Origin of the sequence: Pseudomonas alcaligenes, assembly GCF_014490745.1 — a bacterium.
GTDB classification, from domain to species: Bacteria; Pseudomonadota; Gammaproteobacteria; order Pseudomonadales; family Pseudomonadaceae; genus Aquipseudomonas; species Aquipseudomonas alcaligenes_C.
The window spans coordinates 1-56363 of record NZ_LZEU01000001.1; the positions used below are offsets into that span (position 1 = coordinate 1).

Here is a 56363-nt window from a genome sequence, read left to right on the forward strand (position 1 = left end):
CTGCAGGAAGTCGCCGCCCGCGGCGGCCAGCTGATCGTCTTCGCCGACGGCCAGGCCGGTATGAGCAATGGCACCGGCACCCACGTGGTGAACATGCCGCATATCCACGACGCCTTGGCGCCGATCCTCTATACCCTGCCGCTGCAACTGCTGTCGTACTACGTGGCGGTGTTCAAGGGCACTGACGTCGATCAGCCGCGCAACCTGGCGAAATCGGTGACGGTGGAGTAAGTCGCGAGGGTGAGAAATTAAAAAGCGGGCCAGTGGCCCGCTTTTTTGTTGATTGAGACGCTGTGATAAATCCAGCGATATTCGTCAGGTACCACATGAGCTACCTAGCAAAAAGATACTGATGGTCGTATGTGACGTATGCAGAGTGGCTTCGACCTGTCGATCATGTGACACGCCATACTCGCTCTTGTTGAACTCCCTCAGTACTTTCATCGTCAGGCTAAAGTCGCCATTTCTAGATCGATAGATTGATACCGGCTTACCAATTTCTCTGGTCTTCAATTCGACTATCGCGCCGTTGTTTCGGATATAGATGAAATGCTCGTCCACCTCAATGAGCGACGTTGGAGTGGAGTTTTTTATTGCGAAATTTTGATCGGTGATACTGTATCCGCATAGCCAAACTCCCGGACTATCGTGATTCATGCTTTTGAATCTGGATAGAGCTTCCTCGTAAGACAGTGGCTCAAGAGATGTTGCATATGCAGAGGAGCTGGCAGCCAGAGTGCTTGCCAGAACTATCGCAAAGGTTTGTGCAGTACGAGTCATCTACTGGACGCCAATCTTATTGGCGCCTATGTCTACCATAGAGCCAATTCGGTGAGTGAGTATTATTCGGCCACTCCGCATTCATCACGAAATTAGTCATGTTTAGGCTTATCTATGGTTGGCGTATTATGGTATTGGTTGTCGGTTGAGGAGTTGCGTCTTTATATGATTTGTTAAAAATATGAGATGGGTTTATTTTTGTTTAATTGCATGTTGTGTAGTTTAAAGAGCTTAGATCTTCTGGGGTGTATATTTTAAATTCGTAATTTTCGGAGTCGGTGAGTAAGGAAATACTTACTGGTTGGTTGGGGTTTGTAGTGGAGTAATTTATAAATGTTTTATTTTTTGAGATGTAGTAGCAGTTTTTTCCCTTTTTAAGGTATGTTTCTGGGGTTGTATTTTCAAGTTGGGCTGGAGTGCTATATTTTTCGTGAATTTCGATCCCGTTCAGACTCCCTTTTATTATATCCAGGGGTTTCCTGCTCTGGGTTAGCTTGGTGATGTCGATAGTTGAAGCCTCCTTTTTCCATTGGTCAGTATATATGTATCCTAATTCTGCATAGTCCGAGTTTAATTCTTTGTTGATGTTACACATGGATTTTCTTATAGATATGCCGGTTTGATTGCTTCTGGTTTCGGCAATGGCACAGTTAATTAAGATCTTCCTATTTTCTTCTTTTAGAGTGTAAATTATGTCCGCTTCACCTGAAGTGAATAGTGCGGGTTTGCTGTTAGTCTGGATTAGATCTCTATAGAAACCATCCTTTTCTTGCGTTATATCTTTGTAGACTTTGGGGGTTGGTCTGTTATCTAAAATAATACTTCCGTTCTCTCCTTTAATTATTTCAGTCGCGCTGGCAGAAAAGGCTACTGCGAATGATGCTGCGATCAGCGATGCTTTCATTATCAGAATTCCGTTGGTGCTGTGGATGATTCTTTAAGAATCTCTTCGAATTTCGTTGCATACGAAGCTATCAGTGCTTTCTGGTCTACACCGTTAATTACCTTGCGCGCACCTTCATAGTCTACAGTGGTGCTTTTTATATAATCACCAATACACTTTCCTGTGAATATTCCGTTTTTCATTCCCCATATCATGATTGGTACGGAATTTTCAAAATCCGCTGCTAAATCCGGGTTGTTGACAAAGTCTGGGCCGAATTTTTCCATCGCTCTTCTGTAGTTGACTTTCCATGTGAGATGAACTGGACCGCGTCCACGGTATTTGAAACCATCTCCCTCCGCGGTATTCTCATGGTCTATAGCGTTCTGCCGTTTCTGCGGAGTATTAGCCAACACTGGATCGTACTTATCGAAGTAGTGATAGTCTCCTACTTCAGGTTTTTTACTAAAGTATTCACCGGAGGGGAAGTGATACATTTCGTGTCTTGCAGTGGCGAGCATATAGGCTAGTTCGTACCTATTTGGTTTTTCATCGTGCTCTGAATAGTATTTGTTTATATTTGTCAGGAATTCCTTGAGGTTTTCTTTTGATGTGCTTGTGAGTTCAGTTGTGCTGTTAAATGTTGGGTGCAATGGGGTGTATGTTTCAATGAAAGTATCGATATTTATTAGTTCCTGTTTACTTCCATAGATTGCCAGCAGGCCTACGGGGTGGATGTGCCATGGACTTCCACTCATGCTAATCCCATGTTTTCCAGCTACCGTAGCCCACCATGAAAGCTTCTGAATTCGCTCCTTTTCACGCACCCAATTCAAATTTTGATTGTCTGGAGTATGATCCATCAACTTATCCAGCTCGCTCCACTTGTCGCTCTTCCAAAACCATTCGCTCTCATAGTTAGTGATGAGCAAGGAGAGTTGCTGGGCGAGCCAGGGTTTTCCCAGCGCGCTCTTGAGCTCTTGGGCGCTTAGCTTCTGATCACGATGATTGTGTTCGTCAGGCAGGTCGATGATGTCGTACAGCTTGCTGAGTATCGGGCCGCGCTCGACAGCGTCAATCTGAGCAAGATAGCGCTGCGCTTCCGCTTCAGTCAGCTCGCCAGTTGCGCTGAGATGCCGGGCGGCTAGAGCGTCGAGTGGCTGTTGATCCTTCAGGTCACTGAACCCCGGCCACTCCCAAGGAGAGTGGAAGCTGAGTATTGGGTCTTGTTCCGGTACCCAACCGGATATGTCTTGGCCAGCGAGGTCAGCCACGGCGACATACCACCAGTGGATATTGTCAGGGGCGACGGCTTTGTTTTGCTGATCGAGGTTGGCCCAGGCCGAGCGCGGCAAAATACGTTCATAGCCGCACGACAAGCCATCAAGACCGTTGTGCAGGGGAAAGGTCTTCCATGCTTGGAGGGCTGCGCTGGTGCTATTGCGCATGCCGGTATTATTCAGTTGGCTACGTTCTACCCATAGCGGAGTTTTCAGGAGCACGCCGATTTTGCGCCGCACATGTGTGCTCGGAATATTTACTTTTCCAGCATACATATCGCTGCCGTCATCTTTGAAACTCTGTAGAAGAAAGTCGACGGTATCGGGCAACTCGCTCACATCGAGATCGAACTCGCTTGCTAGTTCGGCTTTTTTGGCGGAGTCCATCGGGTAGCGGTTATGTGCACCATCAAAATCTCCAAACCCTGCTTTCTTGGCCTTGAGCTCGACGTAAGGTTGAACCTTGGCCCAGCAACCTTCGGTTGGGGAGTCAGCAGCTACTCGTACATCAGTGCCACTAGCGATCTGGGTATCCGCTGCGCTGGGTTGGATGACCGTAGAACCTTCGTGAATCTTGATCAGGGTCTTTTGTTCGGCGGGCAAGCTCTCTGCCCATGCTCTGCTCTGGTTGATAAAGCCCAGCACGTCCTCACAGCTGAATACCTCCAGATGCAACATCGGTCGGGGGTGGTTGTCGTCGAAATTCTGGTATTGGCCGATATGGCCAATCAGCTCGCCCGCCTTGATCGCTACTGGTTGATCCAGCACCACCACGCTACCGTCATGGGCTTTGGGTTCATGGGTGATCTCCAGTGAGTCCAGCCAGACAAAACCGGGGAGCTTGCCGCTACTGTCTGCCGTGAGTGTTGGCACCGAGTGGCTGCTGATGATTTCCACCAGCTTGCGGTACTTGCTCGTCGCCCCTTCGTCGCTGATGCGTAGCTGTGCGCCTTTGGGTAGCCACGCTAAAATATCGCGACTGGAATCTATGAGCGCAGAACGCACATTCGCGCCAGACTGCAGTGGAACTAGTACGTCCTCGGCCTTTTCGCCGATCAGGTACTGATTGGCGCCAAGGTTCTTCATATAGCTCTTATGAACCCAGCCAGTATTAGGTTCCAATCCGTCGATTGCCGGAGAGATGCTAACCACTTTCAACATGCCGCCGTTGGCTGCTCCTGTCGTGACCGTCGTACCCCGTGGAAGGGTCGCAAGGATATGGTCGTACTCTGCATGCAAAGGATCATCAGGCGAAGTCTTGTGATGGGCATGCACATTCAAACCCAGCAACTTGTCGGGAGCATCTGCCTTTACCTTGCACAACCCGTCACCCCAGAAGCCTGGACGAGGCAGGGTCGGCTGGGCTTGGTAGCTCGCCCAATCCTGCAGGTGCATATACAGGCTGTAAAACGTTAAAGCAGGCGCTGCAGGGGGAGTATCGGAGGTGGAGCCTGCGGTTGGCTCAACAGGTTTTGGTGGGAGCTCCAGAAGGTGTTTGACTAGGACAAAACCCGTAGAGAAGGGCAGAGGTACTGCGGTAGGAGCTTCCCCGTATGTGGTGGTCGGATAGTTTTCGTCGATGCGATAGGCGATTACTTCACCATCGGCGATGCAGCGCACCTCCGACTGGTCGAGTAGGGCCCCAGTGCCCTCATCGAAATGCACGCCGCCGTGCCAGTTGCCGCTAGCCCCCATTGGGAAGAAACCGTCCTTGGCCTGAGCCAGGGCAGCGTAGTAAAGCTCGGGGTTGGTGACGTCCTTGCTGGCTTCCCCGGCGGCTCCCTTGAGCCTGAATGGTAATGCCCAGTTGATTGGTTTGTACTCTGCCATGGTGATTTGACTCGATTCCGTTCCTTGGTGGCGTGCCGCTTGGCCGCACGCCTGATCCTGATTAGCTGGAGAAGTTGAGCATCCGTTTCGGCCGCTGTTTGAGGGTGCTCAGGTTGTTAGCCAGGCTTTCATCCAGCAGATTCCCCGCTTTATCCGCATCCGCCGCCCCCGGCAGCACTGGTGGTTTGATCGCGATACCCGAACCATTCCCCGGCGCTCCGCCCGCATTGATCCTGGCCATAGTCCCGACCAGGGTTACGCCGCCGGGGTCGAGTTTGATGAAGCTGCCGCCGGCTTTGAGGGTGATCTCCAGGCCGGCTTCGATGACCATCTTCTGTCCGGCCTTGAGGTGGATCTCGCGGCCGGTCTGGGTCAGTTGAGCGGTGCCGAGTTTGATGTGCTGGTTGTTGACCACGGTCAGGTGGTCGTCGGCGCGCACTTCCATCTTGCGATCCAGATGGGTGGTGTGGTGTTCCTCGGCCTTCAGCTCGGTGTAGCTGTTGGCTTCCACCGTGTCGTGGCGTTCGTGGCCGATGCGGATCTTCTGGTCGTGCTCGACGTTCTCGTCCCAGTCCTTCTGCGCGTGGATATAGATCTGTTCCTGGCCCTTGCGATCCTCGATGCGCAGTTCGTTGTAGCCGCCACCGCCGGGGCTGCTGAGGGTCTTGAACACGCTGCGGGTCTTGTTGGCGGGCAGGTCATAGGGCACCACGTGCTCGGCGTGGTACAGGCAGCCGGTGACCAGCGGCTGGTCGGGGTCACCTTCGAGAAAGGTCACCAGCACTTCCATGCCAACGCGCGGGATGGCGATGCCGCCGTAGCGATCGCCGGCCCAGCTGGAGGCTACGCGCAGCCAGCAGCTGGTCTTGTCGTCGGCCTGGCCGTGGCGATCCCAGTGGAACTGCACCTTGACCCGGCCGTACTGGTCGCAGTGGATTTCCTCGCCCTTGGGCCCGGTGACCACGGCGGTCTGGCTGCCTAGTACCTGGGGTTTCGGGTGGCGCAGGGCGGGGCGGTAGATGCTGTTCCAGGGGCTGGCGCTGAAGCGGTTGCGGTAGCCTTGGTAGAAGTTGTCCGAGTTGCCTGAGGTGCCCTCACCCCGGCCCTCTCCCAGGGGGAGAGGGGGAAAAGCAGCGCTGGTGATCGACTCTTCCAGCACCTGCGGCTGTTTGCCTTCGTGGATCACCTCGTGCAGCAGCCACAGGTCGTTCCAGTCGCGCTGCGGGTGATCGGAGATTTCCAGCAGGTGGCCGCTGAGCAGCCTGGGTTGGTCGCTGTGGCCCTCGGCCAGTTGCTGGTCGGCGCGGTGACGCTCCAGGTTGCGTTGCGCCAGGTGCTTGCCACGGCTGCGCTCGGTGAAGCGACCGGGGTAGTCGTAGTCCTCCAGGTCGGGTTGCAGTTCACTCTTGGTGGCGGCTTCGAGCAGCAGGCGCGGTTGCTCGAAGTCGTAGTCGCGGCGGGTCACCCGGCTGGTGCGGGTGGCCAGGCGTAGGGCGAAGCGTTTGATCACCGGTTCGTCGGCGACCAGGCCGCTGTCCTGCACATAGGCGGTGGGCCGGCCCAGGCGCGGGAAGCTGGTCTGGTCGTCGCCGAACACCAGCACATGGCCATCCGGGCTGTGCTGGAAGTGGTAGTGGATGCCTTCTTCCTCGCACAGGCGCTGGATGAAGTGCAGGTCGCTCTCGTCGTACTGCACGCAGTACTCGCGTGGCGGATAGACAGTCGGGCCGAGCTGGAAGCGGTAGGCAGCGGCGAGGATGCCGTGCTCCTCCAATACCGTGGCGATGATCTGCGGCACCGTCAGGTGCTGGAAGATGCGCTGGTTATGGCGCTGCGCCAGCCAGGCCAGCTTCGGCTGCAGCACCAGGCGATAGCGGGTCAGGCGCTTGCCGGATTCGCCCTGCGCCGCCTCCAGCACCAGGCCGTGGATGCCCTGGCCAGCCGGGCTGAAGGCGAGGAAGGCGGCCTGGCCGAGCAGCGCCTGCAGGTCGAGATCCGGCTGTTCGCTGACCAGCTCCACCTCGAAGTGGTAGGGCTGGTCGAGCACTTCGCGGCCGTGGAAGGCCAGCACCTGCAGGTCGTGGCGCAGGCCCTCCACGCTCAGGCTGAAGTGTTTCTGGTTGGCGGGATTGAACATGGTGGCGTCCTTGTCAGAAGTCTTGGCGGCGACTTAGCCAGCGCGGCAGCCAGGTCGCCGGCTGGCGCACCGTGGCGAAGGCCTGCAGCAGTTGCGATAGGCTGCAGCGGCGGGCTGGGTCGAAGGCCAGCGCGGCGCGCAGGGCTGGCCACAGGCTGCGCGGCAAGTCGGCGGGCGCGGTCAGGGGCAGTTCCATGGCCTTGGCCTGCTTGGCGCTTTGCCGGCGGAACGGATGCTGGCCGCTGCACAGCTCATAGATCACGCAGGCCACCGCATAGACATCGGCGGCGGCACTCAGCGGCGCGCCGTCGAGCAGTTCGGGGGCGGCGTAGCGCGGCGTCCAGGCGGCGAAGCGGCTGCGCGACAGGCGCGGCAGGCCGGTGAGAAAACCCGCCACCGCCTGACCGAGGCCGAAGTCGAACAGGCGCAGGTCGCTGTCGCCGAGCATCAGGTTGCTCGGCTTCAGGTCGCCGTGCAGCACGCCCTGGCTGTGCGCATGCTGCAGTGCTTCGAGCAGATGCAGACTGACCTGGCGGGCCTCGCTCCAGGGCAGGCCGCTCGGGTATTGCTGCAGCAGGTGGTCGAGGGTGTTGCCCTTGAGCAGCTCCATGGTGATGAACGCGCGCTGGCTGGGCGGGTCGATCTCGAAGCTGTACAGGCGGATCAGGTGGCGCTGGCTGAGCCGCGCGCCGAGGGCGAACTCGCTGTAGAGCAGGGCGTTGGCGTCCGGGTATTCGGCGAAGTCCTCGCTGAGGGTCTTCAGCGCCACATAGGGTTGCGGGTCGCCGAACTGCTCGCGCAGCAGGTCGCGGGCGCGGTACACCGCGCCCATGCCGCCGACACCGAGCAGGCGTTCGATGCGGTAGCGGCCGCAGAGCACCTCGGGCAGATCCTTGGGCAGCGGGCGCGGCGCCTTGGCCGGGCTGCCGGCCATTACCGTGAGGTCGCTGCTGGCGAGCGGCAGAGTCATGGCCTGGCTCATCGGTTGATCACCACGGCGCTGAGGTTGTCACGCGCCGGGCCGTCCAGGGCCAGCTCGAACAGGCGCTGCAAGGCCAGGCTGGCGCTGGGGCGGATCAGCGCGGCGCTGAGCTGGTCGGGGCCGAGATCCTGGTAGAGGCCGTCGCTGCACAGCAGGAACACATCGCCGGGCAGGCTCTCCAGTTCGAGGATATCCAGCTGCAGTTCCTCGGCCGCGCCGATGGCGCGGGTCAGGGCGTGGGCCGCCGGCTGGCGTGCGGCTTCTGCGGCGCTCATGCCGCGCTCGTCGATCAGTTGCTGCTGCAGCGAATGATCGCGGGTCAGCTGGTACAGCTGGCGCCCGCGCAGCAGGTAGCAGCGGCTGTCGCCGGCCCACACGCAGGCCACCCGGCTGCCCTCGGCGAGCAGGGCGACCACCGTGCTGCCGACCAGCATCTCGGGGTTCTCGCTAGTCACCGTGAGGCCCAGGCTGAGGTGGCGATTGAGCCGGTGCAGGCAGTCGCGCAGCTGCTCCAGGCGTGCGGTGAAATCCACATCGCTGGCGATCTCGGCGAGGCTCTCGACGATCAGGCGACTGGCCAGGTCGCCGTTCTGGTGGCCGCCCATGCCGTCGGCGACCACCCACAGGCCGTGCTCGGGCTGGTCGAGAAAGGCGTCCTCGTTGCGTTCGCGCACCTTGCCGGTGTCGCTGCGCGCGGCGCTGTGCCAGAGCAGGTTGCCGACTTCCATCAGAGCGTCGCCGGCAGTTTGAAGTCGCGCAGCAGGGCGACGTCGAAGGGGTTCGGCGAGCGCTGGCTGTGCAACAGGTACTTGGCCTGCAGGCCGTCGAGGTTGGCCTTGAGGATCAGCACGTCACGGCCGCTGTGGTATTCCACCTGCATCATGTCGAGCAGGCGGAACAGCGCCCAGGGCCCGCTGTTCTTCTCGATGCCGACACGGCGCCCGCCCTGTTCCTCCAGCACCAGGCTGCTGCGCTCGCCGTCGCCTTCGGCCGGCCAGCGGAAGGCGGTGGCGACGATCGGGCCGTGGCGGTACTCGACCTTGTGCCCGCCGAAGCGGAAGTCGGCGCGGTTGAGGCTGTAGTCGAGGGCGAAGGGTTCCAGCTTGAACAGCACCAGCGGCTCGGCCGGGTTCTCGGCGAAGAAGCTGCGGCGGATGCTCTGGGTCTGGTTGATCTGTTCGAGGAAGGTGGCCGACAGCGGCAGGCCCTGGCCGTCCAGGTGACGCAGCTGGTACTTGCCCTCGCTGTCGCTGACGAAGGCCTTCAGGTAGTGATCGACAAAGCCGTCGGCCACCCCTTCGGCCTTGAAGAACTCGCGGAAGTCGGCAATCGCCACGTCGCTGTCGCTCTTCGCGCTGAACGGGTAGCGCTTCATCAGCGACTCCTTGTAGAAGGCGTACAGCTCGCTGCGGTAGCGCTTGTTCAGGTAGCCGTAGGCGTCGTTGAGCACCAGCTGCCAGCTGTCGTCGGCGATCAGACTCAGCCAGTTGCCCACCGGCTGCGGCAGGCGTGCGGCGCTGCTGCGCACCTGGTTGATCGCATCCGGGCTGCCGCTCATGCGAGCCTTGGCCAGCTCGAAGGCGGCCTGTTCCGGGGCGCTGGCGTGGGCCATGCCGCTCAGCTGCAGCTGCAGGGCATCCAGCGCCTGCAGGGTGGCGGCCAGTTCCGGGCCGGCGCCGTTATTGTCGTCGAGCAGCCGGTGCAGCGGTTCGAAGCGCCGCTGCAGGGCACGCCGGGCGGTGTCCGGCAGGCTCTTGGCGATGGCGCCGATACCCTGTTCGGCGGCTGCCGCGGCCAGCTTGCCTTTCTTACCCAGCTTGGCCTGGGCGGCCAGCTCGTCGATCTGGTCGGTGGCTGCCGGCAGGTCGAAGCGAGTGTTCTCGCGCACTTCCACCAGGATCTGCAGCAGCGGCGAGTTGGCCGCGGTCAGGGCGGACAGCTGGAGGATGCCCTGGGCGCTGTTGCCGATCGGCTCCAGGCCCAGCTGGCTGATGGCTTCACCCCAGTAGTTGGCGTAGTCGCGGAAGTACAGCTGCTCCAGCTCCACCAGCAGACGACCGAGGTCGTTGTCGCTGAGGCTGCTGCCTTCGCCGAGTACCCAGTTGTCGCGCAGGATGTCGCGCACCAGGCTGACGCCCTGGGCGACGAAGAACTGCTGGTAGCCCTTCTGCGTGTACAGCCCGGGGATGGCGTAATCGCTGCCGAGGAACAGCGTGGCCTGGCCACCCAGGGCCTGGCTCAGGCGGTACTCCGGCAGGCTGCGGGCCTGGTCGCGGAGCATGCGGTAGACCACATTGGCCAGCGACTCGCTGCGCAGGATCTGCCGTGCCTCGGCCACCAGCTTGTCGTTCAGTGGGTAGGCGCCAAACGGCTCGCTGAGCAGGCGCTGCAGGTGGCCGCCGAGGCCCTTCTGCGTGCGGTCGTCGCCGGCGTAGCGCAACGACCAGTCGGCGCCCAGCCATTGCTGCAGGTAGGCCGGGTCGCGGTGCTGCGCCAGATTGAGCATCAGGTAGGCGCGCAGGCTGCCGAGCAGGAGCTCGCGGTCGTCGCGGTTGGCGCGAATCTGCCCTTCCAGCTGACGCGCCACCCGTGGCAGCAGTTCGGCTTCCAGCTGACGGCGGTAGGCCTGCTGCACGGCAGGGTCGACGGCCGCGCCCTGGTACAGGCCGCCGCGTTCGAGCAGGGCGGCGTCATGCGGGGCGGGGAATACCTGGGTCGCCGCATAGCTGCTGTCGAGTAGCGGCAGCACCTGCTGGGCCTCGTCCTGGGGATTGCTTTGCTCGGTCTGGCGACCCAGTTGCTGGGCCAGCTCGCGCAGCTGCTCCAGGCGCCCATGGTTGGCCGAGTAGCTGTTGCCCCAGAGCAGACCGCAGAGCACCAGGCAGGCGGCGGCGCCGGCGTACAGACTGCGCTGGCGCCAGTCGATGCGGCGTACTTCCTTGTCGTCCAGCCCAGCCAGGTCGGCTTCGGGGAAGATCACTCTACTCAGCAGTTGGTTGATAAAGCGTGCGCGGCCGCTGCGGTAGGTCGGCAGGCTGCTGCCGGCCAGGCCGAGATTGCGCCCGATGCCGGTGGTGCTCGGGTCGAGCGGGTCGTGCAGTTCGGGCGCGCTGGTCAGGTAGAAGCCGCGCAGGTGGCTGGGGCGCTGATAGCGGTTGCCGCTGAAGGCCAGTTCGACGAACAGGCACAGGCGCTCGCCGATCTGCCCGAGCTGGTGCGGGAAATCGAGAATACGGCCGCGGCGCTGGGTGTCGCGCTCCTGGTGCATGCGCAGGATCACCTGGCTGTTGAGGCGGCGCAGCAGCTCCTCGAACTCCTGGCGCACCACGGCCACGTCGGTGGCGTTCTGCTCCTGGCGGAAGCTGGCGCCGAGCACCTGGGCGCTTTCCTCGCGGCTCAGCTGGTCGAAGAACTCGTCAAAGCCGAGCACCTTGTCGGCCTTGCTCAGCACCAGGTACACCGGCACCTCGACACGCAGCTCGGCATGGATCTCGTGCAGGCGCTGGCGCACCTGGCGCGCCAGGCTCTCCAGCTCCAGCTCGCTGTGGTACTGCAGGCTGTCCACCGGGATGTTCACCAGCACGCCATTGAGCGGGCGCGCGCGGCGCTTGCGCAGCAGATTGAGCAGGGTGTGCCAGGCGCGGCTGTCCACCGCCACGTCGGGCTGGTTGAGGTAGCGACCGCTGGTATCCAGCAGCACGGCGTGTTCGGCGAAGTGCCAGTTGCAGTAGCGGGTGCCGCCGACATCCTTGGTCAGGCGCTGGGCGTCGCCCTTGTCGAGCGGGAAGTCCAGGCCGGAGAAATCCAGCAGGCTGGTCTTGCCGCTGCCCTGCGGGCCGAGCAACAGGTACCAGGGCAGCTCGCTGCGCCACTTGTCGCTGCGGCCGCGGTACAGGCTGGAAGTCTTCAGGGTGCGCAGGGCCTGCTTGAAGCGGCCGCGCAGTTCCACCTGCTCCTCGCTGATCAGCCCTTCGCGGCGCAGGCGCTCCTGGGCGTCGACGTCATCCGCCTCGGCCTTCTTGCGCACATTGGCGCGCCAGCTGACGAAGACGATGAACAGGCCCCAGGCCAGGAACAGCCCGCTGATGCTGACCAGGCGGTTGGCCGCCGGCGCCCAGAACTTGGAGTCGGCCACGGCCAGCAGCGGCCCGACGAACCAGATCAGCAGGGCCAGCAGCAGAACCAGGCACAGGCTCCAGACCCAAGTCTTGCGCAGCACCGCCGCGCACTTCTTGAGAAAATCCTTCATCTCAACTTATCCCTGAACAGATGGGGCAGGGGCGGCTTCCACCGCCTGATAGGGCTGCAGCACAGTGCGCCGTTCCTCGTGCAGCACCCAGCTGAAACCGGCGAACAGCAGGGCCAGGCAGGCTGCCGTGGCCACCGCCACCAGCCAGCCGGGAACGATACGCACCAGGCGCCGGCGGCCATCCTTGAGGCCCTGCCAGTGCGGCGACAGCTCGCGCGGAATATCGCCGCGCAGCTGGCGGATCTGCCGGAACAGGCTGTCGCGGATCGCCTCCAGTTCGAGCATGCCGCGCGGCAGCACGCGGTACTTACCCTCGAAGCCGAGCGACAGGCAGATGTACATCAGCTCGAGCATGGCCAGGTGTTTGACCGGGTTGCGTGACAGGTGCTCGAGCAGCTGGAAGAACTTCTCGCCGCCGAAGGTTTCGTTGTGGAAGCTCGACAGCAGGCTCATCTGCGACCAGGCGCTCTCGTTGCCCCAGGGCGTGGTCACTACGGCTTCATCGACCACAGTGCACAGCACATAGCGCGCGGCCATCACCTGGCCGCCCTCGGCGCCTTCCTGCAGGGCGCGGTGCTCGAACAGCTTGATCGCCACGTTGAGGCGCTCGTTGAGCGCCTGGAAGTTTTCCGCGCTGGCACTGTTCTTCAGCCGTACCACTTCCGAGAGCAGCAGCGCGGCGGCGGCCACCAGCGGGTTGAAGCTGATGTTGAAGACTTCCGCCGGGCGCAGGCGCGCGGCATACACCATGCGCTCCTCGAGCTGCTCCATCGGCGGCGCGGCGAAGTCGGTCAGCGGGCTGCGGGCGGCAGAGGCGCCCTGGCGGTTGAGCACGACGGTGCGGTCGGCTCTCTGGTACTCATCCTTGATCATCGGGTTCAGCTCCTGATCGCCCAGAATTTCAGCTCAAGCCCGGAGAAGTCCCCGGACACGTGGAAGGCAAAACCACCGGAGCTTTCCAGCTGCGCCAGCTCTTCCGAGCCGAGCTCCAGGGCGAAATAGGTCTTGCCCGAGTGGAAGGGGATTTGCCGCGGCGCCACCGGCAGCGGCTTCACCTTGATGCCCGGCAGGTGCAGGTTGACCAGCTGGCGGATGCGCTCCACCGCGCCGATCTTCAGGTGCGCCGGCAGGCGCTTGCGCAGTTCCTCGGACTCGCACTGGGCGCTGGCGGCGAGGATGAACTCGGCGCTGCTGAGCAGGCGGTGATCCTGCAGCGGCGAGACCTGGATGCCGTACTGGCGCTGCTGCAGCGGCAGCTCGATGGCGTGCTGCTCGAGCACCATCGACAGCACCTGGCGCAGCGCCTCCATCAGCTTGCGGAAGCTGGCGGCCTGGTCGTTGTGCAGGTAGCGGCCGTCCAGGCGCGGGCGCTTGTGGTCGCTGGCGAAGGTGGCCAGCTCGCCGAGCAGGCCGACCAGTTCGCGGTAGATGCGCTCCGGGTGCAGCTGCTCCAGGCTCAGGTAGTGACGCAGCTGCGGCTCGTAGCGGTTGACCAGCTGCAGCATGAGGAAGTCGCCCACTTCGGTATTGCCCAGCTTGCCGGCGGCGCGCACCCGCTCGGCGAGGATGTCGCCGCGGTGGCCGAGCATGCTGATGACTTCCTTGAGGCACGACTGCAGGTAGCTGGAGCTGTGACAGTGGAGGAAGGTCGGGCTGAAGTCCGGGTCGAGGACGATCACCCCGTCCGGGCTGGTATCGAGGATCTCGGCGACCTTGAGTTTGACGAAGGCCTGGTCGGTCTGCTGCTCGCCGAGCAGCAGGCGGAAGTCCGGGCGGCCGCAGCTGACCTGGCTGGCGGCGCTGTCGCCGGCGTTGGAGTCGGTGACTTCCACATCCTGGGCGCGGTAGCGCGCCAGCACGTCCTGCTGCTCGGCGCGGCGGCTCTCGATATGGTTGCCGGTAACCAGCGGCAGGGCCAGGTACACCGGAGTGGCCGAGGTGTTCGGCGGCACGTCGAGGGCCAGCGGCTCGCGCGCGGCGTCGATCTCGAACAGGCTGCCGTCGGCCAGCACGCCGCTGGCCTGACTGAGTACCAGCTTGCCCATGCCGAGGAACTGGCGGTCGAGCTCCAGGCTGAAGAAGCCCCAGGGGTAGACGTCGAGCAGACGCGTGCGCGCCTTCAGCTGGTGTTCGTAGTAGCGGTCACTCTGCTGGAAGTGCTGCGGGCGCAGGAGCATCCCTTCCTGCCAGACTACCTTGAGCATTTCCATGGTCTCAGTCCTCGCCCTGTACGTCGCTCAGCGGCTGCAGGCCACGCTTGTCCAGGCGCACGCCGGCCTGGTTGATCTCGCCTTCCTGCAGCGACACCACGTAGCGCCAGCTGGCTTCCGGCAGATCGCGATAGGCGGCGACCACGCCGACGTAGCGGCTACCCGGCTGCACCGACAGCTTCAGTTCGCGGGTCTCGCCGGGGCGCACTTCGAGTTCCTCGAAGCTGACCAGATCCGGGCGCAGCGAGGCCTTCGGCCGCTGGTAGAGAGAGAAGAAATCGGCGTTGTTGAACGACGAGGGATTCTTCAGCTCCAGCAGGCGCACCACGATCGGCGAGGGGCGGCCGTGCAGATCCGGGTTGAGGTCGTCGCTGGCCACCAGGCTGAGGTCGAGCTTGGTGGTATCCGAGTAGGGCGACAGGCTGGAACAGCCGCCCAGGGCAGCGAGCAGGCACAACAGGCTGAGGCTGATAAAACGGCACATGGCATTCATCCTTGCTTTCATTCTTGGAAATCGGTGCTGAGGGTGGCGATCAGGCGTACCTGCTCCTCGTAGGTCTTGGCGAAGTCGCGGGCGAACAGGCGCTGGCTCCAGTCGTCGTCCTGCTCGAGCAGGCGGTACTGGCGCTGGTAGGCCCTCCAGCGGCTGCCGGCGGTGGCCAGCAGTGGCTTGCGCTGCTGTTCGAAGCGCAGGCACAGCTGCTCCGGGGCGAATTGCTGGAACAGGCTCTGGGTGGCGGCGCGGCTGGCGGCGAACAGCGCCACCTGGTGCGCCTGCAGGTCGCGGTAGGCACGGCCGATGGCCTGCTCGGCGCTCAGCTGTCCGGGTTTGCCACCGCGCAGCAGGCTGTTCAGCGCCGCGCCGGCATCGGCGCTGTGCTTGAGCGGGTTGTTGCCGGCGCTCTGTACCGTGGTCAGGGCCAGGCGCAGTTCGTTCTTCAGCTCGCTGCGGGTGCGCAGGCTCTGTTGCAGGCCGCCGACGCTCTGCTTGAGCAGGCGTGCGGCATTCAGCGCCAGGGCCTGGCGGGCGCTGTCATCGAGGTCGTCGAGGGCCACGCCGAGGGCTTCGCCGAACTGCTGCCAGAAGCTGTCGTCGGCTACTGCCGGTGCCGACTGGCGCGGTGCGGGCTGCACGGGCTCGACGCGGGCAGCGGCTGGCGCCTGCACGGGTGCGGTTACCAGTTCCGGCAGCAGCAGGCTTTCCATGTCGATGCGCGCGTACTGGCTGCGCTCGAACTGCTCTTCCGGCTCCTGCATCAGGCCGGCGAACTCGTCGAGGCCGGCATAGCCGCGCGGGCGCTGTTCGAGGGCGGCGATCGGGTCGAGGTCGAGGAAGGCGTCATCCGGGATGATGCTGCCGGCCGGCTGGCTGCGGCCGATCTGTTCCTCGAACTGCGCCGGATCCTGTAGCAGGCGCGCGCGGATCTCCACTTCGCCCAGGCAGTACACGTCGCCGTGCTCGATGCGCTGTGGCTCGCCCTTGCGCAGGCTGGCGCCGCTATCTTTCAGCTGGATGCCGTTGCTGCTGGTATCGGTCAGGTAGAAGTGGCCGTCGCGGTAGCTGACCTGGGCATGCCGGCTGGAAATGATCCGTTTGCTGTCGGGGATCGCCCAGTCGCAGTCCTCGCCGCGGCCGATCACGCCGCCGACCTTGTGGAAGCTCTTGCTGGTCAGCAGGCCGGGAGCGAATTGCTGGGCGCTGACGACGTCGAATACCAGTTCCATGGTCTGTGCTCCTGGGCCTTACTTGGCGCGTTGTTCGGCTTGCGGGTCGCCCAGCGGGCGGTAGTCGTCATCGCTGGATTTGTAGTTGCCGGAGCAACCGGCGAGGCCGAGCAGGACGGCCAGCAGGCCAAGGGTGACAAGGTGGGACATCGGGCGTTCTCCACAGGGGGCGATAGGCATAGGGGTAGGCATGGGCGGCTCAGACATCGGCCGGGCTGATATTCAGCCGATCCATGCGGTACAGCAGGGTGCGGCGCGGCAGGCCCAGCTCGCGGGCGGCCTGGCTCTGGTTGCCGCGGTTCTTGCGCAGGCAGTCGAGCAGCAGGTTGCGTTCGACCCGCTCCAGGCGCTCGCGCAGGTTCATGCAGCCGTCGCCGGGCTGGCTGGCGTCCTGGCGCAGGTTGAAATGCTCGGGCAGCAGCTCGCCGCCTTCGCACAGCAGCACGGCGCGTTCGACCAGGCCCTTGAGTTCGCGCACATTGCCGGGGAAGGCATAGCCAGCCAGGTGGGTGAGGGTGGTCTCGGCCCAGCGGCACGGGTCGCGCTGCAGGAAGGCGCTGGCCTTGGCGGCGAAGTGGCGGGCCAGCAGGAGGATGTCCTCGTCGCGCTCGCGCAGGGCCGGCAGGGCGATGGGGAAGTGCGACAGGCGATAGAACAGGTCTTCGCGAAAGCGCCCCTGTTCCACCAGGCTGCGCAGGTCGCGGTGGGTGGCGGCGACGATGCGTACGTCGACCTTGTGCGTGGCGGTGCTGCCCAGCGGGCGCACTTCACCTTCCTGCAGCACGCGCAGCAGCTTGGCCTGCAGGGCCAGCGGCATGTCGCCGATCTCGTCGAGGAACAGAGTGCCGCCGTCGGCCGCGTCGAACAGGCCCTTGCGGTCGCGCTCGGCGCCAGTGAAGGCGCCCTTGCGGTAGCCGAACAGCTCGCTCTCCAGCAGGTTCTCCGGCAGCGAGGCGCAGTTCTGCACGATAAAGGCCTGGCTGCGGCGGAAACCGCAGTCGTGGATGGCGCGGGCGACCAGCTCCTTGCCGGTGCCGGTTTCGCCGGTGAGCAACACGCTGGTGGGGTTGTGCAGCACCTTGCCGAGCAGCTGGTAGACCGCGCGCATTGCCGCGCTGTTGCCGATCAGGCCGTAGCCGCTGCTCGGCACGCTGGCCGGCGCTGGGCTGAGCTGTGGTGCGCGCAGGCGCTGCAGCAGCTGGTGCTGGGTCAGGGCGAAGGTACCCAGGCTGGCCAGCGAGCCGGCGAAACCGGCCAGCTCGCGGGCGCTGTGGCTGGCCAGCAACAGCAGGCCGGCGACGTGCCCCTGCTCGTCCTGCAGCGGCAGGCACAGCAGGCTGCGCCAGGGGCGTGGGCTGGCCGGCAGGAAGCTGGTTTCGTGCAGGCTGGGGTCGAGGCTGGCCAGGCTCAGGTGGCGGTTTTGGCACAGGCAGTATTGCAGCAACTGGCCGCCGTCGTAGTCGCTCGGCAGGCTGGCGCTGTGCTCGGGACTCACCTGGCCCTCCAGCCATTGCGCGGCCAGGGTCAGGCGGGTATGGGTGCTGTCCAGCAGGTACAGCTGGCTCAGCTCGCAGTCGCCGAGCTGGGCAGCGGCCTGCACCAGGCCGGCGGCCAGGTCATCGGTATTGGCCTGGCGCGACAGCTGGCCGAACTGGGCGAGCAGGGACTCGGCGTAGACCAGCGGCTGGGCGATGTGAGCCAGCAATTGTGTGCTCTCAGGCAGGCGTTCAGGCGAATTCACAGACCAGCGCTCCTTCACCGTCGAGGGTGGCATGTACCTGCTGCAGGGCTTCGCCGCTGGCCATGGCGGCCAGCAGGCGATCGGCGATCTGCGGCAGCAGCTGTTGCTCCAACAACTGGTCGATCAGTCGTGCGCCGCTGTCGCTGTGCAGGCAGCGCGCAGCCAGCTGGGCGAGCAGCGCCGGGCTATGGCTGAACTGCAGCTGTCGTTTGCCCAGGCGTTCGCCGAGACGATCCAGCTTGAGCGCGACCAGCTCCTCCAGCACGCTACCGGCCACCGGGTAGTAGGGCACCACGCGCATGCGTGCCAGCAGCGCCGGCTTGAAGTGGCGGCTGAGAGTCGGGCGGATGGCCTGCTCCAGTTCCTCGGCAGGCGGGCGCTGGTCATCGGCGCAGAGCTGGGCGATCTGTTCGCTGGCCAGGTTGCTGGTCATCAGGATCAGGCAGTTGCGGAAGTTGATCGCGCGGCCTTCGCCGTCGTTGGCCACGCCCTTGTCGAAGATCTGGTAGAAGACGTTCAGCACTTCCGGGTCGGCCTTCTCCACTTCGTCGAGGAGGATCACCGAGTAGGGCTTCTGCCGTACCGCCTCGGTGAGCATGCCGCCCTCGCCGTAGCCGACATAGCCGGGCGGCGCGCCGATCAGGCGGGAGACCGTGTGCTTCTCCTGGAACTCGGCCATGTTGATGGTGGTGAGGAAGCGCTCGCCGCCGTACAGCAGGTCGGCCAGGGCCAGGGCGGTCTCGGTCTTGCCGACGCCGCTGGGGCCGACCAGGAGGAACACGCCGGCCGGCGCATCGTTCTTGTTCAGCCCGGCGGCGCTGGCGCGCATGGCGCGGTCGAGGGCCACCACCGCCTGCTCCTGGCCGCGCACGCGCTGGCGCAGATCGGCGGCGAAGCCGGCCACCTTGGCGTTGTGCTCGCGGGCCAGCTGGCTCAGCGGTACGCCGGTCCAGTGGCTGATCACCTCGGCCACCAGGCGCGGGCAGACTTCGTGGCTGACCAGGCGCTCGGCGCTCTGGGCAGTGCTCAGTTCGTCCTGCACGTCGCGCAGTTCGCACTCCAGGGCGGCCAGTTCAGCCTGATTGTCGCATGCCCGCACCTGGGCGCATTGCTGGCGCAGGGCGAGCAGGCGTTCGGCCAGCTGGCGCTGCTCGTGCCAGCGCGCCTCGATCTGCTGCAGCTCGGCCTGCGCTGCGACCAGGCGCTGCTCCAGGGCGGTCAGGGCTGCTGCATCCACCGCCAGGCCTGCCTGCAGGTCGCGGCGCAGGGCCTCGTGCTGGCGCTGGCCTTCGGCCAGCTCGCCGCGCAGGCGCTCCAGCGCTTCCGGCGCGGCGGCCAGGCTGATGCGCACGCGGGCGCAGGCGGTATCCAGCACGTCCACTGCCTTGTCCGGCAGCTGGCGCCCGGCCAGGTAGCGTGCGGACAGCTCGGCGGCGGCCACCACCGCGTCGTCGCGCAGGTAGATGCCGTGGCTCTGCTCATACACCGGGGCCAGGCCACGCAGGATGGTCACCGCTTCCTGCACGGTCGGCTCGTGCAGCTGCACCGGCTGGAAGCGCCGGGCCAGGGCCGGATCCTTCTCGAAGTATTTCCTGTATTCGCTCCAGGTGGTGGCGGCGATGGTGCGCAGTTCGCCACGGGCCAGGGCCGGCTTGAGCAGGTTGGCGGCATCCGAACCCCCGGCCTGGGCGCCGGCGCCGATCAGGGTGTGGGCCTCGTCGATAAACAGGATGATCGGCTTGGGCGACCCCTTCACTTCGTCGATCACTCCCTGCAGGCGCCGTTCGAACTCGCCTTTGACGCTGGCGCCGGCCTGCAGCAGGCCCATGTCCAGGCACAGCAGCTCGACGCCCTTGAGCACCTCCGGCACTTCACCGCTGGCGATGCGCAGGGCCAGGCCCTCGACTATGGCGGTCTTGCCGACGCCAGCCTCGCCGACCACGATTGGGTTGTTTTTGCGCCGGCGGGCGAGGATGTCGATCATCTGGCGGATCGCCCCATCGCGGCACAGCACCGGGTCGAGCTTGCCGTCGCGGGCCTGCTGGGTGAAGTTGTGGGTGAAGCGTTGCAGGTTGGATTCGCCCGCTGCGGTCGGCTTGCCGGGCTGGTTCGGTTGTTGCTGGCTTAGGGCGAAATCGCGCAGGCGTTCGGCATCGATCCTGGCCAGCAATGGCTGGTAGTGACTGCCGGCATAACGCAGCGGGTTGCGCAGCAGGGCGAGGATCAGCGCGGCCTGCTGCACCTGGCTCTGGCCCAGTTCCAGGTTGGCCACCAGCAGGGCGTCCTGCAGCCACTGCACCAGCTCGGCGGAGAACACCGGGTTGCGCGAGGCGCTGTGTTCGCCGTGCGGCTGCAGGGCGCTGGCCAGGGCGCCGGCGTCCACTTCGGCATCCTGCAGGGCACGGCTTAGCAGGCCCTGCGGGCGTTCGAGCAGGCCGAGCAGCAGGTCTTCCACCAGGATCTTGTTGCCGCCGCGCTGCAGGCAGCGCTCGGCGGCGCCTTCGAGGTCGCGGCGGGTGTCGGCGTCCAGTGCCTGCACCAGTTGTTGCAGATCGACATTGATCATTTCATCAGTCCTTTAATGAATGCGGCTGCCAATGGTGACCATGCCGTCGGCCCGTTCATGGCCGAGCCAGCTGGTCCAGCCGAGGTGGCAGGGGTTGTCGGCGCCGATGCGCAGCTCGCGGATTTCCTCGTGGCGCAGGGCCAGGCGAATGTCGTAGTCGAGCGGGTCACGCAGGGTGAAGCGCACTAGCGCGCAGAGCGGCTGGTAGCCCGTGCCGATCGGCAGGAATTCGTGGAAGCGTGCCCAGCTCAGCTGGCGGATATGGATGCGGAACTTGCCGCCGCGGTCGCGTACCTGCTCGCCCAGCACCAGGCTCTCGCCCAGCTGGCTGTTGGCCAGGCCGAGGCGGTTGCGCTGCTCGCCGATGATCTCCACCTGGCGCTCGACGCACTGCTCGATGCGCAGGTCGGCGTGCTTGAAGTAGTAACGCAGCACTGATTCGACCAACGCCGCCGAGTGGGCGCGCAGGCTGAGCAGGCCGAGGTAGGGCAGCAGGCGCTTCCAGTTGAGTTCCTCGGCGGCGCGGATCTGCTCACCGCCGAGGCCGATCAGGGCGAACAGCTGGTTGGAGAACACGTCGCTGGCGCCGCGCTGGAAGCGTGCGTGGTAGCGGTACTTCTGCCAGATCGGCAGGAGCAGGCGCTGCAGGCGATCGTTGAACAGGTCGAGGAATTCGCGCGTGGGGTTGCCCTCCGGGTTGTCGCCCAGCGCCTGCTCGCCATAGAAGGCCGGCAGCGGCGAGCCGGCGCCGAACAGGCTGACCAGGTTGATGCGCAGCTGCGCGCGCAGCTCGCCGTGCTCCTCGAAGAACTGCACACGATCGACATCGCTGCCGGGGAAGCCCAGGCTCGGGTTGGCCTGGAATTCCAGGCGCTCGTACAGCTGCTCCTCATCCAGCTCGGGATGGGCAGTGCGCAAGCGATCCAGCACCAGCAGTACACCCTGGAACAGGCTGTATTCGCGGATGCCGCGGCTGAGTCGGTTAAGACCCACTGCAAAGTCTGCTGCGCTGCTGCCAGGCGGCGTTGAGCTCGGGCTCAGAATGCTCATTTACACCTCGTAAACTGCGCTTCTTCGCCCGAGCTCGCCTTGCCTGGCTCTAGCTCGCGAGCCTTTGCAGCGACTCTTAGAGCAGGGGTTGCTGCCCCATGCGTGGCGTCCATCGGTACACCTCTCCTTGGGTACTCTGCACGCGCAGCTCGTGGTACGAGTTGAGGCTGGCGTAAAGGGCGAAAAATTCATTGAGCACCGAGGCGAACAGGAACAGATCCCCTTCGCCCAGGTAACCATCCGGGTTCATGCTCAATTCGGTACGCACGCCGCGCACCGGCAGGCCGCGGTGCAGGCGGTCGACATGCTGGTGGCGGATCGACTGCAGGCCGCCGAGCAGGCGGCGGCTGACCTTTTCCGCGTGCTGGTCGTAGTAGCGCGGCAGGTCGTAGGTCTCGAGGATCACCTTGAGCGCCTCGACGTCGGCCAGCGACAGGTAGTTCAGCGACATGTTGCTGATCAGCTTCCACAGGTAGTCGCGGTGCAGCGGTGGCGCGTAGCTCGGCGTCACCGCGCTGATATTGCGGAAGGTGAGGAATTCCGGGGTGTCTTCGCTGGGCAGGCAGATATCGCCCAGGCCCAGCTGGCGCGGCAGGTTCTGGTTGGTGCAGGTCAGCTCGATGGACAGGGTTTCCTGCTGATCCTGCTGGCGCATGCCGAAGCTGAGCCAGGTCTCCAGGCCGTCGCCGAGCATGGATGGCTGCTGGCGCACGCTGTAGTGCGGGCGCGCCTTGGGCACATCGAAGCTGGCGTCGTGCTCGAAGGATTCGAACGGCACGTACTCCTCGTAACCCATGCCGCCGGGCTTCCAGCCGGTCACCCGATCCACCGAGAACACTGCGCAATGGCGGGTCTCGAATTCGGCCGGCAGCAGCAGGTACTGATCCTGCTTGCCGTCCAGGCGGATCGGGATGGCGTCGTGGGCGAACAGGTTGACCACCGGCGTGCAGTACAGGCGCACGTTGTCCAGGGTCGGGCGGATGCGCTGCAGGCCGGTCTTCTGGATATCGAAACGCAGCTCCAGGCCGCGGGCGCGCTCCAGCAGCTCGGCCGGCTGGCGCTTGAGCAGCTCGAGGCCCTTGAGTTCGACGAACAGGAACTTGTCCTGGAAGGCGAAGTATTCCTGCAGGTGGCGGTAGCCGCGGAAGGTGTTCAGCGGGTAGGGCACCAGGGCTTCGTCCTCGGCGAAACCCACCGCCTCGACCTTGTCGGCGCCCAGGGCGAAGCCCGGCAGCGGCTGGTCGTAGTCATCCCTGAGCGGCTTGCCCTCGCCATCCAGCAACACCAGCTGGATACCGCCCAGGTGACGCAGCAGGCCGAGATAGAGCAGCTGGCTGATATAGCGTTCGCCGGCCAGGTGCAGGCGCAGCGTGCTCAGCTCGACTTCGCCGAGGTGGCCATCGGCGCTCATCCCCAGGCGCAGGCTGAGCAGGGCGCCGTCGCCCTTCACCGAGTAGTCCAGGCCGCTCAGCGCCAGCGGCAGCACCTCGCAGGCGAAGGCGGTGCGGAAACGGCAGGTCACGCCCTCGATGGCCTTGGCCTCCACCGGCGTATGCCGCGGCACGGCCAGGGCCGGGCCGGGGCGCTTGAGCGGGTCGAACTGCAACATGCTGAAGGCCGGCAGCGGGCGCATGTAGTTGGGCCACAGCAGGTGCATCAGCGAATGGGTCAGCTCCGGCAGCTCGTCGTCGAGCTTCTGCCGCAGGCGGCCGGTGAGAAAGGCGAAACCTTCCAGCAGGCGCTCGACATCCGGATCGCGGCCGGCCTGACCAAGGAACGGCGCCAGCGCCGGACTGCGCTCGGCAAAACGCTTGCCCAGTTGGCGCAGGGCGGTGAGTTCGCTCTGGTAGTGGTGGTTGAAGGACATTAGTTGGCCTGCTCCTTGGCCGATTCGATGCAGCTCCAGAAATCCTTTACGGTCTCTTCTTCGGAGATGGTGACGTGTTCCGGTTGCAGCATCAGTCGTGGTAGTTGCATCGGCCCGGATGAGCACCAAAAGGGGCTCATCCACGTGCAATGACGGGTGTGGTAACCGGGAGCGCTGACCGACAGCGTGGTTCCGCAAGGCGGCCCATCGGCCAGCAGGGCGAACAGGCGATAGTCGCGGTGTTCGGCAAAGGCGAAATGGCCCTCGGCATCGCTGACGGTGTCATAGGCCCAGGATTCGTCGCTGCCGATATCCAGTTCGATCCTGGCACCCGCTACTGCCTGACCAGTTGCGGTGGACAGCACACGACCCTCGATGGCTGGATTTCGGGTTACCGAGTGCGGGTAGGGCACGCAGGCGCCGAGAGTCGATAGCGCTGCTAGGAATAGAGCCGCGCTCATCTTTGGCTGGGTAGGAAAACCGAGCCGGCGGTGCTGATTAAATGCCACGGCGTCAGTTCTCGATAATGTGGTAAGGGGTATTGCTGATGAACAGGTTCAGCCAGCTGTCCTGCCATTCCGGCACGCCGATCTCGAAGGTCTGCTGCTGCTTGTCGAAGTCGAACCAAATAATGCCTACGGTTTTGTCATCTTCGTGCGAGCGCATGTCCGTGTAGTGCTTATCGTAAAGCGGCGTACGGAAGGTGGAGTCCGGTGCCTGGGTGTCGATGAAGCGGACGTAGGCAAGGTCGCTCCAAGGCGGCAACAGCACGTTCTGCAAAATGAATCTTCCCGAGGGGCTGGGATATGAGTACTGCGCTTCCTGAGTGGCGGCCGTGTGGATTACACCGAAGAGCACTAGTGCAGTTAGCAGCAGGGCCACCGCGATGGTGCGGATGGCGGAGGCAAGGCGCATTAGTTGCACTCCGGCAACAACCAGCCGGCATAGCCGTTGTTGCTGGGGTAGATGGCGTAGCCGTTGACCCAGAATGCTCCTTCCATCTCGGCGAACTCGCGTTGCCAGAGCAGCCACTCGGAGCTTGTCAGCAAGACGCCGTCTTTGTTGTAAACCCGAAAGAAAGAGTTGCTACTGAAAAGCTTTACGGTTTTTCCGAGCACGCCGAGAGATGAAAACTTGGGGACGTAGGCGTTGATGTAGCAGCGCCCAGACTCACTCCAAGAGACCATGTAGGGATCTGTGCTAGCGCTCAGATAGAGCTTCACGTACAGCCAGGAAGCGGATGCTGCAAGAACTGCCACAGAAACCGTCATCACCAGAGCTTTTTCAGCGTTGGCCATCAAATGCAGAATGCCTGTTCTGTTTATATGAGCTGTGGGTGTCATTGCTCGGCACCGGAAGTGCTTAGATAAGTAGTCACGAAACAGTGTATAGACATAACTTTTAAGCTGGCGCCGAGTTAAGGAAATACGTGCCTATCACATGCAGTGCAGGAACAATCAGCAGTCCAAGTAATCTCATTATTCGATAGGCTTTTGTATCGCGTACTTTGTTAGAAAAACCTAAAGCAATAACAAATATGCAATAAATAGCAAGTAATCCGAAGATATCGCTATCCGCCACAACGGCTAAATATCCAGAAATGCTCATTCTTTATTAAATTCCATGAAATTCCAGCGATAGAACTGGAATATTTTTAGGAAGTCTTCACGGCTCGATCCAGTGGAGAGGTTTCGGTAGTTCCAGCTTGAGCCGCTCAGATTGTAAATGCCATTTTCTATGGGCATTCCCGCATAACCATCATTTTGTGGGTCGGCCATGTTTGAGCCCAGCATTCGCTGTACTGTTGTAAACGGGCGGACGCTTATGCCGCTGGTGTTACCTTGCTTTATCTCGATCTGATTAGCGTTTACGCTCATTGCGACCTGTATATGGTGGGCTACGTTACCCGGACGATCAGTGGCTTGAGCCAATATGTCGCCAGGCATAAGCTCCGCTGGAGCCTGCAGTGCGATCACATTCTCTCCAACGCGCTGCATGTCCGGTGCGCCATATGTCAACATGACCATTTCAGCAAATCCGTACATGTGGCTCACATAGTGGTCATGCTCGACAGGCTGATAGATCTCCATATTCCTATACGCCCTGACACCAGTCTTAAGTTTTACTGGAAGTTGTCGAGGTGAGGCGAACTCGCACAGAAGCCGTATGGCGAAATCTTCACATGTAAATTTGTTGTTCTTGATGTTTCCACTTTTATCCCAGTACTGTTCCTGTACAAGGCGCTCAGCAATTGCAGGGGCTGTAGCGTGGTATTCCTTTATCGCGGCCTCAGTCCAAAAATTGGCTGTCTTCCAAAAGACTTTCAGCTTTATTTTCTTGACTGTTTTCTGCTTCGGGCCCGCTAAAGCAATGGAGCGGGTTGTCAGGGAGTTAAGGATCTCGGCACTCATACGAGATCCACCTGCACAGCAGCAAAGAAGTCTATGGATTCACCTGCGTTCCCCTGCACTTTTTGGCTCAGGCCGGTAGCATCGGTGTACCCGTCTATCCAATGGCCTTGAGGCGTGCGCAGTTTGTATGGGATGCCATGTAGCGGATTGCCGTCTTGATCTTCGATCAAGATGCATTGGCTATAGCTGGCATTAGCAATACTGAGTGGTCGAGGGCTAGTGAACGCCGCCTCACCCCCATTGGCCCCAATCAACACCGTCCCTGACCCCGCCACCACCACATTGCCGTGGCTGCCGACCGTACCGATGGTGGTCGCCGGTTTGCCGTTGATCAGCACGGTGGGGATCACGTTGCCGGACAGCGTGCCGCCGCAGGCCGAGGCATCGCCCATACGCGCGGCAGGTTTGCTGTCGAACAGCACGTTGGGCGAGCCGGCGGCGATGGGGTTGGTGCCGTGACCGGGAACCGGACAGGCGGTGGGGTCGCCCAGGCGGGCGGCGGGTTTACCGGACATCCATGCTCTCCTTTGAACAGGCCTTACCTGACCTTCACTTGCCCGCTGCCATCCAGCTGCGCGGCGAAACTGACCTGGCGCTTGATGCCGTCGACCTGCAGCAGCCCTTCGATGGCGAAGTTGAGGCTGAGGGGGTCGTGCTCGCGCGGCAGGGAAATGACCCGCACCTGTTTCAGGCGCGGCTCGTATTGTTCGATAAAGCGTTCGATCGCCATGCGCGCCTGCTGCAACGCATCGTGCAGCGACAGGCGCATGTCGTTGAGATCGGGCAACCCGTAGTCGGGCAGCGTCTGCACGCTGCCTGCCCGGGTGCTGAGCATCTTGGCCAGATGGGCAGCCACCGAGGCCATCACGCTCACCTCGTGATCGAGGCGGGCGCGGCCGACGGTGTCACCGCCGAGGCGCTCGAACAGGCTGCCGTATCCGGTCATCTCAGGTTCTGCCCACGAACAAAACACGGTGGCGGCGCTGGGCGTTTTCGCGCAGTGCAAGGAAGGCCGAACGCAGTGGGCTGCCTGCCCACAAGTTCGGCATGACACCGCAATGCGCGAAAACGCACGCGCCCCGGAGGGCTGCGCCCGAAAACGCGCCAGTCGGTGTTGCTCGTCCCTTATTTGGGATCGCCAAACTGCGGGACTCGCGCCTTGTCTGGCGCGTTTTCGGGCGGCAGCGCCGGTGTGTTTTGTTCATGGGCAGAACCTCACTCCTTACTCCTTGTCCAGCTTGCCGACCAGGGACAGGGTGAAATCGGCACCCATGTACTTGAAGTGCGGACGCACATTGAGGCTGACGCGGTACCAGCCCGGCTCGCCATCGACGTCGCTGACGATCACCTGCGCGGCGCGCAGCGGACGGCGGCTACGGACTTCCGAGCTGGGGTTCTCCTGGTCGGCGACGAACTGGCGGATCCACTTGTTCAGTTCCAGCTCCAGGTCAGTGCGCTCTTTCCAGGCACCGATCTGCTCGCGCTGCAGCACCTTCAGGTAGTGCGCCAGGCGGTTGACGATGAACAGGTAGGGCAGCTGGGTGCCGAGCTTGTAGTTCAGCTCGGCGGTCTTGCCTTCCTCGCTGATGCCGAAGAACTTCGGCTTCTGCGCCGAGTTGGCGGAGAAGAACGCGGCGTTATCACTGCCTTTGCGCATGGTCAGGGCGATAAAGCCTTCTTCGGCCAGCTCGTACTCGCGACGGTCGGAGACCAGTACTTCGGTGGGGATCTTGGTCTCGATCTCGCCCATGCTCTCGAAGTGGTGCAGCGGCAGGTCTTCCACCGCGCCACCGCTCTGCGGGCCGATGATGTTCGGGCACCAGCGGAACTTGGCGAAGCTGTCGGTCAGCTTGGAGGCGAAGGTGTAGGCGGTGTTGCCCCACAGGTAGTGCTCGTGGCTGGCGGACACGCTCTCCTTGTAGACGAAGGTTTTCACCGGGTTCTCTTCCGGATCGTAGGGGTTGCGCAGCAGGAAGCGCGGCAGTGTCAGGCCGACGTAGCGCGCGTCCTCGCGCTCGCGGAAGCTCTGCCACTTGGCGAACTGCGGGCCCTCGAAGTGATCCTTGAGGTCCTTCAGGTTGGGCAGGCCGGTGAAGCTCTCCAGGCCGAAGAATTTCGGGCCGGCGGCGGCGATGAACGGCGCGTGAGCCATGCAGGCGACGGAGGCCACGTGCTGCATGCACTTGATGTCCGGCGAGCTGGGGTCGAAGAAGTAGTTGGCGACGATGGCGCCGACCGGCTGGCCGCCGAACTGGCCGTACTCGGCGGTGTAGATGTGCTTGTACAGGCCGGACTGGGTGATTTCCGGGCTGTCCTCGAAGTCGTCCAGCAGATCCTGCTTGGAGGCGTTGAGGATCTCCAGCTTGGTGTTCTCGCGGAAGTTGGTGCGATCGACCAGCAGCTTGAGGCCGCGCCAGGAGGATTCCAGAGCCTGGAAGTCGGCGTGGTGGAGGATCTCGTCCATCTGCCGGCTGAGCTTGGCGTCGATCTCCGCGATCATGCGGTCGACCATGGCCTTCTTCACCGGCTCGTTCTGGTTGTGCGGCTTCAGCAGCTCTTCGATGAAGGCCGACACGCCACGCTTGGCGATGTCATAGGCCTCGTCGTCCGGGGTCAGGCGGGTTTCCGCGATGATGCGGTCGAGAATGCCGGCTTCGGCGACATTCCGGGTGCTTTCCACTACTGCACTGGTGCTCATGCTCGTCTTCCTTGTCGAGGGGTCAGGCGTCTTGCTGGGTCAGGCCCAGTTCGCTCAGTACGCGGTCACGGGAGTCGTCGTCGGAGAGGACGCTTTCGATCGCCTTGCGGAAGGCCGGGGCGTTGCCCAGCGGGCCTTTCAGGGCGACCAGGGCGTCGCGCAGCTCCATCAGCTTCTTCAGCTCGGGAACCTGCTCGACCACGGCGGCTGGGTTGAAGTCCTTCATCGAGTTGATGCGCAGCTGCACCGGCAGCTCGTCGGCGCTCTGCTCTTCCTGCAGGCGGTTGGCCACGCTGAAGCTCAGGCTCAGCTCCTGCTTGCCCAGCACCTCGTCGAAGTTGTTCTTGTCGATGCTGATCGGCTTGCGGTCTTCGATCTTGCGTTCATCGGCGCGCTGGGTGAAATCGCCCAGCACCATCAGCTTGAGCGGCAGTTCGATCTCTTCCTGGGCGCCGCCGGTGGCGGGCTTGAAGGTGACGTTGATGCGTTCCTTGGGGGCTACCGAGCCTTCTTTGGCCATGGTCGTTCTCCTTTACGTTTTCGGTATGTGGCGGCCTTGCGGCCTCAATCCAGCACCACTTCGAGATCGAGGTGGCACAGCCGGCGGTGAATCTCTTCCTTGCGTTCGCGGATCGCATGGTTCTGCGGCAGCAACTCGTAGCAGGCATGCAGCAGGCGCAGTACTTCCAGGCTGAGATCCGGTTCCCAGTCGCCGAGGCCACTGGCTTGCAGGTTGTGGTCGAGCGCTTCGAGCTGGGTCTTGGCCAGTTCGTGTTTCTTCGCCGCGCTGCACAGACGGGCCAGGCTCAGTTGCCAGAAGAAGCGCGCGCGACCGCCCTGGGCCAGGGCCAGGCCCTGTTTGAGCTGTTGCACGGCGGCTTTCAGGCCGTCCTTGCGCAGTTGCGGCAGGGCGGCCTGCAGGGCGACTTCCCAGGCTGGCAGCTCGCCGCCTGTACTGAGCTGAACCGCTGGCTCGGCGCTGGGTGCCTGCAGATGGGGCAGCACCTGGGTCCCGATCCAGGCGCGGGTTTCGGCGTCGGCGAAGGGCACGCCATCGTGGAAGCACAGCTCCTCCAGGCCCGCTACGCGCTGGAGGAACAGCGCCAGCTGGATCTCCACCTCGCGCATGGCCGCTTCGGCGTTGAGTGCCTGCAGGCACTCCCAGACCAGGCGCTGGCCATCGAGCCAGAACGGCGCGCGGGCGATGCTGCTCTCCAGTTCCAGCAGCAGGTCGGCGTACAAACCGTTGGCGAAGCGTTCGCGGTAGCTAGCCAGCTTGTCCGCTGGCAGGCCACGCAGGGCGGTGACCTGCTCGGCGTTGCTCTGTGGCAGGGCGTCGATCGGCAGCCACAGCAGGGTGCGGGCCAGACGCAGGGCGCGCAGGTCGCTGGCCTTGTGCTTCAGCCACCAGGCGCACAGCGGCCGGGCGCCGTCCTGCAGGGCACGCAGCGACTTGTGCGCGTCGCGCTCATTGTCCAGCGGGGCGCCGGGGTTGATCACCTGGGCGGCGGCCTGCTTGACCTGGGCCAGTGCCGCACCGACCACGCCGGGTTCGGCCTGGCCCTGGCTGACGCGATTGATCTGTTCGTCGAGGCGCCGGCACAGCGGCAACAGCAGCGGGGCGTCTGCGCCGAGATGGCCGGAGAGAGTGGTTTCCAGGCTGCGCAGCAGGTTGGCGAGGGCGCGGAACAAGGGCAGCTGGCTGGCCACCGGGATGTCTTCGCCGAGGGCCTTCTCCAGGCGCGGGGTGAGCCAGGCGAACGCGGCGGCGCGGGTGCGCTCCTTGTGCGGATGCAGGCTGTCCCAGTGCTGGCTGCAGAGCTGCTGGAGCAGGCCCAGGCCATTGCGCAGGCCGGCCAGGCTGTCGCGCTGGTACAGGCTCCAGGTCAGCCAGCAGGCGACCCGCAGATCCTTGGACTGGCCGCGTAGCAGGGCCTCGCTTTGCTCACGGACTTTCTGCCAGTCGATGGCGTCGGTCTGGTGCATGGCCGCCGCTTTTTCCAGCTCGTTTTCCAGCACTTCGTATTCGCTGGAATAACGCATATCCGCACCGGCGTAATCCCCTTCGCTAATCGGGATATGGGCCAGTTGCAGATAATAATCGGCAATGTCGAGAGTGTTGGTCATCCGTGACCTATATATACAGATATATAACCTACAGATAGTCACCCGATTCCCTGGGTGAATCCTGTTTCATCTTCGATTGCGCAACTTCTTGCGCACTGGCGATGTGCAATAAATTGCGCAAAGCCTCATGGGCTGCGAATCCTAGCCGTGAGAGTGGGGGTGGGCAAGCGAGTAAAGTGTGATCTGTCTGGCAAGTGTTGGATTATTCTGTAAGTTGCGTTGAGTAACTTCTAGTGGGTGCCTGAGTGTTTTCTCAAGTTGTCTTTTATTTTTAATTTCCAATAGAAATATGCTGCTTGGCTTGTAAGTAAAAACTTACTTGCAAGTTAGCGCTGCATCACGCTTGTTGGATTATTCATCGTGCCCGCTGTGATATCGGACAACTTATTCCAGGCGCATCTGTGCGTTGTTGGATTTGTCGCCGCTATCTGACTCAGGGTGGGCGCCGCAAGCTATCCAACGCGGTGCGCCCCGGCGGGCTGGTGACACACGGTATTACCGCCCAGCATGTAGATGGCCGCCTGGTGGGGAGTGGGGCCGGGTGAGTTCTTGCGCGCTATGTGTTCCTCCATGGCGAGTTGCCGCAGCTGGCCCGGTTGAGTGCCGATATCAGCGAGGCGGGGCTGGAGATCACCGACGTGGAAAGCTGGCGCCTGTACCTGGCGGGCTGCGCCCTGGGCTTTCAGCGCGGCCGGAGCCCTGCACCAGGTGTTGACCAGCCGACCGCATGCCGCTGGCAGCCACGAGCTGCCCTGGTCGCGGGCGGATCTCTCCCTTTAGCCTGGCGTACAGGAGTGCTCGCGGCTCGCTCGTTCCACGTGAAACCCTTGCTGGCGCTGCGTTTGCGGGCTGTCGTGGCCAGCCAGGAGCGTGCCGATTGAGGTTGCGCGGCAGATGGACAACAGGGGGGATGGCAGGTTGGAGCATGTTCTGTGGGGCTTGCATTCGTCAGTTTTAGTTATGTTATAACAAAAAAAGAAAGTGACCCAACCCGGTCGTCCATGCACTGCCGCCTACCTGTCACGAGCCCTGGATATCGAGAGAATTATGTCTGTACGCAATGAACAACCGACGCTGGATCAGCGCCTGCCGGTTACCGTCCTGTCCGGCTTTCTGGGAGCCGGCAAGAGCACCTTGCTCAACCATGTGCTGAAGAACCGCGAGCAGCTGCGGGTGGCGGTGATCGTCAACGATATGAGCGAGATCAATATCGATGGCAGCGAAGTTCAGCGCGATGTCAGCCTGAACCGCGCCGAAGAGAAACTCGTGGAGATGAGCAACGGCTGCATCTGCTGCACTCTGCGCGAAGATCTGCTGGAAGAGGTCAGCCGTCTGGCCCGCGAGGGGCGTTTCGATTATCTGCTGATCGAGTCCACCGGCATTGCCGAGCCGCTGCCGGTGGCCGAGACCTTCACCTTTCGCGACGAGCAGGGCCGCAGCCTGGCCGACCTGGCGCGCCTGGACACCCTGGTGACGGTGGTCGACGGGGTGAACTTCCTGCGCGATTACAGCGAGGCGCAGAGCCTGGCCAGCCGCGGCGAGAGCCTGGGTGAAGAGGACGAGCGCTCGATCACCGACCTGCTGATCGAGCAGGTGGAGTTCGCCGATGTGCTGCTGATCAGCAAGATCGACCTGATCAGTGCCGCAGCGCTGGCCGAGCTGCAGGCCATCCTGCGCCGGCTCAATCGCGAGGCGGAGATCCTGCCGATGAGCCAGGGCGCGGTACCGCTGGCGAAGATCCTCGCCACCGGGCGCTTCGACTTCGAGCGCGCAGCGCAGGCGCCGGGCTGGCTGCGCGAGATGCGCGGCGAGCACGTGGCCGAGAGCGAGGAGTACGGCATCGCCTCCATGGCCTACCAGGCACGCCGGCCATTCCATCCGCAGCGCTTCTACGCCTGGCTCGACGGCGAGTGGAGCAATGGCCGCCTGCTGCGCTCCAAGGGTTACTTCTGGCTGGCCAGCCAGCCGCAGGAAGCGGGCAGCTGGTCGCAGGCTGGCGGGCTGATGCGCGTTGGCCATGCCGGGCGCTGGTGGCGCCATGTACCACGGGAGCAATGGCCGCAGGACGAGGAGGGGCGGCAGGCGATCCTGCGCCACTGGTCAGAGGCCAGCGGCGACTGCCGTCAGGAGCTGGTGTTCATCGGCCAGCACATCGACTTCGTGCGCCTGCGCGCGGAGCTGGATGCCTGTCTGCTCAGTGCGGCGGAAATGGCCGAGGGCGAGCAGGCCTGGAGGCGCTGGCCGGATCCCTTTGGCGCCTGGGTCGAGCAGGTCGCCTGAGGCTCAGCGCGCCATCCACACGCCCTTGCTCTGCTGCTCGCAGGCGGGCTTGAGGTAGCGCGCGTCGCTGGCCACGCCGTAGTAGAAGATGTCCTGCTGGTAGGGCACGCCGCCAGGCACCTTGGCATTGCGGCATTCGCCGAAGGAGCCGGCGGGGCACTGCTCGACGAAGCTGACTTCGACCTTCTGCCCTTGCAGCTGCGGCTGGCAGAAGCCGGTGCGGAACAGGTTGGGGGGAATGCTGCGGTTCTGCTGGCAGATCTTCACATCCACCTGGTTGCCCTGGCTGTGCACCACGCAGGCTTCGGCCCAGGCCTGGCCGGTCAGCCCCAGCAACAGCATTGCCGCAATCGCACGCATTCCATCACCTCCGCATCAAAGCCGCGACTTTAGCCTGTTCCTCGTCGCGGCAAAACCGCACCATAGGCAGATGTTGAGCCATATCCCCACCCATGTGATCGGCGGCCCGCTGGGCGCCGGCAAGACCAGCCTGATCCGCCAGCTGCTGGCGCACAAGCCGGCGCACGAGCGTTGGGCCGTGCTGGTCAACGAATTCGGCCAGATCGGTCTGGATGCCGCCCTGCTGAGCAGCGATGCCGATGGCGTTGGCCTGGCCGAGGTACCCGGCGGCTGCCTGTGCTGTGTCAGCGGCGCGCCGTTCCAGGTCGGCCTGACCCGCTTGCTGCGTCAGGCGCGGCCGGATCGGCTGCTGATCGAGCCGTCCGGCCTGGGCCATCCGCTCGAACTGCTGCGCCAGCTGCGTGAGCCGCCCTGGCTCGGTGTGCTGGCCGTGCAGCCGCTGGTGCTGGTGCTCGATGCGGCGGCCCTGGCGGCGGGCGCCGAATTGCCGCCGGTGCAGCGCGCGGCGCTGGTGGAAGCCGGCCTGCTGGTGCTGAACAAGGCGCAGACGCTGGATGCGGCGGCTCGGGTCCGGCTGGCGGCGCAGCTGCCGGCGCTGCCGCTGCGCTGGGTCGAGCAGGGCGTGCTGGCGTTTGCCGAGCTGCCCGGGCATGCCGCTCAGGCGGCTGGTGCGGACGTCGAGCTGGCCCAGCCAGCCGCCGCGCCGGCTGCGCTCTGGCTGGATCCACAGCAACCGATCTGCCAGATCCAGCAGCAGGTCGAGGGCTGGAGCATTGGCTGGCGCTGGCATCCCAGCCAGCGCTTCGAGCTGCTGCAGGTGCAGCAGTGGTTGGGCGGGCTGCCCTGGCGGCGGGCCAAGCTGGTGCTGCAGACCAACGCCGGCTGGCTGTCGGCCAATGCGCTGGATGGCGCGGCGTTGCACTGGCGTAGCAGTGAGTGGCACAAGGATTCGCGGCTGGAGCTGATCTTTGCCGAGGCGCAGGATGAAGCTGCGCTGCGCCACGGTATGGCGGCCTGTCGTATCAGCTGAAAAGCGCTTCCACGCCCATTCCCAGCAGCAACACGGCCAGCACCAGCAGGCTGAAACGGCGCACGGCGGGGGAGCGCAGCCAGGCCAGCAACCGTTCTTCTTGGGCGGAACGGCGTTGCCAATGGTATTGCTGCTCGCTAGGTGCCAGCTGGAGTGCCTGCAGGGCATGGCTCAGGTCGGCATCTTGCGGCAGCAGGAGCAGGTAGCGCAGGCCATAGGTATCGGCGCCCTGATCGCAGGCGACGGCGGCAATGCCTTGGCTGTTGAGATGCAGGCGCAGGAAGTCGATATAGCTGTCGTAATTGGAAGCGCGCAGGGTGTGCATAGTGGCGTCCTTGTCCGTTGGCCCGGTCGCGAGGGCGACCGGGCTGCCTATCCTAGCGCAAGGAGGCGCTTTCTCACGGGTGGGCGTTGAACCAGGCGAGCACTTTGCCCGGCGAGGCGGCGAACCATTCGTGGCCGCCCAGCGGCTCGGTGTAGCGCTCGGTTTCGATGCCCTGGTAGAGCAGGCGGTCGTAGTACAGATCCATCGTCCACCAGGGCACCACGGCGTCGACGAAGCCGTGCAGGAACAGGGTCGGCGGGTGGTCGGCCGGCAGCTCGGGCACCACGCACAGCGGGCCGCTGCAGGTGGCATAGGAGCCGGACTGGATGGCCAGGGCGCGGAACTTGCCGGGGAAGGACACCGCCATGCGGCTGGTGTTGTAGCCGCCGCTGGAGATGCCGGTGGCGTACTGGCGCTGGGCGTTGAGCGGGCCGAAGTGGCCGCCGGCGATGGCCTCCAGCACGTTGCCGAGGAAGTCGTAGTCGGTGCTCAGCTCATAGGCCTGGGCCAGGCCGGGGATGTTGGTCTGCCAGAACAGGTCGGCCGGGGCGCTGGGGGCGATCACCGCGTAGCCGTGGTCGAGCAGGGTCTGCACCAGCTTGCCTTCGTAGTAGCCGCCGAAGGGCAGGTTGCTGGTGTAGGTGAAATCGTCGAGTGGGAAGAACGAGCCCTGATAGACCAGCACCACCGGCCAGCCGCCGGCCGGCGCGCTGCCTAGCGGGGTCTGGTAGATCACCTGGCGGGCGCCGACCAGGCCGGAGTCGATCCAGGTGGTCTGGTAGCTGCAGCTGACCTGGGCGGGCTTGAGCAGGGTCTTGGCCTTGTCGCTGCAACGCGAGTCGGCCAGGGCCGTTTGCTGGAACAGGATGGCGCATAGCGGTAGGCAGGCGAGCAGGAAACGGGTCAGGCGCATGGCGGGATTCTCCATTGTTATTGTGATGTCGCATTTAAAATAGAAACAGGAATTCCGATTCCGTCAAGGGGTGAAACATAGGCGAGCCGCGGCCTGTGCCGTTAGCGATAGCGTTCAGCTGGGTGCAGAGGGCGAGCTAGAGCCCGCGCCGGCCGCAGACTGGCCGGCGCGGAAAAACGGCTCAGGGATGGCGCTTGAACCAGTCGAGAATCTGTCCGGGCGAGGCGGCAAACCACTGGTGGCCACCTGCTGGCTCGCTGTACAGCGCGGTGTCGATGCCCTGGTAGAGCAGGCGGTCGTGATAGGGCTGCATACTGCTCCAAGGCACCACGCGGTCGGCCATGCCGTGGACGAACAGGGTCGGCGGATGGTCGGCCGGCAGACTGTCCGGCACGCTGCACTGGGCGCCGACGCAGGTGGCGTAGGAGGCGGACTGGATGGCCAGGGCGCGGAAGCGGCCGGGGAAGGATACGGCCATGCGGCTGGTGTTGTAGCCGCCGCTGGAGATGCCGGTGGCGTACTGGCGCTGGGCGTTGAGCGGGCCGAAGCGGCCCTGGGCGATGGCGGCGAACAGGTTGTTGAAGAACAGGTAGTCGTTGCTCTGGGTGTAGTTGTTGGCGAACTGCTCGGCGTTGGTTTCCCAGGCCTCGTTCGCCGTCAGGGCGTTGGGTGCGATTACCGCATAGCCATTGTTAAGCAGGGCCTGCACCAGCTTGCCCTGGTAGTAGCCACCGAAGGGCATGTCGCTGTCGTAGACGAAGTTGCGTACCCGCACCAGCGAGCCATGGTAGAGCAGCACCAGCGGCCAGCCGCCGGCAGGTGGGGTGCCGCTGGGCAACTGGTAGACCACCCGGCGCTGGCCGGCGGAGCCGGAGTCGATCTGCAGCGTCAGCGAGCTGCAGTTCAACGTGGCCGGCGCGCTGGCGGTCTGCGCCAGTTCGCTGCAGCGCGAGGCCGCCTGGCTGGGGGCGCTGGCCAGCACGGCAAAGAGCAGGGTGGGGAGGGTCAGGGCAAGGGGGAGGCGAACAGTCGGCATGGAGCTGCTCCTGCTTTCTGTGGAAGACAGCGGAGTAGACCCCGGTACGGGCGAAAAAGCGCGGGAAATTGGCGCCAGTATTCCGGCAATCGATAAGTGGGGCCGCTAACTGCGAGCGGCTGGTGGCGAGAAAATAACGGCCCAGGCTTGCCAGAAGTCGGAGCAGCGACTAGATTGCATCGGAACCGATGTTCCGATTCCGATAAAAACAACAGCAGGAGGTCATCGTGACCCATCAAGGAAGAGGCTTGGCGGCCGCCGGCCTGGCATTGCTCGGGGCGCTGCCGCTGGGCGCCGCGCACGGGTTTCAGGTGCGTTCGGGCGACTGGACGACTTCGCTGGACACCACCCTGTCCTACGGCGTCAGTTACCGCATGGAGGGGCAGGACAGCAAGCTGATCGCCCGCGCCAATGGCGGCAAGGGCAGCAATGCGGGGCTGATCAACTCCGACGACGGCAACCTCAACTTCAAGAAGGGTGAGCTGTTCTCCGAAGTGGCCAAGGTCGTTTCCGAGATGGATCTGCGCTACCAGGATCGCTACGGCGTGTTCGTGCGCGGCCGTGCCTTCTACGACTTCGAGCTGGAGGACGATTCCCGCCGCCACCGCGAGATCAGCGATGACGGCCTCGACGAAGCCGGCTCCAGCGCCGACCTGCTGGATGCCTTCGTGTATGGCAGCTGGACGGTCAACGAGCGCGACCTCAACGCCCGCCTGGGGCGCCAGGTGATCAACTGGGGTGAGTCGCTGTTCTATCAGAACGGCATCGGCGCCACCAACCCGGTGGACATCAATGCCCTGCGCGCGCCCGGCTCGGAAGTGAAGGAGGCCTACATGCCGACCTTCATGGTCTACGGCTCCTACGAGCTGCGCGACAACCTCACGGTGGAAGGCTACTGGCAACCGGGCAAGGCTTGGGAAGCGTCGAAGATCGACCCCTGCGGCACCTACTACTCGACCCTCGACCCGCTGGGCGAAGGCTGCGAATACCTATCGGTATCGCCGCTGCAGGAACAGGCCACCGGCCTGGCCGGTGCCGAGCAGGCCTTCGACAACCCGGCCGCCGCCCAGGCTTATCTCGACAGCCTGCCGCCCGGTCTGATCAGCACCCTGCTGGGCAGCTATATCCCTACTACCTTCATGCCGCGCGCCCAGGACATCGACGGCGACGACTCGCCACAGTACGGCCTGGCCCTGCGCTGGTACGTGCCGGAGCTGAACGACACCGAGCTGGGCTTCTACTACCTGCGCTACAGCATGCAGGTGCCAATGATCGGCATGACCGTCGGCCAGCCGCTGGTGCTGCCGGTGGTGGGCGCCTTGCCGGATGCCAGCAGCTCGCGCTACTACGCCGAGTACCTGGAGAAGCGCGACCTGTACGGCATCAGCTTCAACACCTCGATCGGCGGTGAAAGCATCTTCAACGGCCTGTCCCTGGCCGGCGAGCTGAGCTACCGCCCGGACACGCCGATCGCCCTCGGCCTCAACGAGTACCTGCCGATCGCCCTGCTCAACCCGGATGGCCTGCCGGTGGGTACGCACCTAGACGGCTACCGCGAGAAGGACATGTTCCAGGCCTCGCTGGCGGCCATCTACAACTTCAACGGCTTCCTCGGCTCGGACTCCGCCACCCTGTTCTCCGAGCTGGTGGCCAGCCGCGTGCAGGGCCTGGAGTCCGACGTCGACTACTACGAGGCCACCAGCAGCGCCTACGGGGCCCAGGCCAGCATGAGCCTGACCTACAGCAACGTGCTCAACCTGATCAACCTGGTGCCCAGCGTCAGCTACCAGTACAGCATCAACGGCGTGGCGCCCCAGCTCACCAACGGCCTCGACGAAGAAGCGCAGAGCTACTCCCTGGGCCTCGACGCGATCTACAAGGAGTCGCTGACGGTCGGCACCAAGTACGTCGGCTACAGCGGCGGCGGGGTGTCGAACAAGCGCACCGACCGCGACTACCTGACCTTCAACGTTAAATACAGCTTCTGAGAGGGAACGCCATGCATCGTCTGAGAATTACCCTGCTGGCCGCTGCCCTGCTGGCCGCCACACCGGCCCTGGCCCAGGTCGGCGCCGACCAGGCCGCACGCCTGGGCCGCGACCTCACCCCGCTGGGCGCGGAAAAAGCCGGCAATGCCGCCGGCACCATCCCGGCCTGGGATGGCGGCCTGCCGCGCGATGCCGCGGCCTTCGACCCGGCTCTCGGCTACAAGGATCCCTACGCCAACGAGCAGCCGCTGTTCAGCATCAGCCGCGCCAACCTGGCGCAGTACCGCGACCATCTCAGCCCCGGCCAGGCGGCCATGCTCGAGCGCTATGCCGACAGCTGGAAGCTCAACGTCTACCCCAGCCACCGCTCGGCGTCCTATCCGGACAAGGTGTACGCGGCGATCAAGGGCAACGCCACCACGGCCAAGCTGATCGAGGGCGGCAACGGCATCGCCGATTTCCACGTGGCCACGCCGTTCCCCATCCCGCAGTCGGCCCTGGAAGTGCTGTGGAACCACCTGGTGCGCTACCGCGGCGACAGCGTCAAGCGCTACTACGCCCAGGCCGTGCCGCACGCCAGCGGCGACTACTTCATGACCCAGATCGAGGATCTGTTCCTGTTCAACCAGGACGCCGGCGACTACAGCAAGGACAACGGCAACGTGCTGTTCTACTTCCGCCAGTCGGTGCTTGCCCCGGCGCGCCTGGCCGGCACCGAGCTGCTGGTGCACGAGACCGTCAACCAGGTCAAGGAACCGCGCCTGGCCTGGCTCTATGCCGCCGGCCAGCGCCGCGTGCGGCGCACCCCGAACGTCGCCTACGACTCGCCCGGCACCGCCTCCGAGGGCATGCGCACCACCGACAACTTCGACATGTTCTCCGGCGCACCGGACAAGTACGACTGGCAGCTGCTGGGCAAGGAAGAGCTGTACGTGCCCTACAACAGCTACCGTTTCGCGGCGAAGACCAGCAAGTACCGCGACATCGTCAAACCGGGCCACGTCAATCCCGATCTGCTGCGCTACGAGCTGCACCGCGTCTGGCACGTGCGCGCCACCCTGAAGGCCGGCCAGCGCCACCAGTACAAGCGCCGCGACCTGTACTTCGACGAAGACAGCTACCAGATCCTGGTGGTCGACCATTACGACAACCGCGACAACCTGTGGCGGCTCGGCGAGTCCTACACCATCAACCTGTATGACCAGCCGTTGGTGTGGACCCGGGGTGATGCGGTATATGACCTGATCGGCGGTCGTTATGTCATCGGCATATTGTCCAATGAAGAACCGGCGGATCAGTTCGATATTGCCCTGAAACCCACCGACTTCACCCCGGCACAATTACGCCGCGACAGTCGTCGATAATTAACGGGCGTTAACTGTGGGGAACTTGCAGATAATTGCAGATGAGCCGGGAAAGTTCGCTGGGAATAATATCCGCCGGAGTCACGCCCATGCTGCCTACCATGGTGAAGTAGTTCATCCCGGCCAGCAGCAGATGGGCGCCGAGGTCGGCGGCCTGTTCCGGATGCGGGTGGCCGAGTTCGTCCTGGCGGGCCAGGGCGACACGGCAGAAGGCCTGGCCGACATAGGCATTGAGCTGGTGGAAGCGCTGGCGGAACTGCAGATCCATGGAGCTGCGCCGGATCAGCGCGCGAAGCAGGCCTTCGTTGCCCCGGTACAGGCGCAGCATGCCCTGGATGAAGCCCTCGATCTGCGCCTCCAGCGGCAGGCCGCTGTGCCCGAGGTCGGCCACCATGCCGTCGATGGCGCTGCGGCTCTGCTCGACGAAGCGCTCGTGCACGGCATACAGCAGCACGTCCTTGTCACCGAGCAGGCGGTAGAAGGTACCCACCGAGGACTCGGCGAGCTGGGCAATCTGCGAGATGCCGGTTTCTTCGAACTGATTGTTCGCCAGCAGCTCGGCGGCCACGTTGAGGAAACGCTCCAGGGCTTTTTTGCTGCGTGCCTGGGTGGGACTGGCAATGCTGTACATAAGCGATTCTCGAACCGGCGCCCAGCGATTCTAGGGGGTTTGCGGGGGCAAGGCAATTACGCCATGGGGTAACTAAGAGCCGCGTCGATAGTTGCTGGGAAAGAGCAAATTAATTAATTGTCCGAAGTTTCGGATAAGGCCTTTTATTGTCTGCGAATAATTGGGAGATGCATTCAGCATGGAATTTCTAAACTTGCCCGGCGGGCGCCTGGCCTATATCGACGCAGGGCATGGCATGCCGGTGCTGCTGTTGCACGGCCTGGGCTCTTCGCTGCTCGACTGGCAGCCGCAGATCGAGCACCTGGCGCGCAGTTGCCGGGTACTGGCGCTGGACGTGCGTGGCCATGGCCACAGTGCGCCACTGCGCGAGCGACCGAGCATGAGCGAGCTGGCCGCCGACGTGGCCTACTTCATCCAGGCCCTGGATCTCGAGCCGTGCATCCTGGTGGGGATTTCCATGGGCGGCATGCTCACCTTTCAGCTGCTCGCCGAACAGCCGCAGCTGGTGCGCGCCGCCGTGGTGATCAACAGCGCGCCGAGCTTCCCGCTGGACTCCTGGCGCACCCGCGGCCAGGTCTGGCTGCGCCTGGGGCTGATCCACCTGTTCGGCCTGCCCGGGCTGGCGCGCATGCTGGCCGCCAAGCTGTTCCCCAAGCCCGAGCAGAAGGCCCTGCGCGAGCTGGTGGCCGAGCGCATCGCCAGCAACGACCGCACCTCCTACCTGCATGCCATGCAGGCGATTCCCGGCTGGTCGAGTCTGCCGGCGGTGAACCGGGTCGATACTCCGCTGCTGGTGATTTGCGGCGACCGCGACTACACCCCGGTGGCGAGCAAGCAGGCCTACGTGGCGCAGCTGCGCAACGCCCGCCTGGTGGTGGTCGAGGACTCCGGGCACGCCACCCCGCTCGATCAGCCGCAGCGTCTGAACCTCCTTCTGGAGGAATTTATCGCCGAACATTCGGCAGCTTTGTCGGCCTGACGTGGCCAGGGGGCGTCGTTACACTAGCCGCAGACATTCCTCGCGGCGTTTTCCATGCATCTGATTCCCTGGTCCCATCCGACTTCCGCCGGTTTCACCCTGACCGGCTGGCATACCCCGGCATCCGGCAAGCCGCTGCTGCATTTCCTCCACGGCAACGGCTTCTGCGGGCGTACCTACGAGCCCATGCTGGCGCTGCTGGCCGAGCACTTCGACCTGTGGCTGTGCGATGTCCAGGGTCACGGCGAGACTGAGCACGGCGGCCGCTTCCATGGCTGGAACCGCAGCGCCGAGCTGGCCGTCGAGGCCTTCGAGGCGGGCCGTGGGCTATTCGGCGAGGTGCCGCGCTATGCCCTCGGCCACAGTTTCGGCGGGGTGCTGACCAGCCTGATCCTGGCCCGTCATCCCGAGTTGTTCCGCCGCGCGGTGCTGCTCGACCCGGTGCTGTTCAGCCGGCCGATGATCGGCGCGATGGCGCTGTCCGAGCTGCTCGGCCTGCACCGGCGCAACACCATGGCGAAGAAGTCGGCCGGGCGCCGCACCCACTGGCCGGATCGCTCCAGCGCCTTTGCCGCGCTGCAGGGCAAGGGCATCTTCCGTGGCTGGGACGAGCAGGCCCTGCACGCCTATGTCGACCATGCGCTGAAGGATGGCGCGGCCGGGGGCGTCGAGCTGAAGTGCCGGCCCAGCCGCGAGGTGGATATCTTCAGCTCCTTCCCCAAGCGCCTGTGGCCGTCGCTGGGCAAGCTGCGCACACCGACCCTGTTGATCCACGGGCGTACCACCTATGCCTTCGTCGGTCAATCGGCGGCACGCCTGGCGGCGCTGGTGCCAGTGGTGCAGACCCTGGAGGTCGAGGGTGGCCACTGCTTCATGCAGGAGCATCCGCGGCAGACCGCCGAGCAGGTGCTGGGCTTCCTGCAGGGCGGAGGCTGATCTGACCGGCGCGCGGGAAACGGTATGGCTGGCGCTGTCCGAGCTGTGGCTCGACACCCAGCCGGACGCCGCCAGCCTCGGCCACCTCGCCGGGGTGCTGCGGCGCAGCGGCTTCAGCCGCGCCGAGCTGGAGCAGATTTTTCTTTACGAAGTGGCGCCGCGGGTGTGGCTCAACCACTGGAGCGTGGCCGGGGTGTGGGACGGCTTCGACGCGCAGTGGCTGTACGCCGGCTGCCGGCGCAATCAGCAGGGCGGTCGCTGGCACCGCTGGAAATGCCGCCTGCTGCGCCGACCGATGACCTACGCCTGCGCCGCCGACTGGCAGCAGGTGCTGGCGCAGCTGGAGCCCTGACTACAGATCCAGCTTGTCGTGGCGGCGCTTCCAGTCCTGCAGCTGGATGACCTTGGCGGGTGCATGCTGGGTGGCCACCGGCGGCTCGTCCGGGGTGGCGATGGGGTAGGCGTCCAGCTCGATGCGCCCCAGTTGCTGGCCGAACATGCTGATGCTGCCGGCCAGGCGCTGCTCGCCGGTGACGGTGAATTCGAAGCCATAGATCCGCGCCAGGCGGCGCTGGCCGCGGGCATCGCGCTGCACGGCGAGGCCGCGCAGGGCGACGTTGCCGTCGAGCAGTTCGATATCCAGCTTGGCGCAGTGCTGCTTGACCAGCGCCAGGGCGCGTTCACGGATGCCATGGCCGCGCCACAGCCAGGCGCAGATGGCGGCGAAGATCAGCAGCAGGGTCAGATCGGCAAGGCTCAGCATGGGCACTCCACAGGCAGTGGCGCCAGCTTAACCGATCCGCCGCGCCGTGCTCAGCCAGTGCTTGAGCTTGGCGAGGAACTTGGCTAGCGTCGGTTAAACGCCTGAGAGCGGTCTGAAGGGATATCGTGCATGCGCTGGGTCAAGCCGCTGGTCTGGTTGTCGTTGTTGTCAGTGGTGGTGGTTGGCCTGTTCTTCTGGCTGCGTGACGAGCCGGAGGCGCCGCAGGTGCGGCTGTGGCTGGACAAGGTGCAGGCGCGCAGCACACCGAACCGCGCCTACCTGTTCCTCAGTGGCCTGGATGCCGCGCCGCGTACCTCGCCGCTGGCGCTCGGTGAAAGCCGTCTGCGTGAATACCAGGATTGGCTGGCCAGCCATGAACCGGGCGAACCGCGGGTGTCGACGCCCGCCGCGGGTGGTCTGCCGCTGCCGGAGGGAGCGAGCTTCTGTCTGATCGAGGCGGCGCGTTGCTTCGATAGCCTGCTGCTGCAGCGGGCGCAGCTAGCGGATCTGCTCACGGAGCATGCGGCGCTGCTCAGTCGCTATCGCTACTTTCTACGTCTGCGGGGCTTTCGCAGCAGCGCCGTGCCCGGCCCGGGCGAGCCACGCCTGCCGCTGGCCTACCTGGTGCGCGGCCAGCAACTGATGGGTCTGCAGGCGTTGCAACTGGCTTTGCGCGGCGATGGCTCGGCCGCCCTGGCGCTGCTGCAGGAGGAGCAGGCCGGGATTCGCCAGAAGCTGGTGCGTGTCGATCAGCTGGAGCTGAAAATGACCCTGGTGAGCCTGCTCAGCCGCAACCTGGAGTGGCTGGTGCGCCTGCGGCGCGCCGGTCTGCTCAGCCCTGCTGCCGTCGAGCTGGCGCCGCTGAGCGTGGAGGAGCGCTCCCTGCGTTTGCCGCTGCAGCGCGAATTCGCCAGCACGGCTGCAGCCTGGCGTGAATTGCGCGAGGAAAATGTGCCGCTGCTGCTGGAGGAAGCCTCGCTGCTGTTCGAGTACAAGCCGCAGCAGACCATCAATGCCGGCTTCAGCCTGTATCAGCCGATGATTCGCCTGTCCGAGCTGACGCCCGCGCAATTCCAGGAGCGCCTCAAGCAGCGCAGCGTGGCCCGCGCCGTCACCTACACCGGCCTGCGCAACCGCATCGGCAATGCCCTGCTGGACATGACCGGCACGGAGTTCATCGAGCAGGTCGGGCATATCCAGGATCTCGACAGCAAGCTCAAGCTGGCGTCCTTCAGCCTGCGCCTCGGCCCGGGCGTGGTGGACAGCGCGCAGGTCAGCAGCCAGGCGCTGAGCGGCGGTGCCGGCAACCCCTATGTGGCGATGCAGCTGCCCTACCTGGATGACCAGCAGCGCCTGTGCTTCCACGGCCCGCTGCCGTCCCAGGAGGGCGGTCGGTGCGTGCGCCTGTAGGCGCGGGCATACTGGCTGCCCGCCCGCCGAGGAGGCATCGATGAAGCGCACCCCGCAACTGCTCAGCATCCAGTCCCACGTGGTGTTCGGCCATGCCGGCAACAGCGCCGCGGTGTTTCCCATGCAGCGCCTCGGGGTGAATGTCTGGCCACTGCACACCGTGCAGTTCTCCAACCACACCCAGTACGGCCAGTGGGCCGGCGAGGCCATGGCGGCGCAGCAGATTCCCGCGCTGGTCGACGGCATCGACGCCATCGGCGAGCTGGGCAACTGCGATGCAGTGCTCTCCGGCTACCTCGGCAGCGCCGAGCAGGGTCGCGCCATCCTCGCCGCGGTAAGCCGCATCCGTCTGGCCAATCCACGGCTGATCTACCTCTGTGACCCGGTCATGGGCCATCCGCAGAAGGGCTGCAGCGTCGCCCCCGAGGTCGGTGCCTTCCTGCTCGAGGAGGCGGCCGCGGTGGCCGACTACCTGTGCCCCAACCAGCTGGAGCTGGACAGCTTCTGCGGGCGCAGCCCGCGCTCCCTGGACGACTGTGTGGAAATGGCCCGAAGCCTGCTGGCGCGAGGGCCGCAGGCGATCCTGGTGAAGCACCTGGAGTACCCGGGCAAGCCCGCCGACTGCTTCGAGACCCTGCTGGTCAGCGCCAGTGAGTGCTGGCACCTGCGCCGCCCGTTGCTGGCTTTCCCGCGCCAGCCGGTGGGGGTGGGCGACCTGACCTCCGGGCTGTTTCTCTGCCGCCTGCTGCTGGGCGACAGCCTGCGCGATGCCTTCGAGTTCAGCGCCGCGGCGGTGCACGAGGTGCTGCTGGAAACCCAGGCCTGCGCCAGCTACGAGCTGCAGCTGGTGCGCGCGCAGGATCGCATCGCCCACCCGCGGGTGAAATTCGCTGCCTCTCGTCTGGCCTGACCGACCTGCGGCGATTGGCAGCAGCGACTATGCTTCTGCCCGCCATGCCGCTGGTTTAGCATGCGCACCCTTTCTTCCCCTGGTCGGAATCGCTTCTTGAGCCCCAGCAGACCCTTGCAGTTCGGTGCGCGCCTTGGCCTGTTGGCCATGTGGCTGCTGCTCGTCGGGCCGCTGCTGGGCCAGGGGTTGGCGCCGCGCGCACCGAGCCTGCCCGACGGCCTGCCGACCTGGCTCGGCGAGCTGAGCTGCAGCAGCCAGCATGAGCAGCGCACACCGCAGCCGGCACCCTACGACCTGCCCTGGGCCAAGTGCGGCTACTGCACCCTGTTGCTGGGTTCGCCGGCACTGGCCTCGAGCACGCTGCAGGCGACCCTGCCGGTGCCGCAGGCGCTGCCAGTGCTGGCGCTGGCGGTGCAGCCTGTGGCACTGCCGGCGCCATTCCCCAGCGCCGCGCCGCGGGCGCCGCCGCTACCTGTGAGCTGACCGTTTCGCCGCGGCTTTGCCGTCGCGGTTCTGTGCCCGTCATCGCCTGACGGGCGACTGAGCGCTCACCACAAGGTATCTCCATGACCCGCAAGGTTTCCTTCTACAACCTGGCCTGGCGCTGGCATTTCTACGCCGGCCTGTTCGTCATCCCGTTCATGATCCTGCTGGCCCTGACCGGCATCGTCTACCTGTTCAAACCGCAGCTGGATCAGCTGATGTACCCGCAGTTGTTGCGGGTCGAGGCACGCGGCACGCCGCTGTCGGCCGACCTGCAGCTGCAGCGATTGCACGAGGCGCTGCCGCAGGCCGCAGTGAGCAAGTACCTGCCGCCGCTGGACGAACAGAGCAGCGCGCAATTCGTCGCCGAGCTCGCCGGACGCAAGACCAACCTGTTCCTCGACCCCTACAGCGGTGCACTGCTTGGCCAGCAGGACGCGCAGAACAACCTGCAGGCCATCGCCCGCAGCCTGCACGGCGAGCTGATGATCGGCCCGCTCGGCGACCGCCTGATCGAACTGGCTGCCGGCTGGGGCGTAGTGCTGGTGGTCTCCGGCCTGTATCTCTGGTGGCCGCGCGGGCAGGGCGGCGCCGGCGTGCTGTGGCCGCGCCTGAGCGCGCGCGGGCGCCTGCTGTGGCGCGACCTGCATGCGGTGAGCGGCTTCTGGGGCAGCGCCCTGCTGCTATTCATGCTGCTCAGCGGGATGACCTGGACCGGCTTCTGGGGCGAGAAGTTCGCCGGCGCCTGGAACCACTTCCCGGCGGCCATGTGGGATGCGGTACCGCAGTCCGACCAGCAGGCGCGCAGCCTCAACACGGCGGCCGCGCAGACCGTGGCCTGGGCGGTGGAGAACACCCCGCTGCCTGAGTCGGATGCACATGCCGCGCACCAGGGGCATGCCGCTGCCGGCGCCGCGCAGCCGGGCATCGCTCTGCAGCAGGTGGTCGATACGGCGCAGCGCCTGGGTGTGGCGCCGGGCTACAGCGTGAGCCTGCCCAGCGGCGCCGAGGGCGTCTACACCATCGCCCTGTTCGCCGACGACCCACGCCACGACGCCACCCTGCACCTCGACCAGTACAGCGGCGCGGTGCTGGCCGACATCCGCTGGGCCGACTACGGCGCGGTGGCGCGCCTGGTGGAGTCGAGCGCGATGCTGCATGAAGGCAAGATGTTCGGCCTGGCCAACCAGCTGCTGATGCTCGGCGTATGCCTGCTGATCCTGCTCGGCGCGGTCAGCGGCCTGCTGATGTGGTGGCTGCGCCGGCCGCAGGGCCGCCTCGGCGTGCCGCCGCTGCGTCACGACCTGCCGTTGTGGAAAGGCGGGGTGGCGATCATGCTGCTGCTCGGCCTCGCCTTCCCCCTGGTGGGCGCCTCGCTGCTGCTGGTCGGCGGGCTGGACTGGCTGCTGCAGCGCCTGCGCGGCGGCCAGGTGGTGCTGGAGTGAAGCGCGGCATTCTTTTCAAGCGAAACGGAGAGTCATCCATGCGTCAGAGACTGTTGGTCGGTGCGGCCCTGCTGCTGTTGGCAGCCGTAGGTCAGGCCCACGAATACCAGGTCGGTGCCCTGCATATCGAGCATCCCTGGGCCCGTGCGATGCCGCCCGGGGTGCCGAATGGCGCGGCCTACCTGGTGGTGCATAACGGCGGCGCGACGGCCGACCGCCTGCTCGGTGCCGATACCAGCGTGGCGGCGACGGCGGAGATCCACGAGCACATGCACCAGGACGGCCTGATGAAGATGCGCAAGGTCGAGGGCGGCGTGGCCATTCCGGCGGGTGGCGAGCTGGCGCTGCAACCTATGGGCTACCACCTGATGCTGTTCGGCCTGAAGCAGCCGCTGGAAGACGGCAAGCGTTTCCCGCTGACCCTGCATTTCGAGCAGGCCGGCGATGTGCAGGTGGAGGTGGCGGTGCAGAAGGATGCACCGGCCGCGGCAGCGGCCGAGCATCAGCACTAAGGGCTGGCCCGCCACCGGCCCAGGCCGGTGGCGGGCCCGGGCTCAGGCATTGAGCTCGCGGTAGCGCAGCTCCAGTTCCTCGCGGATGGCGCGGCGCTGCTGGGCCTGGGAGAAGCGCCGCTGCTCGTCGGCGCTTTCCGGCTGCAGCGGCGGTACCGGCTGCGACTGGCCGTTGTCGTCCACCGCGATCATGGTGAAGAAGCAGCTATTGGTATGGCGTACCGAGCGCTCGCGGATGTTCTCGGTGACCACCTTGATGCCGATCTCCATCGAGGTGCGCCCGGTGTAGTTGACCGCGGCGAGGAAGGTCACCAGCTCGCCGACGTTGATCGGCTCGCGGAAGATCACCTGATCCACCGACAGGGTCACCACGTAGCTGCCGGCATAGCGGCTGGCACAGGCGTAGGCGACCTGGTCGAGGTATTTGAGCAGGGTGCCGCCATGCACCTTGCCGGAAAAGTTGGCCATGTCCGGAGTCATCAGGACGGTCATCGACAGTTTGTTGGTTCCAAGTTCCATGCGTTTCTCATAGGCAAATAAGGTATGGCTGGCCTGTGCAGTCCTGCGGGTCTGCTTGTTGTTATAGGTGCTGCTATTGATCTTCGCCGGGCCAGCGCTGCCGGGCATGCAAGTTTGTGGCCCCCCGCGTCGCCGGATTGGCGCCAGTAAGCGGGGCCAGGCGGCACGGCGGGCCGCCGGCAGGGCCATTCTCGCGCCGTGGGCGCCGGCCGGGGAATCGCGCGCGTTCTTGGCGCGTGCCGCACCGTCGCGGAGCAGACGGCGCGCGGCTGGCTCAGGACACGCCGGCCTGCCAGCGCTTGCGCGCATGCAGGTAAGCGGCGCTGTCGGCATAGCCGAGCTGCTCGGCGATCTGGCTGCGGTTGAGGCCCTGCAGTTCCAGGCTCTGCTCCAGCTCGGCGCGCACCGCGTCGAGCACTTCGCGAAAACCCAGGCCTTCTTCCTGCAGGCGCCGGCGCAGGGTACGCGGGCTCTGGTGCAGGGCTTCGGCGGCGGCTTCCAGGCTGGGCGGGCAGGCGCGGCGCAGGTCTCCGCGCACCTGCTCGGCGACCTTGGCCGCCCAGCCGTTGAGTTGCTGCAGGCGCGCCAGGCGGCGATCCAGGCTGTCGCAGAGCAGCTCCACCAGCACCGGGTGATGCTGCTGCATGGGCAGTTCCAGGCAGGCGGCATCCAGGTACAGGCGATTGTACGGGGCGTCGAACTGCACCTGGCCGAACCAGGGCTTGTACTGCGCATGGTAGGCCGGGCGGGGGTGGCGGAACTCGGCGCCGAGCAGCTGGAAGGCCTGGCCGGCGCCCAGGCGCAACATGCTCACGGCCATCACCGAATAGTGCTCGGTGACGAAGCGCGCCAGGGCCCCCGGTGCATCGATCTGAAGCTCGATGACCAGGCGCTCGCCATCGCGCTGCAGACGCACCCGCTCCATGTCCGAGGCCAGGCGCGCATAGCGCTGCCAGTGCTGCAGCGCCTCGGTGACGCTGGCGCTGAACTGCGCCAGATGCAGCAGTACGTGCCAGTCGCCGGGGCTGAACTGGGCGAACAGGTTGAGGCCGATGGCCGGGTCGAGCTCGGCGGCCTGCAGCCACAGCTGTTCCAGGTGCACCAGGCTGTATTCCTGCTGCGGCCGGTGCTGGCTGAGGAAACGCTGCAGCACGCGCCCCAGGGGGCCGCGATGGAAACGCTGGGGGCCAGGGCGGGGCGGGTTCGCCGGCAGATTGGCCACTTCGGGCAGATTGTTGTCCGTTTCGCGCATGGTGGCGGTTGTCGACCTGGCATCTGATACAGGCAACCCGGTAGGCCGGGATTTCTATCCAGAGGTTGCCATGAACCCGAGTTCCATCGCCAACAATCCGATTGCCGTCGTCAGCCTGATCTTTCTCGGCTTTATCCTGCTCGAGATCGTGCTCGGCTGCTTCCGCCAGCCGCGTGGCCAGCGCCGCGATGTGCTGATCGAGGTGATCGGCTCCAGCCTGCTGCTGGGCGCGACCTTCCCGCTGATCATGTTCCTCGCCGACTTCGCCCTCGGCGAGTGGCTGCCGCAGGCGCGCGGCGCCCTGGCGGGGATTCCCTTCGTTGCCGGCTTCGCCCTGTTCCTGCTGTTCGACGACATGACCCAGTACTGGTGGCATCGCCTCAGCCACAAGGTGCCGTTCCTCTACAGCCTGCACCGCGCGCATCACTCGGCGCCGTACATGAGCATCCGCATCGTCTACCGCAACAACAGCTTCTACTACCTGCTGATGCCCGGCATCTGGCTGTCCGCCGCGCTGATCTACCTGGGTCTGGCGCCGGTCTACTACGTCTACCTGATCCTCAAGATGTGCGTGATCTTCGGCGCCCACAGCAGCGTGGCCTGGGATGACAAGCTCTACCGCATCCCGGCCCTGCGCCCGCTGATGTGGCTGCTCGAACGCACCATCTCCACCCCCGCCACCCATTCCGCCCACCACGGCCTGAACGCCGATGACGGGGTGACCAACTACAAGGGCAACTTCGGCAACCTGCTGTTCTTCTGGGACGTGCTGTTCGGCAGCGCCAAGATCACCCGGCGCCGCCCCGAGCAGTACGGCATCGAGGACATGAGCCCGGTGAGCTGGCAGCAGGAGCTGTTCTGGCCGCTGGTGCGCACGCCCAAGGCCGAGCCGACTGCCAGTAGCGAGCTGAAGGAGCTGGCCCGATGAGCCTGAATATCGTCCTGGTCGCCGGCTCCAGCCGTAGCGACAGCCAGACTGCCAAGGTCGCCGCCTACCTGGCCGCGCGCCTGCAGCAGCGCGATGCGCAGACGCAGATCATCGACCTGGGCCGCAACGCCTTGCCGCTGTGGCCGGCGGACGCTGCTCACGACCACTGGCCGGCCATGGCCGAGCAGCTCAAGGGTGCCGATGCGCTGGTCGTGCTCAGCCCGGAATGGAACGGCATGGCCAGCCCGGCGCTGAAGAACTTCTTCCTCTACGCCGGGCGCGCCGAGCTGGCGCACAAGCCGGCGCTGCTGGTGGGGGTATCATCGGGGCAGGGCGGCGCCTATCCGCTGTCCGAGCTGCGCGCTTCCAGCTACAAGAACTGCCGCATCTGCTTTATTCCGGAGCAGCTGATCGTGCGCCAGGTGGAGGCGGTGCTGAACGACGTGCAGGCGGCCGACGGCGATGACCAGCGCATCCGCCTGCGCGCCGACTGGGCGCTGGAGGTGCTGCTGGAATACGCCGAGGCGCTGCGCGGCCTGCCCCAGCGCATCGACTGGAGCGAGCCGCAGTTTGGCAATGGTATGTGAAGGGTAACCGGCATCCGCAGGCTGTGAGTTTGCTCCGCTTGCCGTCGCTCCCGCGAAGGCGGGAGCCCAGGTGCCACGGATATTCTGGATTATTCCCCTTCGGGCCAGCGCAAGCGCTGTTCGGCGATAAACCCACCGTCCCGCCTGCGCGGGAATGACGACTCTTTAGAGTTTCAGCCGGGTAGGGAATCAGGCGTGGGTCAGGTACCAGCGCCAGTCTTGTTCACCGACCTCGCCAACGAACTGGCGGAACTCTTCCCACTTGATCGCCAGGAAGATCTTCAGGAAGTCCTCGCCCAGCGCTTCCTTGGCCCAGCTCGATTGCTCCAGGTTGCGCAGGGCGGTCAGCCAGTCGGTGGGCAGGGTTTCGCGGGCCTGCTCGTAGCCGTTGCCGACTATCGCTTCGCCCGGATCAATCTGGTTCTTGATGCCGTGGTGGATGCCGACGAGGATCGCCGCCGCCGCCAGGTAGGGGTTGGCATCGGCGCCGCAGATGCGGTGCTCGACGTGGCGGCTCTTGGCCGGGCCACCCGGTACGCGGAACGACACGGTGCGGTTGTTCACCCCCCAGCTCTTGGCCAGCGGTGCGTAACTGTTGGCCTGGAAGCGCCGGTAGGAGTTGGCGTTGGGGCAGAAGATCGCCAGGGCGTCGTTGAGCGTGGCCATCATGCCGCCGATGGCGTGCTTGAGCAGCGGCGTGCCGTGCGGGTCTTCGCTGGCCATCAGGTTGTTGCCGTCGGCGTCCGCCAGGCTGACGTGCATATGCAGGCCGCTGCCGGCCAGGTCGCCGAACGGCTTGGCCATAAAGCAGGCTTGCAGCCCGTGCTTGTTGGCCACGCCCTTGACCAGGCGCTTGTAGCGCACGCCTTCGTCGACCGCCTGCAGCGCGTCGAAGCGGTGCTCCAGGGTCAGCTCGACCTGGCCCGGAGCGTATTCGGAAATCGCCGTGCGCACCGGCAGGCCCTGCACTTCGCAGGCGGCGTAGAGGTCGTCGAGGAACGGCTGCAGCTGCTCCAGCTCGTACACGCCATACACCTGCGGCGCCTGCGGGCGCACGCCGTTGGCTTGCAGCGCCGGCTGCGGACGGCCATTGGCGTCGCGTTGTTTATCCAGCAGGTAGAACTCCAGCTCCACCGCCATCACCGGGTGGTAGCCGTCGGCCTTGAGCGCGTCGATGGCGCGGGCCAGCACATGGCGGGGATCGCCGGGGGTGGCCGGCAGGCCTTGGGTCGGGTGCATGCTCACCTGCAGCTGGCCGGTGGGCACGGTGCGCCAGGGTTGCAGGGTCAGGCTGCCGGGAATCGGGTAGGTCCAGCAGTCGGCGTCGGCGACTTCCCATACCAGGCCGCTGGCCTCCACGTCTTCGCCCTGGATGGTCAGCGAAAGGATCGAGCTGGGCAGCGGCCGGCCGTTCTCATAGATGGCCAGCAGCTCGTCGCGGTGCAGCAGCTTGCCGCGCGGGATGCCGTTGGCGTCGATCAGCATCAGCTCGATGCTGCGTACTTCCGGGTGCTTGGCGAGAAAGTCGCGGGCTTCCTGGGGATTGGCGAATTGCATGGTGGTGTCCTTTGTTCGCCCTCTCCCCACGGGAGAGGGTTGGGATGAGGGGAGAGCCCCTCATCCGCCCTTCGGGCACCTTCTCCCAGAGGGAGAAGGGATGTTCAGATCCGTGCGCCGGGAATGGCCAGCAGCTCGGTCAGGGCCTGGTCGAGCATGCCGATCAGCTTGTCCACGTCGTCCGCCGTGGTGCTCGGGCAGCACAGGGTCATGTTGTGGAACGGGGTGATCAGGATGCCGCGGTTGATCAGGTACAGGTGCAGGGCCATCTGCAGCTCGTCGTGGAAGGCCGCCTCGGCCTCGGCGCCGGTCTTCGGCGACACCGGGCAGAACTGGAACTCGCTGCGCGCGCCCAGCTCGGTGACCGACCACTTGAGCTCGTGCTTGCCGATCAGGCTGCGGAAGCCGTCGGCCAGGCGCTTGGCCAGCGGCAGCATGTGCGCGTAGGCGGCCGGGGTCATCACCTGTTCCAGGTTGGCGCGCATGCAGTGCATGGCCAGGGCGTTGGCCGACAGGGTGGTACCCATGCCGCTGTGTCCATGGCCGTGGCTGCCCTCGCTGGCGCGTTGGCGCGATTCGGTCATGGCCTTGGCCATCGCCGCGCTGCAGCCGAAGATGCCGCACGGCACGCCACCGGCGATCGGCTTGCCGACCACGAAGAAGTCCGGGTCGAGATCCCACAGCTGGGTACAGCCGCCGATATCGGTGGAGATGGTGTGGGTCTCGTCGATGATCAGCAGGCTGCCGTATTTACGGGTCAGCTCGCGGCACTTCTGCATGAAGCCCGGCTCGGGCAGCACCATGCCGATATTGGTCATCGCCGGCTCGCACAGCAGGGCGCAGACGTCGCCTTGCGCCAGCGCGGCTTCCAGCGCCTCGACGTCGTTGAACGGGATCGAGCGGCTGTACTGGGTCAGGTCGTAGGCCTGGCCGACCAGGCCGGAGCGCGGCACGGTCGCGCCGTCGCGGTAGCGCACCATCACGTCGTCGACGGTGCCGTGGTAGCAGCCGTCGAACACCAGCAGGGTCTTGCGCTGGGTGATCGCGCGGGCCCAGCGCAGCACGTAGCGGTTGGAGTCGGTGGCGGTGGCGGTGACCTGCCAGAACGGCAGGCCGAAGCGTGCGGCCAGCAGCTCGCCGCAGACCACTGCGTCCTCGCCCGGCAGCATGGTGGTCAGGCCGTTGTTGCCCTGCTCGGCGATGGCCTTGGCGATCGGATCCGGCGAGTGGCCGAACATGGTGCCGGTGTCGCCCAGGCAGAAGTCGATGTACTCGTGGCCGTCGACGTCATAGAAGCGCGCGCCCTTGGCTCGCTCGACGAACAGCGGCACCGGGGTCGACCAGTCGGCCATCCAGTGCATCGGTACGCCGCCATACAGGGAGTTGCGGGCGCGCTCGGCCAGGGCCACGGACTTCGGGTTGCGGGCCAGGAAACGTTCGCGCTCACGGGCGAAGAAGGTTTCCACGGCGGTTGGATGGATGCCACTGGCGGTCATGTTGCACACCTCGTTCGAATTTATGCACATGCTCTTTTGTGATCACAAATAAGTCAATAGATGTCTTATAAGCGGTATTCAGGTAGATTCATCTGTAATTTGTGATCACAGGTGCATGTCGAGATGAACCATCAGCAGCAGGTTGCCCTGGTCAGCGGGGCTGGCAGCGACAGCGGTATCGGCCTGGCCATCGCCCGCCGCCTGGGCCGCCAGGGCGTGCGCGTGCTGCTCAGCGCCAGCAGTGCGCGCATCGAGACGCGGGCCGCCGAGCTGCGGGCAGAAGGCATTGAAGCACGCGCCCGGGCCGCCGACCTTACCGACGAGCAGCAGGTGGCCGCGCTGGCCGCCTGGGCCCTGGAGCAGTGGGGCCAGGTGGACATCCTGGTGAACAACGCCGGCATGGCTATGCAGGGTAGCCCGGAGCCGTTCGCCGAGCTGGCGGGCATGGATCTGGCCACCTGGAACCTGTCGCTGGCGCGCAACCTGAGCAGCGCCTTCCTGCTCACCCGTGCCCTGCTGCCGGCCATGCAGGCGCGCGGCTACGGGCGCATCGTCAATATCAGCTCGACCACTGGCACCCGCGGTAGCAACCCGGGCGAGGCGGCCTACAGCGCGGCCAAGGCCGGCATGCTTGGCATGAGCATGGGCCTGGCGCTGGAAGTGGCGCGCCAGGGCATCACGGTCAACAGCGTGGCGCCGGGCTGGATCGCCACCGGCTCGAGTACCGAGGAAGAACGGCGCGCCGCCGAATACACCCCGCTCGGCCGCGCCGGTCGCCCGGAGGAAGTGGCCGCCGCGGTGGCCTTTCTCGCCTCGCCCGAGGCCAGCTATATCACCGGCGAAGTCCTCGTCGTGGATGGCGGCAACTGCCTGATCGAGAACAAGGCCCCCTGAGTGGCTATGCGTCGGCCAGGCGGCGTTGCAGGTGCGCTCGAAAATGCTCATTGACTGGAGTCAACTGCGCTTTTCGAGCGCACCTGCGCCTTGCCTGGCTCTAGCTCGCTCACTCAGCAATTAGTTAAATCTGTCATCAGGAGAATCAACATGCGCAACTGCTCGCTGACCCTCGCCCAACTGCCTGCACCACCGTTTCGCGGGTGAACGATCATGGCCGACAATCTGCAGGAACAGCTGTACCAACGAATACGTGAAGGCCTGCTGGCCGGGCGCTTCCAGCCTGGCGAGCGGCTGAAGATCCGCGACCTCGCCGCCGAGTGGGGTACCAGCCCGATGCCGGTGCGCGCCGCGTTGCAGCGCCTGGTCGCCGAGGGCGCCCTGGAGGGCGAGCCGCAGCGCTCGGTGCGGGTGCCGGCGATGACCCGCGAGCGCTACCAGAACATCTTCCAGGTGCGCCTGGGTCTCGAAGGCCTGGCGGTGGAGCTGGCCACCCCGCGCCTGACCCCGGCCGACCTGGCCACCCTGCGCGACTGCGTGGCGCGCATGGACGCCGCCATCGAGCAGCGCCAGGTGCAGGATTACCTGGACGCCAACAGCCAGTTCCACCTGTGCCTGTACGGCGCCTGCGGCAATCCGGTGCTGCTGCGCAGCATCGAGTCGCTGTGGCTGCAGATCGGGCCGTTCTTCAACCGCCTGTTCACCGGGGCGGATCTGTCGCTGCGCCTCAACGACTTCCACGAGGAGGCCTTCGCCGCCATCGAGGAAGGCGATGCCAAGACCGCGCGCCAGGCCATGGAGCAGGATCTGCTCTACTTCGCGCGCTTTCTGCTCAACCTGCTCGACCTCGAAGGCGAGGTCGCACGCAGCGTCTGAACCCTGCCGGCGCGACCCCGCGCCGGTGTGTTTCTCGATATTGCCGCTGGCCGGCCAGCCGCGGGGGCGATGTTACCCTGACGGCCGGCCCCTCCTGCGGGCCTCATTCCTTCCCGTCGGCTCGACCGTAGCCAAGCGAGTGCCCCTAGCGACCCAGCGATAACAGGAGACACGGCCATGCATGCCATCAGCTTCATTCAGGATTTGGCCGTGATCATGCTGGTGGCCGGGGTCGTCACCGTGCTGTTCCACCGTTTCAAGCAGCCGGTGGTGCTGGGCTACATCCTCGCCGGCTTCATCATCGGCCCGCACACCCCGCCGTTCGGCCTGATCCACGACGAGCAGACGATCAA

The 56363-nt window shown here is 64.8% G+C and carries 51 protein-coding genes and 2 pseudogenes (1 of these 53 running past the window's edge); 19 read left to right on the forward strand and 34 right to left on the reverse strand.

Annotated elements, in window-relative coordinates:
* Positions 1 to 231: pseudogene (locus A9179_RS00005) on the forward strand (glutamine--fructose-6-phosphate transaminase (isomerizing)); the annotation flags it as partial.
* Between the two features lie 751 nt (positions 232 to 982).
* Here the strand turns inward: A9179_RS00005 and A9179_RS00010 are convergent.
* The 24 genes from A9179_RS00010 to tssA form a co-directional block, all read right to left on the reverse strand.
* Entirely contained in the window at positions 983 to 1684 is a 702-nt protein-coding gene (locus A9179_RS00010; RefSeq protein WP_187803821.1) for a hypothetical protein, read from the reverse strand.
* A 2-nt stretch (positions 1685 to 1686) separates the two neighbouring features.
* Positions 1687 to 4773: a glycoside hydrolase family 19 protein gene (locus A9179_RS00015; protein WP_187803822.1), complete on the reverse strand. Its 3087-nt coding sequence runs from the start codon at positions 4771 to 4773 to the stop codon at positions 1687 to 1689.
* Between the two features lie 61 nt (positions 4774 to 4834).
* The gene (locus tag A9179_RS00020) at positions 4835 to 6910 is read right to left on the reverse strand and encodes a type VI secretion system Vgr family protein (protein ID WP_187803823.1); all 2076 of its coding nucleotides are present in this window, start codon (positions 6908 to 6910) and stop codon (positions 4835 to 4837) included.
* 13 nt (positions 6911 to 6923) lie between these two features.
* Positions 6924 to 7880 carry a serine/threonine-protein kinase gene (locus tag A9179_RS00025; RefSeq protein ID WP_187803824.1) on the reverse strand — a complete coding sequence of 319 codons (957 nt, stop codon included), beginning with the start codon at positions 7878 to 7880 and terminating at the stop codon, positions 6924 to 6926.
* 8 nt (positions 7881 to 7888) lie between these two features.
* Positions 7889 to 8620 carry a PP2C family protein-serine/threonine phosphatase gene (locus A9179_RS00030; protein WP_187803825.1) on the reverse strand — a complete coding sequence of 244 codons (732 nt, stop codon included), beginning with the start codon at positions 8618 to 8620 and terminating at the stop codon, positions 7889 to 7891.
* Positions 8620 to 12141, reverse strand: coding sequence for a type VI secretion system membrane subunit TssM (gene tssM, locus A9179_RS00035; protein ID WP_187803826.1), 3522 nt, complete (start codon positions 12139 to 12141; stop codon positions 8620 to 8622). The genes A9179_RS00030 and tssM overlap by 1 nt, the downstream gene beginning before the upstream one ends.
* A gap of 6 nt (positions 12142 to 12147) precedes the next feature.
* On the reverse strand, positions 12148 to 13014 hold the full coding sequence (gene icmH / locus A9179_RS00040) for a type IVB secretion system protein IcmH/DotU (protein WP_187803827.1): 867 nt from the start codon (positions 13012 to 13014) through the stop codon (positions 12148 to 12150).
* A gap of 5 nt (positions 13015 to 13019) precedes the next feature.
* Positions 13020 to 14351, reverse strand: coding sequence for a type VI secretion system baseplate subunit TssK (gene tssK / locus A9179_RS00045; RefSeq protein ID WP_187803828.1), 1332 nt, complete (start codon positions 14349 to 14351; stop codon positions 13020 to 13022).
* Positions 14352 to 14355: 4 nt separating this feature from the next.
* Positions 14356 to 14835, reverse strand: coding sequence for a type VI secretion system lipoprotein TssJ (gene tssJ / locus A9179_RS00050; RefSeq protein ID WP_187803829.1), 480 nt, complete (start codon positions 14833 to 14835; stop codon positions 14356 to 14358).
* Between the two features lie 17 nt (positions 14836 to 14852).
* Entirely contained in the window at positions 14853 to 16076 is a 1224-nt protein-coding gene (gene tagH / locus A9179_RS00055) for a type VI secretion system-associated FHA domain protein TagH (protein ID WP_187803830.1), read from the reverse strand.
* Positions 16077 to 16094: 18 nt separating this feature from the next.
* A complete protein-coding gene (locus A9179_RS00060) occupies positions 16095 to 16226 on the reverse strand; it encodes a type VI secretion protein (RefSeq protein ID WP_187803831.1) in 132 nt (43 codons plus the stop codon).
* 49 nt (positions 16227 to 16275) lie between these two features.
* Entirely contained in the window at positions 16276 to 17781 is a 1506-nt protein-coding gene (locus A9179_RS00065) for a sigma 54-interacting transcriptional regulator (RefSeq protein WP_187808457.1), read from the reverse strand.
* A 22-nt stretch (positions 17782 to 17803) separates the two neighbouring features.
* Positions 17804 to 20383, reverse strand: coding sequence for a type VI secretion system ATPase TssH (tssH, locus tag A9179_RS00070; RefSeq protein WP_187803832.1), 2580 nt, complete (start codon positions 20381 to 20383; stop codon positions 17804 to 17806).
* A gap of 12 nt (positions 20384 to 20395) precedes the next feature.
* The gene (tssG, locus tag A9179_RS00075) at positions 20396 to 21433 is read right to left on the reverse strand and encodes a type VI secretion system baseplate subunit TssG (protein WP_187803833.1); all 1038 of its coding nucleotides are present in this window, start codon (positions 21431 to 21433) and stop codon (positions 20396 to 20398) included.
* A 76-nt stretch (positions 21434 to 21509) separates the two neighbouring features.
* Positions 21510 to 23300 carry a type VI secretion system baseplate subunit TssF gene (tssF, locus tag A9179_RS00080; RefSeq protein ID WP_187803834.1) on the reverse strand — a complete coding sequence of 597 codons (1791 nt, stop codon included), beginning with the start codon at positions 23298 to 23300 and terminating at the stop codon, positions 21510 to 21512.
* Positions 23300 to 23665: a carboxypeptidase-like regulatory domain-containing protein gene (locus A9179_RS00085; protein WP_187803835.1), complete on the reverse strand. Its 366-nt coding sequence runs from the start codon at positions 23663 to 23665 to the stop codon at positions 23300 to 23302. Before A9179_RS00085 ends, tssF begins: the two co-directional genes overlap by 1 nt.
* Positions 23666 to 23813: 148 nt before the next feature.
* Entirely contained in the window at positions 23814 to 24215 is a 402-nt protein-coding gene (locus A9179_RS00090) for a hypothetical protein (RefSeq protein WP_187803836.1), read from the reverse strand.
* On the reverse strand, positions 24215 to 24598 hold the full coding sequence (locus A9179_RS00095) for a hypothetical protein (RefSeq protein WP_187803837.1): 384 nt from the start codon (positions 24596 to 24598) through the stop codon (positions 24215 to 24217). Before A9179_RS00095 ends, A9179_RS00090 begins: the two co-directional genes overlap by 1 nt.
* A 306-nt stretch (positions 24599 to 24904) precedes the next feature.
* Positions 24905 to 25711, reverse strand: a complete 807-nt coding sequence (locus A9179_RS00100; protein WP_187803838.1) for a hypothetical protein — start codon at positions 25709 to 25711, stop codon at positions 24905 to 24907.
* Positions 25708 to 26226 (reverse strand): PAAR domain-containing protein, encoded by a 519-nt coding sequence (locus A9179_RS00105; RefSeq protein WP_187803839.1) that lies wholly within the window; start codon positions 26224 to 26226, stop codon positions 25708 to 25710. Before A9179_RS00105 ends, A9179_RS00100 begins: the two co-directional genes overlap by 4 nt.
* Before the next feature lie 23 nt (positions 26227 to 26249).
* Positions 26250 to 26657, reverse strand: coding sequence for a type VI secretion system baseplate subunit TssE (gene tssE, locus A9179_RS00110; protein WP_021702434.1), 408 nt, complete (start codon positions 26655 to 26657; stop codon positions 26250 to 26252).
* Positions 26658 to 26933: 276 nt separating this feature from the next.
* A complete protein-coding gene (gene tssC, locus A9179_RS00115; protein ID WP_187803840.1) occupies positions 26934 to 28409 on the reverse strand; it encodes a type VI secretion system contractile sheath large subunit in 1476 nt (491 codons plus the stop codon).
* Between the two features lie 22 nt (positions 28410 to 28431).
* A complete protein-coding gene (tssB, locus tag A9179_RS00120; protein WP_187803841.1) occupies positions 28432 to 28929 on the reverse strand; it encodes a type VI secretion system contractile sheath small subunit in 498 nt (165 codons plus the stop codon).
* A gap of 44 nt (positions 28930 to 28973) precedes the next feature.
* Positions 28974 to 30536, reverse strand: a complete 1563-nt coding sequence (gene tssA, locus A9179_RS00125; RefSeq protein WP_187803842.1) for a type VI secretion system protein TssA — start codon at positions 30534 to 30536, stop codon at positions 28974 to 28976.
* A gap of 446 nt (positions 30537 to 30982) precedes the next feature.
* Between tssA and A9179_RS22895 the strand changes: the two are divergent.
* Together A9179_RS22895 and zigA are read left to right on the forward strand one after the other, a co-directional pair.
* Positions 30983 to 31316, forward strand: a pseudogene (locus A9179_RS22895) (class I SAM-dependent methyltransferase); the annotation flags it as partial.
* Between the two features lie 294 nt (positions 31317 to 31610).
* Positions 31611 to 32816 (forward strand): zinc metallochaperone GTPase ZigA, encoded by a 1206-nt coding sequence (gene zigA, locus A9179_RS00130; protein ID WP_187808458.1) that lies wholly within the window; start codon positions 31611 to 31613, stop codon positions 32814 to 32816.
* Positions 32817 to 32819: 3 nt separating this feature from the next.
* Here the strand turns inward: zigA and A9179_RS00135 are convergent, their stop codons facing one another.
* Positions 32820 to 33176, reverse strand: a complete 357-nt coding sequence (locus tag A9179_RS00135) for an NADH:ubiquinone oxidoreductase (protein WP_187803843.1) — start codon at positions 33174 to 33176, stop codon at positions 32820 to 32822.
* A gap of 70 nt (positions 33177 to 33246) precedes the next feature.
* Here A9179_RS00135 and A9179_RS00140 point away from each other — a divergent pair, with 70 nt between their 5' ends.
* On the forward strand, positions 33247 to 34206 hold the full coding sequence (locus A9179_RS00140; protein ID WP_187803844.1) for a CobW family GTP-binding protein: 960 nt from the start codon (positions 33247 to 33249) through the stop codon (positions 34204 to 34206).
* Here A9179_RS00140 and A9179_RS00145 read toward each other — a convergent pair.
* The 3 genes from A9179_RS00145 to A9179_RS00155 form a co-directional block, all read right to left on the reverse strand.
* Entirely contained in the window at positions 34199 to 34531 is a 333-nt protein-coding gene (locus A9179_RS00145) for a hypothetical protein (RefSeq protein ID WP_187803845.1), read from the reverse strand. The genes A9179_RS00140 and A9179_RS00145 overlap by 8 nt on opposite strands.
* A gap of 73 nt (positions 34532 to 34604) precedes the next feature.
* Positions 34605 to 35444, reverse strand: coding sequence for an extracellular medium-chain-length polyhydroxyalkanoate depolymerase (locus A9179_RS00150; RefSeq protein ID WP_262410485.1), 840 nt, complete (start codon positions 35442 to 35444; stop codon positions 34605 to 34607).
* Positions 35445 to 35625: 181 nt separating this feature from the next.
* Complete coding sequence (locus A9179_RS00155; protein ID WP_187803846.1) at positions 35626 to 36480, reverse strand: extracellular medium-chain-length polyhydroxyalkanoate depolymerase; 855 nt, start codon at positions 36478 to 36480, stop codon at positions 35626 to 35628.
* 227 nt (positions 36481 to 36707) lie between these two features.
* On the opposite strand from A9179_RS00155, the gene A9179_RS00160 reads away from it, so the two are divergent.
* Together A9179_RS00160 and A9179_RS00165 are read left to right on the forward strand one after the other, a co-directional pair.
* A complete protein-coding gene (locus tag A9179_RS00160; protein WP_187803847.1) occupies positions 36708 to 38468 on the forward strand; it encodes a DUF1302 domain-containing protein in 1761 nt (586 codons plus the stop codon).
* Positions 38469 to 38479: 11 nt separating this feature from the next.
* Positions 38480 to 39832 (forward strand): DUF1329 domain-containing protein, encoded by a 1353-nt coding sequence (locus A9179_RS00165; protein WP_187803848.1) that lies wholly within the window; start codon positions 38480 to 38482, stop codon positions 39830 to 39832.
* A gap of 10 nt (positions 39833 to 39842) precedes the next feature.
* On the opposite strand, the gene A9179_RS00170 is transcribed toward A9179_RS00165, so the two are convergent.
* Positions 39843 to 40463: a TetR/AcrR family transcriptional regulator gene (locus A9179_RS00170; RefSeq protein WP_187803849.1), complete on the reverse strand. Its 621-nt coding sequence runs from the start codon at positions 40461 to 40463 to the stop codon at positions 39843 to 39845.
* A 178-nt stretch (positions 40464 to 40641) separates the two neighbouring features.
* On the opposite strand from A9179_RS00170, the gene A9179_RS00175 reads away from it, so the two are divergent.
* The 3 genes from A9179_RS00175 to A9179_RS00185 are packed head-to-tail and all read left to right on the forward strand — an operon-like array spanning position 40642 to position 42730.
* Positions 40642 to 41442, forward strand: a complete 801-nt coding sequence (locus A9179_RS00175) for an alpha/beta fold hydrolase (protein WP_187803850.1) — start codon at positions 40642 to 40644, stop codon at positions 41440 to 41442.
* A 54-nt stretch (positions 41443 to 41496) separates the two neighbouring features.
* The gene (locus tag A9179_RS00180) at positions 41497 to 42378 is read left to right on the forward strand and encodes an alpha/beta fold hydrolase (protein ID WP_187803851.1); all 882 of its coding nucleotides are present in this window, start codon (positions 41497 to 41499) and stop codon (positions 42376 to 42378) included.
* Positions 42302 to 42730, forward strand: a complete 429-nt coding sequence (locus A9179_RS00185; RefSeq protein WP_316851803.1) for a DUF7079 family protein — start codon at positions 42302 to 42304, stop codon at positions 42728 to 42730. Before A9179_RS00180 ends, A9179_RS00185 begins: the two co-directional genes overlap by 77 nt.
* On the opposite strand, the gene A9179_RS00190 is transcribed toward A9179_RS00185, so the two are convergent.
* On the reverse strand, positions 42731 to 43141 hold the full coding sequence (locus A9179_RS00190; protein WP_187803852.1) for a DUF3301 domain-containing protein: 411 nt from the start codon (positions 43139 to 43141) through the stop codon (positions 42731 to 42733).
* A 129-nt stretch (positions 43142 to 43270) separates the two neighbouring features.
* On the opposite strand from A9179_RS00190, the gene A9179_RS00195 reads away from it, so the two are divergent.
* The 5 genes from A9179_RS00195 (at position 43271) to A9179_RS00215 (ending at position 47901) form a co-directional block, all read left to right on the forward strand.
* A complete protein-coding gene (locus A9179_RS00195; RefSeq protein ID WP_187803853.1) occupies positions 43271 to 44551 on the forward strand; it encodes a hypothetical protein in 1281 nt (426 codons plus the stop codon).
* 40 nt (positions 44552 to 44591) lie between these two features.
* Entirely contained in the window at positions 44592 to 45461 is an 870-nt protein-coding gene (pdxY, locus tag A9179_RS00200; protein ID WP_187803854.1) for a pyridoxal kinase PdxY, read from the forward strand.
* Between the two features lie 96 nt (positions 45462 to 45557).
* Positions 45558 to 45944 carry a DUF2946 family protein gene (locus tag A9179_RS00205; RefSeq protein WP_262410487.1) on the forward strand — a complete coding sequence of 129 codons (387 nt, stop codon included), beginning with the start codon at positions 45558 to 45560 and terminating at the stop codon, positions 45942 to 45944.
* A gap of 83 nt (positions 45945 to 46027) precedes the next feature.
* Entirely contained in the window at positions 46028 to 47389 is a 1362-nt protein-coding gene (locus tag A9179_RS00210) for a PepSY-associated TM helix domain-containing protein (RefSeq protein WP_187803856.1), read from the forward strand.
* 38 nt (positions 47390 to 47427) lie between these two features.
* Positions 47428 to 47901 (forward strand): copper chaperone PCu(A)C, encoded by a 474-nt coding sequence (locus tag A9179_RS00215; RefSeq protein ID WP_187803857.1) that lies wholly within the window; start codon positions 47428 to 47430, stop codon positions 47899 to 47901.
* A 42-nt stretch (positions 47902 to 47943) separates the two neighbouring features.
* On the opposite strand, the gene A9179_RS00220 is transcribed toward A9179_RS00215, so the two are convergent.
* Both A9179_RS00220 and A9179_RS00225 read right to left on the reverse strand, forming a co-directional pair.
* Positions 47944 to 48420 (reverse strand): acyl-CoA thioesterase, encoded by a 477-nt coding sequence (locus tag A9179_RS00220; protein ID WP_187803858.1) that lies wholly within the window; start codon positions 48418 to 48420, stop codon positions 47944 to 47946.
* 274 nt (positions 48421 to 48694) lie between these two features.
* Positions 48695 to 49672: an AraC family transcriptional regulator ligand-binding domain-containing protein gene (locus tag A9179_RS00225; protein ID WP_187803859.1), complete on the reverse strand. Its 978-nt coding sequence runs from the start codon at positions 49670 to 49672 to the stop codon at positions 48695 to 48697.
* Positions 49673 to 49742: 70 nt separating this feature from the next.
* On the opposite strand from A9179_RS00225, the gene A9179_RS00230 reads away from it, so the two are divergent.
* Positions 49743 to 50600, forward strand: a complete 858-nt coding sequence (locus tag A9179_RS00230) for a sterol desaturase family protein (protein WP_187803860.1) — start codon at positions 49743 to 49745, stop codon at positions 50598 to 50600.
* A complete protein-coding gene (locus tag A9179_RS00235; RefSeq protein ID WP_187803861.1) occupies positions 50597 to 51187 on the forward strand; it encodes an NADPH-dependent FMN reductase in 591 nt (196 codons plus the stop codon). The genes A9179_RS00230 and A9179_RS00235 overlap by 4 nt, the downstream gene beginning before the upstream one ends.
* A gap of 189 nt (positions 51188 to 51376) precedes the next feature.
* Here the strand turns inward: A9179_RS00235 and A9179_RS00240 are convergent, their stop codons facing one another.
* Positions 51377 to 52744 (reverse strand): glutamine synthetase family protein, encoded by a 1368-nt coding sequence (locus tag A9179_RS00240; RefSeq protein ID WP_187803862.1) that lies wholly within the window; start codon positions 52742 to 52744, stop codon positions 51377 to 51379.
* Between the two features lie 104 nt (positions 52745 to 52848).
* Positions 52849 to 54240, reverse strand: coding sequence for an aspartate aminotransferase family protein (locus tag A9179_RS00245; protein ID WP_187803863.1), 1392 nt, complete (start codon positions 54238 to 54240; stop codon positions 52849 to 52851).
* 123 nt (positions 54241 to 54363) lie between these two features.
* Between A9179_RS00245 and A9179_RS00250 the strand changes: the two genes are divergently transcribed.
* The 3 genes from A9179_RS00250 to A9179_RS00260 form a co-directional block, all read left to right on the forward strand.
* On the forward strand, positions 54364 to 55134 hold the full coding sequence (locus A9179_RS00250) for an SDR family NAD(P)-dependent oxidoreductase (RefSeq protein ID WP_187803864.1): 771 nt from the start codon (positions 54364 to 54366) through the stop codon (positions 55132 to 55134).
* A 213-nt stretch (positions 55135 to 55347) separates the two neighbouring features.
* Positions 55348 to 56010, forward strand: a complete 663-nt coding sequence (locus A9179_RS00255) for a GntR family transcriptional regulator (RefSeq protein ID WP_187803865.1) — start codon at positions 55348 to 55350, stop codon at positions 56008 to 56010.
* A 177-nt stretch (positions 56011 to 56187) separates the two neighbouring features.
* Positions 56188 to 56363: the 5' portion of a cation:proton antiporter gene (locus A9179_RS00260; protein ID WP_187803866.1), read on the forward strand. Its footprint extends 1588 nt past the window's final position; the window shows 176 of its 1764 coding nt (coding positions 1-176); the start codon lies at positions 56188 to 56190; its stop codon lies beyond the right edge, outside the window.

Excerpts from the sequence above, each read along its gene's own strand:
- A9179_RS00010 (WP_187803821.1), bottom strand. The coding sequence starts at position 1,684 with ATGAAAGCATCGCTGATCGCAGCATCATTCGCAGTAGCCTTTTCTGCC.
- A9179_RS00015 (WP_187803822.1), bottom strand. The coding sequence starts at position 4,773 with ATGGCAGAGTACAAACCAATCAACTGGGCATTACCATTCAGGCTCAAG.
- A9179_RS00020 (WP_187803823.1), bottom strand. The coding sequence starts at position 6,910 with ATGTTCAATCCCGCCAACCAGAAACACTTCAGCCTGAGCGTGGAGGGC.
- A9179_RS00025 (WP_187803824.1), bottom strand. The coding sequence starts at position 7,880 with ATGACTCTGCCGCTCGCCAGCAGCGACCTCACGGTAATGGCCGGCAGC.
- A9179_RS00030 (WP_187803825.1), bottom strand. The coding sequence starts at position 8,620 with ATGGAAGTCGGCAACCTGCTCTGGCACAGCGCCGCGCGCAGCGACACC.
- tssM (WP_187803826.1), bottom strand. The coding sequence starts at position 12,141 with ATGAAGGATTTTCTCAAGAAGTGCGCGGCGGTGCTGCGCAAGACTTGG.
- icmH (WP_187803827.1), bottom strand. The coding sequence starts at position 13,014 with ATGATCAAGGATGAGTACCAGAGAGCCGACCGCACCGTCGTGCTCAAC.
- tssK (WP_187803828.1), bottom strand. The coding sequence starts at position 14,351 with ATGGAAATGCTCAAGGTAGTCTGGCAGGAAGGGATGCTCCTGCGCCCG.
- tssJ (WP_187803829.1), bottom strand. The coding sequence starts at position 14,835 with ATGTGCCGTTTTATCAGCCTCAGCCTGTTGTGCCTGCTCGCTGCCCTG.
- tagH (WP_187803830.1), bottom strand. The coding sequence starts at position 16,076 with ATGGAACTGGTATTCGACGTCGTCAGCGCCCAGCAATTCGCTCCCGGC.
- A9179_RS00060 (WP_187803831.1), bottom strand. The coding sequence starts at position 16,226 with ATGTCCCACCTTGTCACCCTTGGCCTGCTGGCCGTCCTGCTCGGCCTC.
- tssH (WP_187803832.1), bottom strand. The coding sequence starts at position 20,383 with ATGATCAATGTCGATCTGCAACAACTGGTGCAGGCACTGGACGCCGAC.
- tssG (WP_187803833.1), bottom strand. The coding sequence starts at position 21,433 with ATGAGCATTCTGAGCCCGAGCTCAACGCCGCCTGGCAGCAGCGCAGCA.
- tssF (WP_187803834.1), bottom strand. The coding sequence starts at position 23,300 with ATGTCCTTCAACCACCACTACCAGAGCGAACTCACCGCCCTGCGCCAA.
- A9179_RS00090 (WP_187803836.1), bottom strand. The coding sequence starts at position 24,215 with ATGCGCCTTGCCTCCGCCATCCGCACCATCGCGGTGGCCCTGCTGCTA.
- A9179_RS00095 (WP_187803837.1), bottom strand. The coding sequence starts at position 24,598 with ATGGCCAACGCTGAAAAAGCTCTGGTGATGACGGTTTCTGTGGCAGTT.
- A9179_RS00100 (WP_187803838.1), bottom strand. The coding sequence starts at position 25,711 with ATGAGTGCCGAGATCCTTAACTCCCTGACAACCCGCTCCATTGCTTTA.
- A9179_RS00105 (WP_187803839.1), bottom strand. The coding sequence starts at position 26,226 with ATGTCCGGTAAACCCGCCGCCCGCCTGGGCGACCCCACCGCCTGTCCG.
- tssE (WP_021702434.1), bottom strand. The coding sequence starts at position 26,657 with ATGACCGGATACGGCAGCCTGTTCGAGCGCCTCGGCGGTGACACCGTC.
- tssC (WP_187803840.1), bottom strand. The coding sequence starts at position 28,409 with ATGAGCACCAGTGCAGTAGTGGAAAGCACCCGGAATGTCGCCGAAGCC.
- tssB (WP_187803841.1), bottom strand. The coding sequence starts at position 28,929 with ATGGCCAAAGAAGGCTCGGTAGCCCCCAAGGAACGCATCAACGTCACC.
- tssA (WP_187803842.1), bottom strand. The coding sequence starts at position 30,536 with ATGACCAACACTCTCGACATTGCCGATTATTATCTGCAACTGGCCCAT.
- A9179_RS00135 (WP_187803843.1), bottom strand. The coding sequence starts at position 33,176 with ATGCGTGCGATTGCGGCAATGCTGTTGCTGGGGCTGACCGGCCAGGCC.
- A9179_RS00140 (WP_187803844.1), top strand. The coding sequence starts at position 33,247 with ATGTTGAGCCATATCCCCACCCATGTGATCGGCGGCCCGCTGGGCGCC.
- A9179_RS00145 (WP_187803845.1), bottom strand. The coding sequence starts at position 34,531 with ATGCACACCCTGCGCGCTTCCAATTACGACAGCTATATCGACTTCCTG.
- A9179_RS00150 (WP_262410485.1), bottom strand. The coding sequence starts at position 35,444 with ATGCGCCTGACCCGTTTCCTGCTCGCCTGCCTACCGCTATGCGCCATC.
- A9179_RS00155 (WP_187803846.1), bottom strand. The coding sequence starts at position 36,480 with ATGCCGACTGTTCGCCTCCCCCTTGCCCTGACCCTCCCCACCCTGCTC.
- A9179_RS00165 (WP_187803848.1), top strand. The coding sequence starts at position 38,480 with ATGCATCGTCTGAGAATTACCCTGCTGGCCGCTGCCCTGCTGGCCGCC.
- A9179_RS00170 (WP_187803849.1), bottom strand. The coding sequence starts at position 40,463 with ATGTACAGCATTGCCAGTCCCACCCAGGCACGCAGCAAAAAAGCCCTG.
- A9179_RS00175 (WP_187803850.1), top strand. The coding sequence starts at position 40,642 with ATGGAATTTCTAAACTTGCCCGGCGGGCGCCTGGCCTATATCGACGCA.
- A9179_RS00180 (WP_187803851.1), top strand. The coding sequence starts at position 41,497 with ATGCATCTGATTCCCTGGTCCCATCCGACTTCCGCCGGTTTCACCCTG.
- A9179_RS00190 (WP_187803852.1), bottom strand. The coding sequence starts at position 43,141 with ATGCTGAGCCTTGCCGATCTGACCCTGCTGCTGATCTTCGCCGCCATC.
- A9179_RS00195 (WP_187803853.1), top strand. The coding sequence starts at position 43,271 with ATGCGCTGGGTCAAGCCGCTGGTCTGGTTGTCGTTGTTGTCAGTGGTG.
- pdxY (WP_187803854.1), top strand. The coding sequence starts at position 44,592 with ATGAAGCGCACCCCGCAACTGCTCAGCATCCAGTCCCACGTGGTGTTC.
- A9179_RS00210 (WP_187803856.1), top strand. The coding sequence starts at position 46,028 with ATGACCCGCAAGGTTTCCTTCTACAACCTGGCCTGGCGCTGGCATTTC.
- A9179_RS00215 (WP_187803857.1), top strand. The coding sequence starts at position 47,428 with ATGCGTCAGAGACTGTTGGTCGGTGCGGCCCTGCTGCTGTTGGCAGCC.
- A9179_RS00220 (WP_187803858.1), bottom strand. The coding sequence starts at position 48,420 with ATGGAACTTGGAACCAACAAACTGTCGATGACCGTCCTGATGACTCCG.
- A9179_RS00225 (WP_187803859.1), bottom strand. The coding sequence starts at position 49,672 with ATGCGCGAAACGGACAACAATCTGCCCGAAGTGGCCAATCTGCCGGCG.
- A9179_RS00230 (WP_187803860.1), top strand. The coding sequence starts at position 49,743 with ATGAACCCGAGTTCCATCGCCAACAATCCGATTGCCGTCGTCAGCCTG.
- A9179_RS00235 (WP_187803861.1), top strand. The coding sequence starts at position 50,597 with ATGAGCCTGAATATCGTCCTGGTCGCCGGCTCCAGCCGTAGCGACAGC.
- A9179_RS00240 (WP_187803862.1), bottom strand. The coding sequence starts at position 52,744 with ATGCAATTCGCCAATCCCCAGGAAGCCCGCGACTTTCTCGCCAAGCAC.
- A9179_RS00245 (WP_187803863.1), bottom strand. The coding sequence starts at position 54,240 with ATGACCGCCAGTGGCATCCATCCAACCGCCGTGGAAACCTTCTTCGCC.
- A9179_RS00250 (WP_187803864.1), top strand. The coding sequence starts at position 54,364 with ATGAACCATCAGCAGCAGGTTGCCCTGGTCAGCGGGGCTGGCAGCGAC.
- A9179_RS00255 (WP_187803865.1), top strand. The coding sequence starts at position 55,348 with ATGGCCGACAATCTGCAGGAACAGCTGTACCAACGAATACGTGAAGGC.